The sequence below is a fragment of the Alteromonas aquimaris genome, from assembly GCF_026183695.1.
In the GTDB taxonomy this organism is placed as follows: Bacteria; Pseudomonadota; Gammaproteobacteria; order Enterobacterales; family Alteromonadaceae; genus Alteromonas; species Alteromonas aquimaris.
In genome coordinates, this window is record NZ_JAPFRD010000006.1 from 57,672 (window position 1) to 115,342 (window position 57,671).

The 57,671-nt window shown below is 41.7% G+C and carries 53 protein-coding genes (1 of these 53 only partly in view); 48 read left to right on the forward strand and 5 right to left on the reverse strand.

The window, feature by feature from the left end; all coding sequences use genetic code 11:
- Window positions 1-118: 118 nt before the first annotated feature.
- From OPS25_RS05870 to ubiD, 4 genes are all read right to left on the reverse strand, one after another.
- Window positions 119-340 (reverse strand): TroA family protein, encoded by a 222-nt coding sequence (locus tag OPS25_RS05870; protein ID WP_265616723.1) that lies wholly within the window; start codon window positions 338-340, stop codon window positions 119-121.
- Window positions 341-401: 61 nt separating this feature from the next.
- Window positions 402-1,421 carry a substrate-binding periplasmic protein gene (locus OPS25_RS05875; RefSeq protein WP_265616724.1) on the reverse strand — a complete coding sequence of 340 codons (1,020 nt, stop codon included), beginning with the start codon at window positions 1,419-1,421 and terminating at the stop codon, window positions 402-404.
- A gap of 9 nt (window positions 1,422-1,430) precedes the next feature.
- Window positions 1,431-2,126 carry an NAD(P)H-flavin reductase gene (gene fre / locus OPS25_RS05880; protein ID WP_265616725.1) on the reverse strand — a complete coding sequence of 232 codons (696 nt, stop codon included), beginning with the start codon at window positions 2,124-2,126 and terminating at the stop codon, window positions 1,431-1,433.
- A 60-nt stretch (window positions 2,127-2,186) separates the two neighbouring features.
- The gene (ubiD, locus tag OPS25_RS05885) at window positions 2,187-3,677 is read right to left on the reverse strand and encodes a 4-hydroxy-3-polyprenylbenzoate decarboxylase (protein WP_265616726.1); all 1,491 of its coding nucleotides are present in this window, start codon (window positions 3,675-3,677) and stop codon (window positions 2,187-2,189) included.
- Window positions 3,678-3,876: 199 nt separating this feature from the next.
- On the opposite strand from ubiD, the gene OPS25_RS05890 reads away from it, so the two are divergent.
- From OPS25_RS05890 to OPS25_RS06050, 33 genes are all read left to right on the forward strand, one after another.
- Window positions 3,877-4,251, forward strand: a complete 375-nt coding sequence (locus tag OPS25_RS05890) for a hypothetical protein (protein WP_265616727.1) — start codon at window positions 3,877-3,879, stop codon at window positions 4,249-4,251.
- A gap of 97 nt (window positions 4,252-4,348) precedes the next feature.
- Complete coding sequence (locus tag OPS25_RS05895; protein ID WP_265616728.1) at window positions 4,349-4,594, forward strand: TIGR02647 family protein; 246 nt, start codon at window positions 4,349-4,351, stop codon at window positions 4,592-4,594.
- A gap of 77 nt (window positions 4,595-4,671) precedes the next feature.
- The gene (locus OPS25_RS05900; protein ID WP_265616729.1) at window positions 4,672-5,304 is read left to right on the forward strand and encodes a tetratricopeptide repeat protein; all 633 of its coding nucleotides are present in this window, start codon (window positions 4,672-4,674) and stop codon (window positions 5,302-5,304) included.
- 139 nt (window positions 5,305-5,443) lie between these two features.
- Window positions 5,444-7,738, forward strand: a complete 2,295-nt coding sequence (gene rnr, locus OPS25_RS05905) for a ribonuclease R (protein WP_265616730.1) — start codon at window positions 5,444-5,446, stop codon at window positions 7,736-7,738.
- Window positions 7,739-8,479 carry a 23S rRNA (guanosine(2251)-2'-O)-methyltransferase RlmB gene (rlmB, locus tag OPS25_RS05910; RefSeq protein ID WP_265616731.1) on the forward strand — a complete coding sequence of 247 codons (741 nt, stop codon included), beginning with the start codon at window positions 7,739-7,741 and terminating at the stop codon, window positions 8,477-8,479. It abuts the gene before it with no gap.
- A gap of 525 nt (window positions 8,480-9,004) precedes the next feature.
- Window positions 9,005-10,633 carry a S8 family serine peptidase gene (locus tag OPS25_RS05915; protein WP_265616732.1) on the forward strand — a complete coding sequence of 543 codons (1,629 nt, stop codon included), beginning with the start codon at window positions 9,005-9,007 and terminating at the stop codon, window positions 10,631-10,633.
- A 146-nt stretch (window positions 10,634-10,779) separates the two neighbouring features.
- A complete protein-coding gene (locus OPS25_RS05920; protein ID WP_265616733.1) occupies window positions 10,780-12,849 on the forward strand; it encodes an ATP-binding protein in 2,070 nt (689 codons plus the stop codon).
- A gap of 203 nt (window positions 12,850-13,052) precedes the next feature.
- Entirely contained in the window at window positions 13,053-13,421 is a 369-nt protein-coding gene (gene rplN / locus OPS25_RS05925; protein WP_169210712.1) for a 50S ribosomal protein L14, read from the forward strand.
- Between the two features lie 12 nt (window positions 13,422-13,433).
- Complete coding sequence (rplX, locus tag OPS25_RS05930; protein WP_265616734.1) at window positions 13,434-13,748, forward strand: 50S ribosomal protein L24; 315 nt, start codon at window positions 13,434-13,436, stop codon at window positions 13,746-13,748.
- A 16-nt stretch (window positions 13,749-13,764) separates the two neighbouring features.
- Entirely contained in the window at window positions 13,765-14,304 is a 540-nt protein-coding gene (rplE, locus tag OPS25_RS05935; RefSeq protein WP_169210714.1) for a 50S ribosomal protein L5, read from the forward strand.
- 11 nt (window positions 14,305-14,315) lie between these two features.
- Window positions 14,316-14,621 (forward strand): 30S ribosomal protein S14, encoded by a 306-nt coding sequence (gene rpsN / locus OPS25_RS05940; RefSeq protein ID WP_265607985.1) that lies wholly within the window; start codon window positions 14,316-14,318, stop codon window positions 14,619-14,621.
- Between the two features lie 12 nt (window positions 14,622-14,633).
- Complete coding sequence (rpsH, locus tag OPS25_RS05945; protein ID WP_265616735.1) at window positions 14,634-15,026, forward strand: 30S ribosomal protein S8; 393 nt, start codon at window positions 14,634-14,636, stop codon at window positions 15,024-15,026.
- 14 nt (window positions 15,027-15,040) lie between these two features.
- A complete protein-coding gene (gene rplF, locus OPS25_RS05950; protein ID WP_265616736.1) occupies window positions 15,041-15,574 on the forward strand; it encodes a 50S ribosomal protein L6 in 534 nt (177 codons plus the stop codon).
- Window positions 15,575-15,586: 12 nt separating this feature from the next.
- On the forward strand, window positions 15,587-15,940 hold the full coding sequence (gene rplR / locus OPS25_RS05955; protein ID WP_169210718.1) for a 50S ribosomal protein L18: 354 nt from the start codon (window positions 15,587-15,589) through the stop codon (window positions 15,938-15,940).
- A 9-nt stretch (window positions 15,941-15,949) separates the two neighbouring features.
- Entirely contained in the window at window positions 15,950-16,450 is a 501-nt protein-coding gene (gene rpsE, locus OPS25_RS05960) for a 30S ribosomal protein S5 (RefSeq protein ID WP_265616737.1), read from the forward strand.
- A 6-nt stretch (window positions 16,451-16,456) separates the two neighbouring features.
- Entirely contained in the window at window positions 16,457-16,636 is a 180-nt protein-coding gene (gene rpmD / locus OPS25_RS05965; protein WP_130638232.1) for a 50S ribosomal protein L30, read from the forward strand.
- A gap of 3 nt (window positions 16,637-16,639) precedes the next feature.
- Window positions 16,640-17,074, forward strand: coding sequence for a 50S ribosomal protein L15 (rplO, locus tag OPS25_RS05970; RefSeq protein ID WP_265616738.1), 435 nt, complete (start codon window positions 16,640-16,642; stop codon window positions 17,072-17,074).
- Window positions 17,075-17,079: 5 nt separating this feature from the next.
- Window positions 17,080-18,399, forward strand: coding sequence for a preprotein translocase subunit SecY (gene secY / locus OPS25_RS05975; protein ID WP_265616739.1), 1,320 nt, complete (start codon window positions 17,080-17,082; stop codon window positions 18,397-18,399).
- A 25-nt stretch (window positions 18,400-18,424) separates the two neighbouring features.
- A complete protein-coding gene (gene rpmJ / locus OPS25_RS05980) occupies window positions 18,425-18,538 on the forward strand; it encodes a 50S ribosomal protein L36 (protein WP_005417265.1) in 114 nt (37 codons plus the stop codon).
- 162 nt (window positions 18,539-18,700) lie between these two features.
- Complete coding sequence (gene rpsM / locus OPS25_RS05985; protein WP_265607979.1) at window positions 18,701-19,057, forward strand: 30S ribosomal protein S13; 357 nt, start codon at window positions 18,701-18,703, stop codon at window positions 19,055-19,057.
- Between the two features lie 15 nt (window positions 19,058-19,072).
- Window positions 19,073-19,465, forward strand: a complete 393-nt coding sequence (rpsK, locus tag OPS25_RS05990) for a 30S ribosomal protein S11 (RefSeq protein ID WP_265616740.1) — start codon at window positions 19,073-19,075, stop codon at window positions 19,463-19,465.
- 24 nt (window positions 19,466-19,489) lie between these two features.
- On the forward strand, window positions 19,490-20,110 hold the full coding sequence (gene rpsD, locus OPS25_RS05995) for a 30S ribosomal protein S4 (RefSeq protein WP_265616741.1): 621 nt from the start codon (window positions 19,490-19,492) through the stop codon (window positions 20,108-20,110).
- Window positions 20,111-20,129: 19 nt separating this feature from the next.
- Window positions 20,130-21,119 carry a DNA-directed RNA polymerase subunit alpha gene (locus OPS25_RS06000; RefSeq protein ID WP_265616773.1) on the forward strand — a complete coding sequence of 330 codons (990 nt, stop codon included), beginning with the start codon at window positions 20,130-20,132 and terminating at the stop codon, window positions 21,117-21,119.
- Between the two features lie 42 nt (window positions 21,120-21,161).
- Window positions 21,162-21,560, forward strand: a complete 399-nt coding sequence (rplQ, locus tag OPS25_RS06005) for a 50S ribosomal protein L17 (protein ID WP_265616742.1) — start codon at window positions 21,162-21,164, stop codon at window positions 21,558-21,560.
- A gap of 432 nt (window positions 21,561-21,992) precedes the next feature.
- On the forward strand, window positions 21,993-22,598 hold the full coding sequence (locus tag OPS25_RS06010) for a hypothetical protein (protein ID WP_265616743.1): 606 nt from the start codon (window positions 21,993-21,995) through the stop codon (window positions 22,596-22,598).
- A gap of 27 nt (window positions 22,599-22,625) precedes the next feature.
- Window positions 22,626-27,470 carry a glycosyltransferase gene (locus OPS25_RS06015; RefSeq protein WP_265616744.1) on the forward strand — a complete coding sequence of 1,615 codons (4,845 nt, stop codon included), beginning with the start codon at window positions 22,626-22,628 and terminating at the stop codon, window positions 27,468-27,470.
- Window positions 27,470-28,351 (forward strand): GT-D fold domain-containing protein, encoded by an 882-nt coding sequence (locus tag OPS25_RS06020; protein ID WP_265616745.1) that lies wholly within the window; start codon window positions 27,470-27,472, stop codon window positions 28,349-28,351. The genes OPS25_RS06015 and OPS25_RS06020 overlap by 1 nt, the downstream gene beginning before the upstream one ends.
- Window positions 28,317-29,432 carry a hypothetical protein gene (locus OPS25_RS06025; protein ID WP_265616746.1) on the forward strand — a complete coding sequence of 372 codons (1,116 nt, stop codon included), beginning with the start codon at window positions 28,317-28,319 and terminating at the stop codon, window positions 29,430-29,432. Before OPS25_RS06020 ends, OPS25_RS06025 begins: the two co-directional genes overlap by 35 nt.
- Window positions 29,433-29,437: 5 nt before the next feature.
- Complete coding sequence (gmd, locus tag OPS25_RS06030; RefSeq protein ID WP_265616747.1) at window positions 29,438-30,556, forward strand: GDP-mannose 4,6-dehydratase; 1,119 nt, start codon at window positions 29,438-29,440, stop codon at window positions 30,554-30,556.
- A 44-nt stretch (window positions 30,557-30,600) separates the two neighbouring features.
- Window positions 30,601-31,560 carry a GDP-L-fucose synthase gene (fcl, locus tag OPS25_RS06035; protein ID WP_265616748.1) on the forward strand — a complete coding sequence of 320 codons (960 nt, stop codon included), beginning with the start codon at window positions 30,601-30,603 and terminating at the stop codon, window positions 31,558-31,560.
- Between the two features lie 6 nt (window positions 31,561-31,566).
- A complete protein-coding gene (locus tag OPS25_RS06040; protein ID WP_265616749.1) occupies window positions 31,567-32,013 on the forward strand; it encodes a GDP-mannose mannosyl hydrolase in 447 nt (148 codons plus the stop codon).
- A 62-nt stretch (window positions 32,014-32,075) separates the two neighbouring features.
- The gene (locus OPS25_RS06045; protein ID WP_265616750.1) at window positions 32,076-33,242 is read left to right on the forward strand and encodes a hypothetical protein; all 1,167 of its coding nucleotides are present in this window, start codon (window positions 32,076-32,078) and stop codon (window positions 33,240-33,242) included.
- Window positions 33,235-34,272 carry a glycosyltransferase family 10 domain-containing protein gene (locus OPS25_RS06050; RefSeq protein ID WP_265616751.1) on the forward strand — a complete coding sequence of 346 codons (1,038 nt, stop codon included), beginning with the start codon at window positions 33,235-33,237 and terminating at the stop codon, window positions 34,270-34,272. The genes OPS25_RS06045 and OPS25_RS06050 overlap by 8 nt, the downstream gene beginning before the upstream one ends.
- A 62-nt stretch (window positions 34,273-34,334) precedes the next feature.
- Here OPS25_RS06050 and OPS25_RS06055 read toward each other — a convergent pair whose 3' ends face one another.
- Window positions 34,335-35,240, reverse strand: coding sequence for a hypothetical protein (locus OPS25_RS06055; RefSeq protein WP_265616752.1), 906 nt, complete (start codon window positions 35,238-35,240; stop codon window positions 34,335-34,337).
- 279 nt (window positions 35,241-35,519) lie between these two features.
- On the opposite strand from OPS25_RS06055, the gene OPS25_RS06060 reads away from it, so the two are divergent.
- The 15 genes from OPS25_RS06060 to rfbA all read left to right on the forward strand — a co-directional run.
- Window positions 35,520-36,128: a hypothetical protein gene (locus tag OPS25_RS06060; protein WP_265616753.1), complete on the forward strand. Its 609-nt coding sequence runs from the start codon at window positions 35,520-35,522 to the stop codon at window positions 36,126-36,128.
- Window positions 36,121-38,211, forward strand: coding sequence for a glycosyltransferase family 2 protein (locus OPS25_RS06065; protein WP_265616754.1), 2,091 nt, complete (start codon window positions 36,121-36,123; stop codon window positions 38,209-38,211). Before OPS25_RS06060 ends, OPS25_RS06065 begins: the two co-directional genes overlap by 8 nt.
- Complete coding sequence (locus OPS25_RS06070) at window positions 38,204-39,061, forward strand: glycosyltransferase (RefSeq protein ID WP_265616755.1); 858 nt, start codon at window positions 38,204-38,206, stop codon at window positions 39,059-39,061. Before OPS25_RS06065 ends, OPS25_RS06070 begins: the two co-directional genes overlap by 8 nt.
- A gap of 230 nt (window positions 39,062-39,291) precedes the next feature.
- The gene (locus tag OPS25_RS06075; protein ID WP_265616756.1) at window positions 39,292-40,257 is read left to right on the forward strand and encodes a polysaccharide pyruvyl transferase family protein; all 966 of its coding nucleotides are present in this window, start codon (window positions 39,292-39,294) and stop codon (window positions 40,255-40,257) included.
- A 5-nt stretch (window positions 40,258-40,262) separates the two neighbouring features.
- Complete coding sequence (locus tag OPS25_RS06080; RefSeq protein ID WP_265616757.1) at window positions 40,263-41,258, forward strand: hypothetical protein; 996 nt, start codon at window positions 40,263-40,265, stop codon at window positions 41,256-41,258.
- 154 nt (window positions 41,259-41,412) lie between these two features.
- Complete coding sequence (locus tag OPS25_RS06085; RefSeq protein WP_265616758.1) at window positions 41,413-43,119, forward strand: glycosyltransferase family 2 protein; 1,707 nt, start codon at window positions 41,413-41,415, stop codon at window positions 43,117-43,119.
- A gap of 71 nt (window positions 43,120-43,190) precedes the next feature.
- Window positions 43,191-46,061, forward strand: a complete 2,871-nt coding sequence (locus OPS25_RS06090; RefSeq protein WP_265616759.1) for a glycosyltransferase — start codon at window positions 43,191-43,193, stop codon at window positions 46,059-46,061.
- 53 nt (window positions 46,062-46,114) lie between these two features.
- Window positions 46,115-46,897 (forward strand): heparin lyase I family protein, encoded by a 783-nt coding sequence (locus OPS25_RS06095; RefSeq protein WP_265616760.1) that lies wholly within the window; start codon window positions 46,115-46,117, stop codon window positions 46,895-46,897.
- Window positions 46,898-47,009: 112 nt separating this feature from the next.
- Complete coding sequence (locus OPS25_RS06100; protein ID WP_265616761.1) at window positions 47,010-48,923, forward strand: FG-GAP repeat protein; 1,914 nt, start codon at window positions 47,010-47,012, stop codon at window positions 48,921-48,923.
- Window positions 48,924-49,266: 343 nt separating this feature from the next.
- Window positions 49,267-50,322 (forward strand): GSCFA domain-containing protein, encoded by a 1,056-nt coding sequence (locus tag OPS25_RS06105; protein WP_265616762.1) that lies wholly within the window; start codon window positions 49,267-49,269, stop codon window positions 50,320-50,322.
- Between the two features lie 35 nt (window positions 50,323-50,357).
- Complete coding sequence (locus tag OPS25_RS06110) at window positions 50,358-51,116, forward strand: hypothetical protein (protein WP_265616763.1); 759 nt, start codon at window positions 50,358-50,360, stop codon at window positions 51,114-51,116.
- 187 nt (window positions 51,117-51,303) lie between these two features.
- A complete protein-coding gene (locus OPS25_RS06115) occupies window positions 51,304-53,331 on the forward strand; it encodes an FG-GAP repeat protein (protein ID WP_265616764.1) in 2,028 nt (675 codons plus the stop codon).
- A gap of 92 nt (window positions 53,332-53,423) precedes the next feature.
- On the forward strand, window positions 53,424-54,521 hold the full coding sequence (locus OPS25_RS06120) for a hypothetical protein (RefSeq protein ID WP_265616765.1): 1,098 nt from the start codon (window positions 53,424-53,426) through the stop codon (window positions 54,519-54,521).
- Window positions 54,522-54,670: 149 nt separating this feature from the next.
- The gene (locus OPS25_RS06125) at window positions 54,671-56,677 is read left to right on the forward strand and encodes an FG-GAP repeat protein (protein ID WP_265616766.1); all 2,007 of its coding nucleotides are present in this window, start codon (window positions 54,671-54,673) and stop codon (window positions 56,675-56,677) included.
- Between the two features lie 419 nt (window positions 56,678-57,096).
- Window positions 57,097-57,671 carry the 5' portion of a glucose-1-phosphate thymidylyltransferase RfbA gene (gene rfbA / locus OPS25_RS06130; RefSeq protein WP_265616767.1) on the forward strand. The gene runs 304 nt beyond the window's last position, so the window shows 575 of its 879 coding nt (coding positions 1-575); it begins with the start codon at window positions 57,097-57,099; its stop codon lies beyond the right edge, outside the window.

The following is a 57,671-nucleotide window of genomic DNA, read 5'->3' on the forward strand; positions in this document are numbered from 1 at the left end:
CACCAAAAGGACTTCTCCCTTTTAACCGAAGAGGAAAAACAAGGGGGCGCCGGCGTCATCACGATAACGGAAATGACCCTGCCGGCATCCTACGTTGATAACGTTCGACAGACGCTGCCTAAGGAGTCGACGGAGTGTTTTCAAGTAATTTTACTATGGACGGGGTGCCTTTCGATTTGGCGAGTTCCACCAGATGGCTCTTTTGCACTTCATCTAAGAGTTCATTAGTTAGTAAAAGCCTAATCCGATCGTTATCATGTTCTAAGATAGCATCTTGCAATGCGGCAATTTCTTTAGGGATGTTATTTTCGTATTCAGTAGGGTCAGTTTCAGCAGACATTGTTTACTCCAGCGGCTAAATATGACTTTATACTGATTCACCAAGCGTAAGGTTTTAAATGTCACCATTGACGCATCATACGACTGTAAATGGTTTCATCTAATAAACTTTTTCTTTCTTCGCGGGGACGGGCGGGTAGTAAAGCCATAACGTCTTCCCACGACGAGACTTTATTACCATCAATAATGTAGGAGGGTGAAGCCGCTGGTGGAGTGTTATCTAGCGCATATGCGTCATTTCGTTGGGGAGCTAAACTGTTGTCACTTAATAAATCAGCAGAGCTTATATATTCGGCATGACCATCATTGTCGGTGTCTTTAAGTAACCAGGTGATCTGAAGTAGGCGATTATATGTGCCATCCCTCTGCATTTGTACAATCGCCTTGTTAAATTTATTAAGAATGTCTTTAGCGCCAGCAATACTCTCTCTTATTGCCACGGTGAAATGCGCGGTTAACAAAGGTGTGGGTGAAGAAAAAAGTGGCGTTTCACCATGTTCGCTAAGTAACAGATTAAATTCATTCAGAAGCAGGCTGGAGGTAATCAGAAGCGTTGAGCGGCCGTCCGCTAGCTGTTTGAATGCATCAAACGTATCGGGATTGCGAGACCATTTTATTGCTTTTTCCAAACGTAATTGGTCAGTGTTGACAAAACGGTTCTCGATGGCAATTCGACCATCCTGCAAATGAGCCAACGTACGAATATCCTTTACAAATGGACGCTTGCTCACGGCGACCAGATAAAGAGGAAGGTATGGGGCGGAATAAACGAAATTATCTTTTTTGCGATCTAAGGTGAGAAAGGCAAAATCACCGTCAAGGGATTCATTGCTAAGCCCACTGCCTAAGAACGCAGGGCGCATGACGGATAAATTTGCCTCAATCTGGCTTCGTTTTAATGCTTCCTTTATCAAGTCATTAAGTCTTCCAATGCCGTCGTTTTGACTTACGTAGGTAGAAAAAGGTACAGATGCCAATTGAAGTTCAGAATTCGCTACTGCGCTAAATAAGAGACAAAGTAACCAGCTGAAGATTATTCCAGTTTTCTGTATACCGATGAACTTCGTTATTTGATTACTCATCTATTTAGCCTAAATAAACGCAAATGCATCACCAAAAATATCTCGGGGGTTTAATTGATGTTGTCTAAAATCATCGCGAGCAGCCTTAGCCATTTCAAAACGTCCGGCAATATACACGTGGCAGTTTCGCATATCGGTAAAGTCTTTCATCACTGCGTGATGCACGTAACCGGTGTGTCCGGTCCAGCTGCTGTCGGCATCTTCAATTACAGGAACATAGGTGAAATGGCGGTGCAGCGTAGCAAGCTGCTTCATTTTGTCTGACATATACAAGTCGCTATGCGTTTTGCCACCCCAATACAAATGAATTTGGTTGTCATGTTCTTCATGCAGGAACTGCTGCAAGATAGAGTGGGTATAGGAGAAACCCGTACCGCCGGCAATTAGGATGATGTCTTTATCGGTGTACCGCAAAAATGCATCGCCATGGCCGCCACTTATCTTAATAACACCGTCTCGGCGCATTTTTTCTAATACTTCAAAGGCGTAGGTATTGGCTTTGTCTGCACCAATGTGCAGTTCAATCTGCTCATGGTCATAGGCAGGGCTGGCAATAGAAAATGGACGTTTATCATCTTTGCCCATATGCACCAGGATATACTGACCAGCCTTAAATTCGAGGTGCGCTTGAGGTCGCAACACAACTTTGAAGACCGAGTCCGTGAGAGGCGTAATCGCGCTGACCTGACATTCAATTTCTGACATTAATTTTCAACTTTAAATAACATTGTTCTGATGATTCCCACTTCACTGACAATCGAGCTGCTAATCCGCTGTGGATTTTGCGTCCTGCATGATACCAAGTTCATCCCAGATGTCATCTACCCTGGCTTTAACTTCTTCATCCATGACAATAGGCACACCCCATTCCCGATCCGTTTCACCCGGGAATTTATTTGTCGCATCCATTCCCATTTTAGAACCTAATCCGGAAACGGGCGATGCAAAGTCGAGGTAATCGATGGGAGTATTTTCAACCAGTAGCGTGTCACGGGCCGGATCCATGCGCGTGGTAATGGCCCAGATTACGTCATTCCAATCTCTGGCGTTTACGTCATCGTCACACACGATAACAAATTTGGTGTACATAAATTGCCGCAGAAACGACCATACTCCCATCATGACCCGCTTTGCATGGCCAGGATACTGCTTTTTCATGGTGACAACGGCCAAGCGATAAGAGCAGCCTTCAGGTGGTAAATAGAAGTCGACAATCTCGGGAAACTGCTTACGTAGTATGGGTACGAAAACCTCATTTAACGCCACTCCAAGTATAGCGGGCTCATCGGGTGGGCGTCCTGTATAAGTAGAATGATAAATGGGGGAGCGACGATGAGTAATGTGAGTGACAGTAAAGACAGGGAAGGTATCGACTTCATTATAATAGCCAGTATGATCCCCATAAGGCCCTTCCGGTGCAGTTTCGTCTTGGGCAATGTAGCCCTCAAGCACAATTTCCGCGCTGGCAGGCACCTGTAAGTCATTGCTGATGGATTTAACTACTTCGGTTTTCTCACCTCTGAGTAACCCCGCGAACGCATATTCTGATAAGGAATCTGGGACCGGGGTAACAGCGCCTAAGATTGTCGCGGGATCTGCGCCTAATGCAACTGAGACCGGGTAAGGCTCGCCTGGATGGGCTTCACACCACTCCCTAAAATCAAGCGCGCCGCCACGGTGAGAAAGCCAGCGCATGATAAGTTTATTTTTTCCAATCACCTGTTGACGGTAGATGCCAAGATTTTGCCGCTTTTTATTTGGACCTTTGGTCACGGTCAGACCCCAGGTAATCAGGGGAGCGACATCGCCGGGCCAACAGCGTTGAATTGGAAGCATTGACAAATCCACTTCATCACCTGACATGACCACTTCCTGGCAAGGGGCTTTTTTCAGCTCTTTAGCGGGCATATTCAGCACTTGCTTGAATACGGGTAACTTATCCCATAAATCCTTCATGCCCTTCGGTGGCTCCGGCTCTTTCAAATACGCCAGTAACTCACCCACTTCCCGCAAAGCAGCAACGGAAGTCTGGCCCATTCCCAATGCCACCCGTTCGGATGTCCCAAACAGATTGGTCAACACGGGGATAGTGCTGCCTTTAGGATTTTCAAACAACAACGCTGGACCGCCGGCGCGCAGGGTGCGATCGGCAATTTCAGTCATTTCCAAGTCAGGATCGATCTCCCTCTCAATTCGCTTGAGTTCACCTTGCTTTTCAAGCTGTTGTATAAAATCCCGCAGATCTTTGTACTTCATTTGAACACTGTTGCCCTTACGACTACTCTTTATCAGGAGTATATCATTGAAAATTCAGTTTATCTGAGACTTAATCTATGAAACTAACAGGGGTCGCTGCATCACTAGTCGTTGTCAGCCTTAGCTTAACAACATTTAACGCATTGCATGCACTGCTAAAGCATATAATGACTTTGATTTCTGGCTTGGCACATGGCAAGTGGCAACGGCAGATGGGGAAATAGCCGGCCACAATCGGATCGAGAAATCATTTAATAACTGTGTGGTGACTGAACACTATAAAACTAAAGAGGGGCCGTACGGAACCAGCCTCAATATTTACGATCATACTACGGACAAGTGGTATCAAACGTGGGTGGATAAAACCGGCCTACGTTTGCAGTTGTCAGGAGGGCTGCACGGTAAATCTATGGTTTTAACTGGAAAAACAATGACTAAGGAAGGAGCGATGAGGCAACATAAAATAAGCTGGACACCGCAGCAAAATGGTAGTGTGATACAACATTGGGAAATGCGAAAAGCCGAAGATGAGAATTGGCAAATGTTGTTTAAAGGTATCTATACTAAATTGTAGTATTGAGGTCCTACAATATATGAAGTAGTAGGACACGTATTGCGGCGTTAATTTGCCTGTTTTCATCCCAAAATTGCCGGTAGAAGAGGAATAAGCGATGAGCATGTTTGATGCTGATATGACAGAAGAGTTAAATTTATTATTAAAATTTCCCGATGATAGCCTGCATCAAGGCTTGAAAATACATCACGACGCCAGTCAGGCGATGGTGAGTGCTGCTTCGCGCTTGTATGCGAAAGGGGTCATCACTCAGCCAGATGGAGGCTATTTGACCGATTTAGGCGTGGATATTGCAGAGCAACTCAGACGAATTCAGTCAGCGTTATCGACCAAGTTTAATTAATCGACTGGATAAACTACATTATTCCAAGGTGCAGCACTGCCAAGTGAACCGAGGTATCTTTTTGTATTGAGAGTGGCATGGCATTAAAAAAGTTGTATTTAAGTATTCTCACCCTGTTTTCGCTGGCTTTACCCAATGCGGTAAGTGCACAGGATATCAAAGCGGTTCAACTCTATACCCAGGATGAGTTGCTTAAAATGATTGCGGAAAATTCTCACCTAACGCGCGTCGTTGAGGATCGCTGCCAACTCGTACAAGATATCGAAGCACGAGCAGAGGTTTTAAAAGTACCTGCTTATCAATTTTTATGGGGAGACATGCTAGCTTGGGGTGTGTGCATTGATGCGGACCCTAAGCGTGGTATCGATTTTATGGCTGCGGCTGCCAAACAGGGCTTACCTGAGGCGTTAGAACAATTAGGCCGTTATTATGCGAAAGGCACATTGGTCCAGGAAGATAAAAGTCGAGCTGTGGTTTATTTGAGAGAAGCTGCGGCATTAGGTAACCTAAAGGCACAAATTCAGCTGGCAGAACTTTTTATAGATGGACATGGCAGCCCATATGATTACGAAGAGGCTTATCACTGGCTGTATAACGCAGTCACAGATGATAAAAAGGTTCATGTTCGCATTGCCAGCTATTTACAGGCGTTGGAAAAGTTGATGCACCCCAAAGCGATTCGTGCGGCACGACGTCCACTAGATAATTAAACTCAATTTATTTCACTTACCCGCATTTGTCTTGGTATTGTCACTTGACTGTTTGAACGGGAGTGGCGATCATTAGTGCATTGTACTATTCCAATACGTCCAATTAATCATTGTATAATCAAAAGGTGAACAAATATTCATGAGCGACGATCCGCATTTTGAACGAGAGCAAGCAAAATACGAAAACCCGGTCGCCAGCCGTGAATTTTTACTCAAGGTACTCAACGAAAGTGAGCGGCCTTTGTCCTTTCTGGAAATTTGTAATGAAGTTAATGCGCAAGACGAGGACAGCCGTATAGGTATCCAGCGTCGTTTGCGCGCGATGGAACGTGAAGGCCAGGTAGAATTTACTAAGCATAAGAAATACGCGCCCGGCGATCAGTCAGCGCTTATCCGCGGAAAAATCATCGGGCATAGAGATGGCTACGCGTTTCTACGTCCCCAGGATAACTCTGGCGACTTATTCATCAGTAAAGGTCAAATGCAGCTCTTTCTGCACGATGATGAAGTTGAAGCGAAACAAAGCGGCACTGACCGTCGAGGACGCAGAGAAGCCTATATTACCCAGGTCATTACCCCCCGTGAGGAGCCTATTGTCGGCCGCTATTTTACGGAACAAGGGATTGGCGTGGTGATCCCTGATGACAGTCGGATTAATCACGAAATTATCATTCCACCCGAACACGTAAACGGGGCCAGGATGGGGCAGGTGGTGGTAGTTGAGATTACTCAACGTCCGCGCCGCCGCGTCAATCCTGTGGGTAAAATAATCGAAGTGCTGGGCGAGCACTTAGCGCCAGGCATGGAAATAGAAATGGCGTTACGCACCTTCGATATTCCCCATGTATGGCCTAAAGCAGTGGAAAAACAAGTTGAAAATTTAGACGACCAGGTGCCAGAAAAAGCGAAAGACGGTCGTGTAGACTTAAGACAACTTCCTCTTGTAACCATTGATGGTGAAGATGCCCGAGATTTTGATGACGCAGTTTTCTGTGAACCGTTAGATAATGGTGGTTGGCAGCTATGGGTAGCCATAGCAGATGTCAGTTACTATGTGCGTCCGGGTAATGCACTTGACACCGAAGCTCTAAACCGAGGGAACTCTGTATATTTCCCTGAACAGGTAATCCCTATGCTACCTGAGGTGTTATCAAACGGTTTGTGCTCCTTGAATCCCCAGGTGGATCGGTTGTGCATGGTCTGCGAAATGACCATCGGCAGTAATGGAAAGCTGCAATCCTATCAATTTTACGAGGCGGTGATGAATTCACACGCTCGACTCACTTATAACAAAGTTTGGCGTATCTTGGAAGGCGATAAAGATCTTCATCAACGATACGAGCCACACGTGCCACATCTGCGCAATTTACACGAGTTGTATCGGACGTTGAAGAAAGCTCGGGCGCAGCGCGGTGCAATTGAGTTTGAGACACAGGAAAGTAAATTTGTTTTCAACGCTCAGCGTAAGATAGAGAATATCGTTCCACTCACACGCAATGATGCGCATAAAATCATCGAGGAGTGTATGATTTTGGCGAATGTGAGTGCGGCTAAATTCTTAGAGAAGCACAAAGCGCCGGCCTTGTACCGGGTTCATGATAAACCCGATGCTGACAGACTTACTGCATTTATCGCCTACTTGAGCGAAGTGGGTATTCCACATCAAATTCGCGAAGATGCAAAGCCAGCCGACTTTACCGATGTGGTGCTTAAAACCCAACAGCGTCCGGATCAGGAATTGATTCAAACCATGCTGTTGCGCTCAATGAAGCAGGCAATTTATGATGGCGACAATATTGGTCATTTCGGTCTGGCACTAGATGCCTACGCCCATTTTACTTCGCCTATTAGACGCTACCCCGACCTAGTTGTGCACCGGGCTATAAAAGGTATCTTAGCCAAGCAGAAACTGAACGTGGCGGGTGCAAAAGCGTATACTGAGGAAGAGATAGAACAACTCGGTGAGCAGTGTTCAATGACTGAACGCCGCGCAGACGATGCCACGCGAGATGTAGCTGACTGGCTTAAATGCGAATTCATGCAAGACCATGTGGGGGCAACATTTGAGGGGGTGGTTAGCTCAGTCACCAATTTTGGGCTTTTTGTAAGGTTAACTGAATACCATATTGATGGTTTAATTCACATCACCTCACTGGATAACGATTTCTATCATTATGATAATGTTAAACAGTGTTTGTTGGGTGAACAATCCGGCACTCAATTCAGACTGGGTGATGAACTTATGGTGAAAGTCGCTGCGGTTAACTTGGATGAACGTAAAATTGACTTGGTGTTGGATAATAAACTGTTAAAGAGTAACAAGGGTCGCAAAGTTACCGTAAAAACGGCAAAGAAAAAACCGCGTCGTCCCTCAGAAGATAAAAGTAAAAAAACTGCTCGCAAGCCAACAAAAGCTAAAGGAAAAAAACGATAAATGGCCCAACAAGAATGGTTATACGGCATCCATGCATTATCCGCTGTGGTAGCTAAGGAACCCGAGCGGTTAATCGAGGTACTGGTCCTCAAGGGCCGCGATGATGACCGTTTACATGCATTGATCAATGAAATTCGACGCCTGGGTATCAGTCTTCAGTTTTGTCATCGCAAGGTATTAGATGCCAAAGTGGAAGGGGAACAACATCAGGGGATAGTTGCTCGAGCTAAACCAGCAAAAGCATTAACCGAAAATGATCTTGATGAAATCCTGCGTACGCATAAACAACCCTTCTTATTAATCCTTGATGGAATTACTGATCCACATAACCTTGGTGCATGTTTGCGAAGCGCCGATGCTGCCGGGGTGCATGCAGTGATTGCACCAAAGGATAAATCAGCAAGTTTGACGGGCACGGTGAGAAAGGTGGCCTGTGGAGCAGCAGAAAGTATTCCGTTTATTCAGGTTACCAACCTGGCCCGAACATTACAGGATCTGCAATCAAAAGGGGTCTGGGTGATAGGAACCGCAGGTGAAACTGATAAATCAGTGTTTGATTGCAAGCTTAGTGGACCGCTGGCTCTGGTGATGGGAGCAGAAGGGAAAGGGATGCGCCGTCTAACTAAAGAGCGTTGTGACGAGTTGGTTAAATTGCCCATGGCTGGCAGCGTGTCCAGCTTAAATGTGTCGGTTGCTACAGGAATATGCCTTTACGAAGCAGTAAGGCAACGCCAACAATAAACTATCCATTAGCTGGTTAATATTTGTACATATATCTTTACGAATTCATTTCTTTTTGTAATAAATTGTTAAAAAACGTTACTGATTTTTTATGATTTATACATTACGCTAATTTCTCGCATTTATTTTTTATCTGTATTCAATAAACTGTAGCTTATATGTCATTGCATCGTTGCATCAACATATTCGCAACACATGTCACTTAAAATTGGGTGGGCTTAAACGCATTAGTCATCCTGCAGCATTCCTGGCAAATCTTGTCGTAACAGGAAATTAATTAGCAAACTAAATTAGCAACGCACGCCTAGCGCGTGGTCGCACCATTCTTCCTTAAACGGAAGCTGCTGCTAACGTACAGCAGAAAACTGGTCTGACAGACGTGGTTTTTGCTTATGAGACAACCAAGGAGTGGTTGCGGTACTTCCTGAGCTTAGTCAAATGCCAGGCCACTCACTCAAGCCCTGAAAATTAGCACCAATTAAAGAGTGCGGGCGGTTAACAACAAGTAACAAGTTAGGAACATCAATGAAGGAAATTAACCCTTTAACCAAACAAGCAGCTCTCGCTGCAACCCTTACACTTTTAAGTGTATCAGTAGGCGCTGCAGTCAATAAGCCTGTTGAAGTAAAAAACCAACCACAAGATATGCGTACTTTGCTAAAAGAGCGCTTTGAAATGTCGCGACAAGAGCTTGCGGAAGAGCGCTATATTATTGAGTTTAAAGAGGACGCGAAAGACGTATCGGTGATGCAAGATGGTACCCCTCAAAGTAACGGCAAAGGAAAAGGTGTCTTCAATGCCAATGCAGCGAAATCGTTTGTCAATAAAATGGGCGCTAAAGCCAAGAAAGTGCTTAGTGAGCAACGAATGGTAGCGGCAACCATGAATCGAAGTGTACTCAATAAACTTCGTAACAATCCGAATGTCGCTAATATATCACTCGACGCGAAGAGAAAACCGCTGGCGCAAACTGTGCCCTACGGCTACAACATGGTGCAAGCAAATCAGTTGTCACAGAATAACACCAGCGCAAGAAAAGTCTGTGTCATTGATACAGGTTATAACTTGGGGCACCCAGACTTACCTGATCAGAATAATGGTGTGACAGGGGAATCTAACACAACTGCTGTAGGCAACTGGTACAACGATGGTAATGGCCACGGCACCCATGTGGCCGGCACAATTGCCGCTTATGACAATACGCAAGGTGTCATCGGCGTTTATCCTGGTGTCAATCTGCATATTGTTAAAATTTTTGATGATAATGGGAACTGGACCTTTTCATCGGATTTGATTGCCGCAATCAACCAATGTAAAAGTGCAGGTGCGAACGTTGTCAATATGAGCTTAGGCGGTAGTTCTTCGTCAACCGCTGAACGCAATGCGATGAATGGATTTGAAGCAGACGGCATCTTACTGGTCGCCGCGGCAGGTAACAGTGGTAATAGCTCATTGTCCTATCCTGCTTCTTACGATGCGGTAATGTCAGTTGCAGCAGTGGGCTCAAATGAGAGCAGAGCAAGTTACTCTCAGTATAACTCGCAAGTAGAAATCGCTGCACCAGGGAGTTCTGTTTATTCTACCTATCCTACCAATACTTACGCAACGCTAAGCGGTACATCTATGGCCACGCCTCACGTGGCGGGCGCGTCGGCGCTGGTGTGGAGCTTCTTCCCGCAGTGTACGAACACGCAGATCCGAGCTGCCATTAATGCTACCGCAAAAGACAAGGGAACGGCGGGCCGCGATAATTTCTATGGCTATGGCATCATTCAGGTTGCAGATGCATATGACTATCTTAATACACACGGCTGCAGCGGAAGTGGCGGTGGTGGTGGCGGCGGTGGTGTAGAGCCCGTGTCCGGCCAGCTTACCAACCTCTCAGGATCCTGGGGCACGTGGAAGCGTTATACATGGGATATACCTGCTGGCGTCACTACCATGACGGTCTCCATTTCCGGTGGGACGGGAGATGCGGACCTCTATATGCGGTTAGGCGCTCAGCCCACCACTTCAAGTTGGGATTGTCGTCCTTATAAAAACGGCAATAATGAAACCTGTACCTTCACTAACCCGTCGTCGGGTACCTGGCATATCGGCATCCGCGCCTATTCATCCTATAGCGGGGTGACGATGGATTATTCTTACGAATAAACGCTCGTGTTGCAGTCACTATATTACAAGCCCGGATTTCCGGGCTTGTTTTTATCAAGACTTTAAAAGAATGTTATTTGTGTAGAATCCTGCTAGTAAGCTACGCTTAGCTACTGACTTAGCTTAAGATTATCGATACCTATTGCATGAAAATACTGCGTACACTTCATACCATCTCTTCAGATACAAACCTATCCTTCGAAGATAAACTGAAGCGGCTGCTTGATTTAGGCTGTAACTTATTAAATATGCCGGTTGGAGTAGTGAGCAAGATAGAAAATAATCAATACACCGTTATCGCGGCAAGTGCGCAGCATGATTCCCTGAAAGTGGGGGCAGAATTTGTTCTTAACAGTACTTTTTGTGCAGATACTATCCATGCAAAGACCGTTGTAAGTTACTACGATATTAACCAGATACGCAGCAACCACCCCGTCGCTGAGTTTTTCCAATTGTATTCCTACATCGGTATTCCACTAACGGTTAATGGAAAGCTTTTTGGTACGGTCAGTTTTTTATCACCCACCGCCCGTGCGCACCCATTTATTGAAGCGGAACAGGATTATGTCATCTTGCTGTCAGAATGGATAAGCACCGAATTAAGCCGAAAATTCGCATTTGATAGTGTCAGCGAACAAAATGAAACATTGTCGCGCCAGAATAAAATGCTTAATCAGATGAGTGAGCTTGCAGGTGTCGGCACCTGGGAAATTGACGTGCGCACGAATAAAGTGCATTGGTCAAAAGCGCTGAAAAAATTGTATGAGCTTCCCCCTGATTTCGACGTATCACTGGAAGCGGCTATAAATATTATCAAATATGAAAAAGAAAGAGACCGTGTAGCGAATTTGATAACCCACTGCATTCAAACGGGTACACCTATTTCTACTGAAATAGAAGCAGTCACGACTACTGGGAAATCGCTGTGGGTAGCCATCAGAGCTCAAGCGGAATTTGAAAACGGTGTCTGTACCCGGGTATTGGGCGCTTCCCAAGACATCACTAAACAAGTTCATATCAGCATGGACTTAGAGCATAAACGTCAAATTGCCGAGCAAGCTCTGCAGGCAAGAAGTCAATTCCTGGCCAATATGAGCCATGAAATTCGCACACCAATCAATGGGGTGTTGGGCATGCTGGCATCCTTATCTAAAACCAACCTGTCTGACAAACAACAAGAGTTGTGTTGCATCGCCCATGAAAGTGCGGCGACGCTGTTAGGATTGATCAATGATATTCTTGATTTCTCAAAAATTGATGCAGGAGAAATGACGCTGGAAAACGTCCCGATCAATCTAGGTGCGTTAATTGAAAAGCAGGTTAAGGTGTTTGAGCATACCGCCAAGAAAAAGGGCATCCAGTTACTGACAGATGTTGAAGCAGTAAAACCGCTAAGGGTGCAGGGAGATCCTGTGCGTATCCAACAAATACTGACTAATTTAATTAATAATGCGGTTAAATTTACGCACCAAGGTGTAGTAAAGGTGAAAGCTCGTGCCCTTACTCAACCACACAACAGATATCTTATTCATTTGAACGTTGAAGATACGGGTATTGGGATAGAAGAAGAGCGCCTGCAAGGCATTTTTTCGCCATTTCAACAGGGAGACAGCGCAACTACACGAGAATTTGGCGGTACAGGTTTGGGCTTATCCATCATCTCTCAAATCGCGGAAATGATGGGAGGAGGGATTCGAGTTAAAAGTCGACCAGGCGAAGGCTCGACTTTCACCGTGACCCTTCAACTTAGCCAGGCTGATGATGCAGCGATGTTGCCACCTGCAGAAACAGTATCCGAGATGAAGTCTCTTGCTGGCTATCGAATACTTGTAGTTGAAGATAACACCATTAACCAGATCGTAATTACCGAACAGTTAAATGAACTTGAGGTAAGTATAGATCTGGCAGATAACGGACAGGTTGCGGTTGACAAAGTAGCCCAATCGTTAGCGACTAATCAGCTTTACGACTTGATTTTAATGGACTGTCAAATGCCCATTATGGATGGATACACTGCCGCAGCTAAAATAAGAGCGCTGGGTAACGCAGCTTCATCGATTCCAATTATTGCGCTTACTGCCAACGTGTTGGCAGGGGAAAGAGAAAAATGCGCAGCCGCTGGTATGGATGACTATTTATCAAAACCCATTAATGTCAGTCGTCTAAGCGCGTGTCTGCAGCGATTTCTCCAGTGCGGGGCAAGCGTTGAAAAATAGCAAATGCCAGGGTTAGGACCGCGTCGTTTCTGCAAACATGATCGCTTAAAATTAATTCAAATTTGACCTATCACTCACCTATCTTTTCTGTTATCATTTCGCGCCCTTTTTATGGGGGTATGGTTAAAAAATGGCTAATGTGGTCGTTTTTTTAGCAGCATAAACGACTCGGGAGAGTCTTAATTTAATAGCGGAGCACTAACATGATCCAAATGCAAACTAACCTGGATGTAGCCGACAACAGCGGCGCTCGCAGGGTTCAGTGTATTAAGGTTCTTGGTGGCTCGCATCGCCGTTATGCAGGTATCGGTGACATCATCAAAGTTACTGTTAAGGAAGCAATTCCTCGCGGTAAAGTTAAAAAAGGTGACGTACTGAACGCAGTGGTGGTGCGTACTAGAAAAGGCGTTCGTCGTGCAGATGGTTCTACCATCCGTTTCGATAATAACGCGGCTGTTTTGTTGAATAGCAACAAGCAACCAATTGGTACGCGTATCTTTGGCCCGGTTACACGTGAGCTTCGAAGTGATAACTTCATGAAGATTATCTCACTGGCCCCAGAGGTACTATAAGGAGTCACGATAATGGCTAGAAAAATTCGTCGTGATGATGAAGTAGTCGTATTAGCGGGTAAAGACAAAGGCAAACAAGGCAAAGTCCTTAAAGTGCTTGTGGCTGATAACCGCGTAGTTGTAGAAGGTGTAAACCTTGTCAAGAAACACCAGAAGCCTAACCCACAAGCGGGTGAAGCAGGCGGTATTATTGAAAAGGAAGCTTCTATTCACGTTTCTAATGTCGCGATTGTTAACCCGGCAACGGGTAAAGCGGATCGCGTTGGTTTCCGTATGGAAAACGAGAAGAAAGTTCGTTTCTTCAAGTCCAACGGTGAACTTGTTTAATTAATTGGAGAGTACGATGGCGAAACTGCATGATTTCTATAAAGAAACAGTAGTAGCTGAACTTGCTAAGCAGTTCGGGTACCAAAGCGTCATGCAAGTCCCTCGGATTGAAAAAATCACTCTAAACATGGGTTTAGGTGAAGCAGTTGCTGATAAAAAGGTGCTTGAGAATGCTCAAGCTGACATGGCGGCTATCGCTGGTCAAAAGCCTATTGTCACGGTTGCAAGAAAATCTGTAGCGGGTTTTAAAATCCGTGAAGGTTATCCGATTGGCTGTAAAGTAACCCTACGCGGTGAGCGTATGTGGGAATTCCTTGAGCGTTTGATTTCAATCGCTATTCCACGTATCCGTGACTTCCGCGGTTTAAACCCGAAGTCGTTTGACGGCCGTGGTAACTACAGCATGGGCGTGCGTGAGCAAATCATTTTCCCTGAAATCGATTTCGATAAAGTGGATAAGGTTCGCGGTATGGATATTACTATCACTACCAGTGCGAACTCGAATGAAGAAGCACGTGCTCTGTTGACTGCGTTCAACTTCCCATTCAAAAAATAAGGTGTAGGGTTATGGCAAAAGAATCAATGAAGGCCCGTGAAGTTAAGCGTGCAAAGCTTGTTGCTAAGTACGCTGAAAAACGTGCCGAACTTAAAGCGATTATCAGCGATGTTAACGTCTCTGAAGAAGAGCGTTGGGATGCTGTGCTTAAGCTACAACAACTACCACGTGACTCAAGTAAAGCACGTCAGCAAAATCGCTGTCGTATTACTGGGCGTCCACATGGTTACCTACGCAAATTTGGTCTAAGCCGCATTAAGCTGCGTGAAGCAGCAATGCGCGGTGAAGTCCCTGGCCTTAAAAAAGCCAGCTGGTAAGGAGTAGCTGATATGAGCATGCAAGATCCTATCGCGGATATGTTTACCCGCATCCGTAACGGCCAAATGGCACAGAAAGTTTCTGTTGTTATGCCTTCTTCTAAGCTTCGCACTGCAATTTGTGAAGTGCTAAAAGCAGAAGGTTACATCACAGATTATGCTGTGTCTGGTGACGTTAAGCCTGCACTTGAAGTTACGTTAAAGTACTTCGAAGGCAAGCAAGTAATTGACACTATCGAACGTGTAAGCCGTCCTGGTCTGCGCATCTATAAGAAAAAAGATGAGCTTCCAAAAGTACTAGGTGGTTTAGGTGTGGCTATCGTGTCAACTTCTAAAGGTGTGATGACCGACCGTGCCGCGCGTAAAGCTGGTATGGGTGGTGAGATCATCGGTTATGTAGCGTAATCGGAGGAGTTGAAATGTCACGAGTAGCAAAAGCCCCGGTCGACTTGAAATCAGGTGTAGATGTATCTATCTCTGGTCAAGAAGTCACGGTAAAAGGTTCGAAAGGTACACTGACCCGCGTTTTTAATGACGCAGTTGAAGTAGTTCAGGAAGAAAACCAGTTAAAAGCATTACCTCGCGAAGGTTATGCTGATGCGTGGGCACAGGCAGGTACTGCACGTGCGCTTCTGAATTCAATGGTTCAGGGTACATCAGAAGGTTTTGAGAAAAAGCTGCAGTTAAACGGTGTTGGTTACCGTGCGCAAGCACAAGGTGCCAAACTGAATCTAACGCTTGGTTTCTCTCATCCTGTTGTATATGAAATGCCTGAAGGCATTACAGTAGAAACTCCTAGCCAAACTGAAATCGTCGTTAAAGGCGCCGATAAGCAGGTGGTAGGACAGGTTGCGGCGAACATTCGCGCCTATCGTCCACCAGAGCCTTATAAAGGCAAAGGTGTCCGTTACGCTGATGAACATGTACGTCGTAAAGAAGCTAAGAAAAAGTAGGTGGGTGATACGATGGATAAGAAAACAGCTCGCATTCGTCGCGCGACTCGCGCACGAGCAAAAATACGTGAACTGGCCGCGCATCGCCTGGTAGTGAACCGCACACCTCGCCACATCTATGCTCAGTTAATCGCACCAAACGGTTCTGAGGTGTTGGCGGCAGCTTCTACCGTTGAAGCCGATCTTAAAAAAGATCTTAAATCAACTGGTAACGCTGAAGCAGCGGCGGCAGTCGGTAAGGCAATCGCAGAACGTGCAATTGAAAAAGGCGTGAAAGACGTCGCTTTTGATCGCAGTGGGTTTAAATACCACGGTCGTGTGAAAGCATTGGCTGATGCAGCTCGCGAAGCTGGCCTTCAGTTCTAGGAGTTTAAAATGGCTAAACAAGAAGTTCAAACAGGTGAACTGTTAGAAAAATTGATTGCTGTTAACCGCGTATCTAAAGTGGTTAAAGGTGGTCGAATCTTCAGTTTCACTGCATTGACAGTAGTGGGTGATGGTAATGGCCGCGTTGGTTTTGGATACGGTAAAGCACGTGAAGTGCCTGCTGCAATCCAAAAAGCAATGGAAAAGGCACGCCGTAATATGGTGAGTGTTGACTTAAACGGTCATACATTACAACACCCAATTAAAGGTCGTCACTCTGGCTCTAAAGTTTACATGCAGCCTGCATCTGAAGGTACTGGTATTATCGCCGGTGGTGCAATGCGTGCAGTACTTGAAGTTGCTGGTGTGCAGAACGTACTTTCAAAATGTTACGGTTCTACTAACCCAATCAACGTGGTACGTGCAACAGTTAATGCGCTGACAGAGATGAACTCTCCAGCGACGGTTGCCGCTAAGCGTGGGTTGTCTGTAGATGAAATTTTGGGGTAATCAGACATGGCAACGATTAAAGTAAAGCAAACGAAAAGTGCGATTGGCCGCTTGCCAAAGCACAAAGCGACGCTTAAGGGCTTAGGCCTGCGTAAAATCAACCATGTCCGTGAACTGGAAGATACTCCAAGTGTCCGTGGCATGATCAACCGTGTAAATTACATGGTTGAAATTGTGGAGGAGTAAGACATGCGTTTAAACACGATTTCTCCTGCACCAGGAGCAAAGCAATCTGGTAAGCGTGTTGGCCGTGGTATCGGTTCTGGGCTTGGCAAGACTGGTGGCCGTGGTCACAAAGGTCAAAAGAGCCGTTCTGGTGGAACGGTTAAGCCAGGCTTTGAAGGCGGTCAAATGCCAATTCAACGCCGTCTACCTAAGTTTGGTTTCACTTCGCGCGTAAGCATGGTAACTGACCAAGTTACTTTGACTGAAATCGCGAAAGTTGAAGGTGATGTAGTTTCTCTTGAAACTTTGAAAGCTGCTGGTCTTGTTAAGAAAGAAATGCAGTTCGTTAAAGTTGTTAAGAGTGGCGAATTGTCACGTAAGGTAACGGTTAACGGGTTGAAGGTTACTAAAGGCGCGCGTGAAGCAATTGAAGCTGCCGGCGGTAAAGTAGAGGAATAAGCTAGATGGCTAAACCAGGATTGGATTCAGGCGCGAAAAGCGGCTTAAGTGAGCTTAAGGCAAGATTGTTGTTCGTCTTTGGCGCAATCGTAGTATTCCGGTTAGGTTCGTATGTACCTATTCCTGGTATTGACCCTGCGGTTTTAGCTGACTTATTCGAACAGCAAAAAGGCACCATCGTTGAAATGTTCAACATGTTCTCCGGTGGCGCCCTTGAGCGTGCATCCGTTCTGGCTTTGGGCATTATGCCATACATTACTGCATCCATTATTATGCAGTTGCTCTCGGTGGTTCACCCACCGATGATGGAGCTTAAAAAAGAAGGCGAAGCAGGTCGTCGCAAAATCAATCAGTACACACGTTACTTAACGTTAGTGCTGGCGACGTTTCAGTCGATTGGTATTGCGACCGGTCTGCCCAACCTGATTAGTGGATTGGTGATAAGTCCGGGCTTCGGATTCTACTTTACAGCGGTGGTGAGCTTAGTCACAGGGACAATGTTCCTTATGTGGTTAGGTGAGCAAATTACCGAAAGAGGTATTGGTAACGGTATCTCGATATTGATATTTGCTGGTATTGTTGCCGGTCTGCCAACAGCGATAGGTCAGACTGCGGAACAAGCAAGGCAAGGTGATATCAACATGTTGTTCCTGCTATTAATTGGAGCAATAGTACTGGGCTTAACTTACTTAGTTGTGTTTGTTGAACGCGCACAACGTCGTATTGTGGTAAACTACGCAAAACGTCAGCAAGGCCGAAAGGTTTTTGCAGCGCAAAGCACGCATTTACCCTTAAAAGTGAATATGGCCGGTGTGATACCACCGATCTTTGCATCTAGTATCATTTTGTTCCCTGGCACGATTGCGGGCTGGTTTGGAACCAATGAATCTACAGCATGGTTGCAGGATGTAGCATTAATGCTTTCTCCTGGTCAGCCGTTATATGTGATGTTGTATGCAGCAGCGATTATTTTCTTCTGCTTCTTCTACACGGCGTTGGTTTTCAACCCGCGTGAAACAGCAGATAACCTGAAAAAATCGGGCGCGTTTATCCCGGGCATCCGCCCAGGTGAACAGACATCACGTTATATTGATAAAGTAATGACTCGTCTGACTTTGGCTGGCGCACTGTACATAACCTTTATTTGTTTAGTGCCTGAATTTATGTTGATTGCCTGGAATGTACCGTTTTACTTCGGTGGAACGTCACTTCTAATTATAGTGGTAGTCATCATGGACTTTATGGCACAGGTGCAGACACATTTGATGTCTACTCAATATGAGTCTGTTCTGAAGAAAGCTAATCTTAAAGGCTACGGCCGCTAAGATTGGTTCACTACGGAGTGATGTAATGAAAGTTCGTGCATCAGTTAAGAAAATTTGCCGTAACTGTAAAGTCATTAAGCGCAACGGTGTTGTGCGTGTGATTTGCGTTGAGCCTAAGCATAAGCAAAGGCAAGGCTAATTTACGCGGTGAGTAATCACTGAATAGTGTAAGCAGAACCTGACACAGGGTTCTGCTTTGCCTGTTACAGTATTATGAACCTTAATTTGCATTTTGTTCGACGGGTAAGTATCCTATCGGGCTTTTTAGGTCGTCGACAATTAAATTAGAGGAGTGCTGTTAATGGCCCGTATCGCTGGCATTAACATTCCTGAACACAAGCATGCTGTGATTGCTATCCAAGCAATCTTCGGTATCGGCCCAACTCGCGCTAAAGCGATTTGTGCTAATGCTGGTGTTGCAGAATCTACAAAAATCAAAGAGCTTGACGAAGCAACTGTAGAGAAGCTTCGTGAAGAAGTGGCAAAGTTCACTGTTGAAGGTGATCTTCGTCGTGAAGTATCAATGAGCATCAAACGTTTGATGGACCTGGGTTGCTTCCGTGGTATTCGCCACCGTCGTAGCTTGCCTCTACGTGGTCAGCGTACTAAAACAAATGCGCGTACCCGTAAAGGTCCTCGTAAGCCAATTAAGAAGTAAGCGGGGGATTTAGTTATGGCAAAAGCACCAGCTCGTAGTACGCGTAAGCGCGCTAAACGTCAGGTTGCAGACGGTATGGCTCATATCCATGCGTCTTTCAATAACACAATTGTGACTATCACAGATCGTCAAGGCAATGCATTAGCATGGGCAACATCTGGTGGTTCTGGTTTCCGTGGTTCACGTAAATCTACCCCATTCGCTGCACAGGTTGCTGCTGAGCGTGCAGGTATTGCTGCACAGGATTACGGTCTGAAAAACCTAGAAGTGTTCGTTAAAGGTCCAGGTCCAGGCCGTGAGTCTGCGATCCGTGCGCTTAACGCCACTGGGTATAAGATCACAAACATTACCGATGTGACGCCTATCCCTCACAACGGTTGTCGTCCACCGAAAAAACGTCGCGTTTAATCGACGGACAGTTGGAGAAAGATCATGGCAAGATATTTGGGTCCTAAACTCAAACTAAGCCGTCGCGAAGGTACAGACTTGTTCCTTAAAAGCGGCGTTCGCGCAATCGATTCTAAGTGTAAGATCGATACAGCGCCTGGTCAGCACGGTGCCCGTCGTGGCCGTTTGTCTGATTACGGCGTGCAGTTGCGCGAAAAGCAAAAAGTACGTCGTATGTATGGCGTATTAGAAAAGCAATTCCGTAACTACTATAAAGAAGCTGCGCGTTTGAAGGGCAATACAGGTGAAAACCTATTGCAACTTCTTGAACAGCGTCTTGATAACGTAGTTTATCGCATGGGATTCGCCAGCACACGTGCTGAAGCACGTCAGTTGGTAAGCCACAAAGCAATCATGGTAAATGGTCGCGTTGTGAACATTCCATCGTTTAACGTTTCTGCCGAAGACGTGGTTTCTGTTCGTGAGAAAGCTAAAAAGCAATCGCGTATTAACGCGGCTTTAGAATTGGCTGACCAACGTGAGAAGCCAACCTGGATTGAAGTAGACAACAGCAAACTTGAAGGCACGTTCAAACGTGTTCCTGAGAGAGAAGACTTGTCTGCGGATATTAACGAACAGTTGATCGTCGAACTTTACTCTAAGTAAAGCTAACTAAAGAGGAAGCATTGTGGGTTCTGTGACTGAATTCCTAAAACCGAGATTAGTTGAGATCGAAAACGTTTCTCCTACTCGTGCCAAAGTAACTTTGGAACCACTAGAGCGAGGTTTCGGCCATACTCTAGGTAACGCACTTCGTCGTATTTTATTGTCATCTATGCCTGGTTGCGCAGTGACAGAAGTTGAAATTGACGGCGTATTACACGAGTACAGCACCAAAGAAGGTGTGCAGGAAGACGTAATTGAAATTCTGCTTAATCTGAAAGGTTTAGCGGTTCGCCTTGAAGGTAAAAACGAGGCTACCCTTACACTAGTGAAGTCTGGCGCTGGCCCTGTTGTTGCTGGTGATATTCAGCACGACGGTGATGTAGAAATCGTAAACCCTGAGCATTTGATTTGTACACTTACTGGTGAAACTGAAATCAGTATGCGTATTAAAATTGAGATGGGTCGTGGCTATGTGCCAGCGTCTACGCGCCGTTCCTCTGAAGAAGATGATCGTCCGATTGGTCGTTTATTAGTTGACGCATCTTACAGCCCAGTAGAACGTATAGCATACACTGTTGAGTCTGCTCGTGTTGAACAACGCACTGACTTAGACAAGCTAATCATCGATATGGAAACTAACGGCACCTTGGATCCTGAAGAAGCGATCCGCCGCTCAGCGACAATTCTTGCTGAGCAGCTTGATGCCTTTGTTGATTTACGTGACGTTTCTGAACCAGTTCAGAAAGAAGAGAAACCGGAATTCGATCCGATTCTACTGCGTCCGGTTGATGATTTAGAGCTGACTGTACGTTCTGCTAACTGTCTGAAAGCTGAAGCTATCCAGTACATTGGTGACCTGGTACAGCGTACTGAGGTTGAGCTATTAAAAACGCCAAACCTTGGTAAGAAATCGCTAACTGAAATCAAAGACGTGTTAGCTTCACGTGGACTGTCTCTAGGCATGCGCCTTGAAAACTGGCCACCTGAAAGCATCGCTGAGAAAGATTAATCAGGTTTTTCACAAAACTGATTTGTAAAGAAGGATAAAACTATGCGCCATCGTAAGAGTGGTCGTCAGTTGAATCGCAACAGCAGCCATCGTCAAGCTATGTTTAAAAACATGGCCGGCTCTTTGGTCAAGCACGAAGTGATCAAAACGACGTTACCCAAAGCTAAAGAATTACGTCGCGTAATCGAGCCTCTAATCACATTGGCTAAACAAGACAGCGTTGCAAACCGCCGTCTTGCTATGGCACGCACAGGTGATAAAGAGGTTGTAGGTAAACTATTTAACGAACTAGGTCCTCGCTACGAGGCCCGCCCAGGCGGTTACACTCGCATTCTTAAATGCGGTTTCCGTGCAGGCGACAATGCCCCTATGGCATTCGTTGAACTAGTAGACCGCCCTGAAGTTGAAGCTGCTGAAGAAGTTGCAGATACGGAAGAGTAATTAGAACTTCATTGATTCGGTTTATACTGAATTTAAAATAAAAAACCCAGTTTAAACTGGGTTTTTTTTTGTGAGAGATTTAATTTGATATAAAACCGTCTACTAGCTAAAACTTAAAATTTTTCTAACTACCTAAACAATTATTTATAAGTTCCTAATGAAGGAAATTTCCAAACATTGATGATGCTAGACATTTTGCAAAATTAAAAAAAATTCGTTTCCTTATATACATTACAGTATGTTTAGCCACGTAAATATTACCCAAAACCTCATAAAATTGCTAAAATGAAACATTCCAACTTCTGAATTTCTTTGTGTAGAAAGCTGAATAATGATTATTTTATGCGATCATTAGCTTGTTAGAGCTATATCATAAGTTAGCTGTATTTGGTTCAAACAAATATTTTTTTAAAAAAGTTTATAGGTAGGGCTATGTCGAGACGTTTTGAAGGCAGTGCTGAAAATGAATTAAACATTAATAATCGTGATTTGTTAGTGCATCAGTTAGAGCAAACCCAGGATCAACTTGAATATTATTTTATCAAGTGTAACGAGGTTTCTAAATCTTACGAACTAGCTTCTGACACAATTACAGCATTTAGAAAGAAAAATAAGGGATTGGAAGCACGTTATTCAGAATTAGTTATTGACTTTAACTGGATTCAATACTGGAAAGCCGTATATCTTAACAACACTAAAAAAAGTTTAACTAAGCTTATCTATCATAGGATTAAATATCTTCTTAAAAAAGATGAAACTTGTCAATCGCCTGATGAAGAGCTTTTAACACTACTAAATTCAGATCTTTTCAATTCACATTGGTATTTAAAAGAGTATCCGGATTTAGCCGAGCAAAAGGTCGAGCCAGCTTCTCACTTCTTAAATTTTGGTTTCAAAGAACTGCGGAATCCAAGTAAAAAATTTTGCACACACAAGTATCTAGAGAAATATCCAGATGTTAAAGAATCAAACTTAAATCCTTTAGTTCATTATATTCATTATGGAAGAGAAGAAGGTAGAAGAAGATTTTCGGTCTAGGTAATTAAACTATATTATTGGTTTTGTATGACATATTTAAAAAGTATTAGAAAAAGCCATGAGGCAAACCGACATGAGGAAACAGTTCTTCTCTCTCAAGAAGCAATCAATAAACATCCTGGATTCATACTATATTATGAATTTTTATCGACCGCGCTAATCAAGCTGAATAGATTTGAAGACGCTCTTGATTGTATATCTCGCGGATTATTAATTGATTCCAGTAATTCGACATTAAAAGCACTAAAGACAGCCTCAGCAGAATATAGTTCTAAAAACCTTAATGTATGTGGCCAGGTAGAACGATTACCAATAACTAAGTTACCTAGAACATTAGAACTTGGAAAAAGAATTTCAAATTACCGGAGTGAAACTGAGTGTACCTGTCAAGACACGCCGCTAGTTACCGTTGTCACAGCTGTTTTTAATAATGATAAAACGCTAGAACGTTGTATACAATCTATCAGTTTGCAATCCTATCCCAATATTGAACATATAGTAATTGATGGCGGAAGCAATGATAAAACGACTGACATCCTCTTAAAAAATAAAGATAATCTTGAATATGTTGTGTCTGAACCTGACGCAGGGATATATGATGCCATGAACAAAGGTATCTCGGTCGCTAAAGGTTCGTTTGTTTGTTTACTGAACTCAGATGATACGTACGAACATGACTTTATAAGTAATTTAGTTCAGACAAGTAAGTCTTGTGATGCAGACGTAATATATAGCGACTTTAAAATTGATGGGAAACTAACACGATCAGTTGAAGAGTTTGGTGCTGGAATTTACTTCGGAAATCTTAACGCAAATCACGCTACCTTTTTGGTTAAAAAAGAGGTTTACAATAAAGTAGGGCTGTATAAAACATCTTACAATATTATCTCAGACATTGTCTGGATAAAAGACGCGCTGGAGCTAGGCATAAAATTTACAAAAGCCAATTGTGAAGGTTTTAATTTTTATACTGGAGGAGCATCAAGTGGTAACGATTCCCACCGGAAAGAAAGAATATTTAGCGAAATAGCAAGGCTTTATCAATCAACATTCAGATTTCTTTCATCTAAAGAGTGTATTTCAATCTATACATTTAGATTCGCTCCAAAAAATGCAGAGACCCTACTTACGTTAATTCAGAAGCATGGTGAGAATCAGAGTTTTATAAATTGTTTAGCTGCATATGTAAGTGATTGTCTAACTTATCGAGATAATTTCAAACTTGCATCCGCAGCCTCCTCTTCCGATTTCGTACCATTAGTTAAACTAACGAAAACATTAGGCTTGGATGTAAGCCTTATTCGCATTGATACCGCTATGGGATGTTTTTCTGAAATACTTAACCAAATTAAAAAGGTTTGTCATCCACTGTTGGAAACTAAGAATGACGCTGACACAAAAGTTATTCTTCATTATGCATTTCAATTTTCTACACCTTCAGAAACGTTCATATATGACTTTATTAATCGATTTAACGATGGCAATAAATATAAGTCCGTATTTTTATGCGATAAACGAGTGTTAGCCGATGAACGACCTTTCGAAAACCTTGTTCAAATAGATTGGGGTGTACTGAATGAGAATATTAGAAATGAACTTTATGTGTATCTGTTTAAATTATTAAATCCAGATTTGATTGTGGCGCATTTCGCTCTTAATGATTGGAAACTATCGCAAAGGCTCACAAACCTTAAGTTAAAACTTCCAACGATTGCGATGACACATGGTATAGATGTTTTTACGTTATCTGAGAAACCCGAATATAAATCATATCTTCTCGAAAAATTTTCGGAGAAGACCAAACATAGACTGACAACAGTTTCTAAATTCCTAAGACAAAAGTTACTTGGGCATGGAGTACCGTTAAATAAGGTCGACTTAATCCATAATTGTCCGAATCCTAATTTTTACGAAAATAGAAAAATCAAAGTAGACGCATTCACTAATAAAACTGTTAAGATCTTATCAATAGGTCGCTGTATTGATTGGAAAGGCCACGATGACTTAATAAAGGCTGTTTCTAAGCTTAAAAAAACCACTGATTACAATTTTTCAATTACTATTGTCTATGGTGGCCAGACAAATAACCTAAACGAATTAAATGATTTAAGAGAGAAGTTGGATGTAACGAAAAATTTTAATTTTATTGAATTCGTTGATTTCGCTCAACAGCCAGAATTTCACCATAAATTCGATATTTACGTGCAAGCTAGTAAAGAAAGTAATGATGATGAGCCTAGAACTGAAACGTTTGGGGTGGCCGCGCTTGAAGCTATTTATTCCGGATTGCCAACGGTCCTCACTAAAGTAGGAGGTCTCGCTGAATTTGACCAAATCTCCCATCCATTGTTACAGTTCGCGGAGCCAAACAATCCTTCTGACCTGGCGACTAAGCTTCTCAAACTTATAGAAAACATGTCAGAAAGTTGTGACAATTCGCGATTGGCTCAATTCCTGTTTGAGAAATACTCATTTGAAAAGCAAAGAGCTTTATTTGCCGACACGGTGAGTAAAGTTCTTGCTAAAGATCTACGCGTAGCCTTGCTGACCTCTAATACTACTCAGGGAGCAGGATATGCAGCTTATAGGGTACATAAGAGTTTACAGAAACATAGCTTGATTAATTCCACATTGCTAACACCAGAAAAGACACACGCTGGGGCAATAGGAGTTCGCTGGATAAGACACCCCAAAAGTAAACGTGGTGATTGGCGCTTTTTCCAACAGCCAGATAACAGCCTGCCTGGTATGACAATCTTTACATACAATGAACAACATTTAGATAATCAGACCTTATATAGTATGGTTGCTTCATCAGACGTTATTAATCTTCACTGGACCGCGCGGTTTCTAAGCGTCGAAAATATTGCATTTCTTTCGTGGTTGAATAAACCTCTCGTCATCACTATTCGAGACATGTATCACTTGAGTGGCGGTTGTCATTTTTTTCACGGTTGCGAGAAGTGGCAATCAAATTGTTACAACTGTCCTCAGTTAATAGATGATATAGGAAATTTATCTGCTTCTACGTTAAGTTACAAAAAGGAGAACTATAATTTTTCTAATATAACTATCGTTGTATTGAGTGACCATACTAGAGAAATTGTCAAACAATCCATTTTTAAAGATTGTAATATCGTAAAAATTCCTAATTCAATTGAAACCGACATTTTTTCGATTGATAATACAAACTCAATACGTAATACCTATAGTATTGACCAAAATGTAAAGGTAATCGGGTATGTCCCATCCTTTCGAAGCGATGTAAAAGGGTTCAAAGAAGCAATTGAGGTTTTAAATCGCCTTTATGATGATAATAGCTACAACTATGAAACTAAAGTTTTGCTATTAGGAAATTCAGAAACTGCGACTGATTTGATAAAATTTGATTGCATTCAAGCTGGCTATGTCTCTGATAATAGTCGATTGGCCGAATTTTATGCAGCGATGGACGTGCTGTTGCTACCTTCCTTGGAAGAAACTTTTTCAAATACCACAGCGGAAGCTATAAGTTGTGGCATCCCGGTAGTTGGGTTCTCGACAGGTGCAATACCTGAACTGGCTATAGATGGCGTTAGTGGCTACTCAGTTCCTGTTGGTGATACCAACGAATTATTCCTTAAATTAAAGCAATGTCTCACTACCGAAAAAGCTTCTCAGGATACGGTAAGGAAATTCGCTCTTCAGCGCCTAACCATGGAGAAACAAGCGTTCGCCTATCAGGAATTATTTCATCAGCTCATTCACAAAGCCAAAAGCAATTTGCCTACTAGTCCACCCGTTTATTCAAAATACCCCTATGGTCCTATAAATGAATATATTGATAAAAAGAAGCGTCATGAAAGCAAAGGGTTGAAATATGTTTTTTTTGGGGCGTCAGTATGTGAGCAAACTGAAAAGCACGACACTAAAGAAATAACTGGATTTATCAACATATTAGAGGAAATGGTTCGATCAGAAAATATTAAATGTGAGATCGAACGCGTTACTGCAGGTTCATGTACTCTAGGTGACGCTGGTCTTGCGTTGATAGAAGATGTGCTTAAGCTTAAACCCGATGTTTGTTTTCTTGAATGGTGTACTCCAATAAGTGGCGATTGTAGGGTGGCAGATTGTCGCGCCATATTCGATAAGTTAGTTAAAAACAAAATTCTTCCAGTAGCATTAATATTGCCTCGCAAGGATAGACAGCAAGCGGATACCACAGTTTTTCAGGAAAGCTTTAAGATATGCAAAAAATACGGTTTTCCCTTTATCGATCTAAGCAGCAAATTTAGTAAAAATTTACTTGACGAAATTCTCAGGGATGTTGTCCATACGACTCCGTTTGGTGCAAAAGTTTATGCTTATGAATTGCTTAATTTCATAAAAGGTTTTAGTAGCAAGCCGAGTTTGAGGGTTCCTACTCTTTCCGAAGATAAAAGTTATTGCAACTTTGAATTTCCTTGGAAAGAAGCAAAAAATAGGGTGAAAGAATTTAGTTTTGATTTGAATGTTGAGTCGCATGAAAGCGAACAAAAATTTTTACTTTTATTAGAGCAGAGAGTGGGTCCTTGGAGTAGAAAATGTCGAGTGCGAATTACATTTGACAATTATTGCACTGAAGAAGTTCTAGAGCTTGCCGACAGCTGGTCGTGGCGTGAACGTCAATGCATCAAAGCACTATCCAATTGGGTAACAATCCCACCAAATACAGAAATAGTTCAAGTGCATATAGAAAGCATCAACATGCGATTATCGGGTTACACAGAAGACCAAAAACAGCGAGCGAAATTTAATACTCATGGTCACCAGATTAGACCAAAAGGCAGGCTTTTCTGCATTTCGACTCAAAGCCAAGCTCTAATAAAGAATATGAGGGTAATCAAATAATGAATAGAAAACCAGAGTTTGTAATCCCGCCAAATATACAAAAAAGAATGTTGAATCCACATCAAGTGGTAGAGTTTATTTCTGACTCAGTGAAATCGACTGCTCCTTTCATGTTTTCTCGATTTGGAAGTATTGAAGGTGAGGTAATCAATAGCGTCTTATTGCGAAACAGAAGTGAGGTAGGTCAAGAATTAAGAGCTAAGGCGAGAAATAATGCCGGTATTGCTAAACCCGAGAACGCAACGCTAAATAAATTTTCTGTCGAGTATATGGCTAGCATCAGTAATGCTGACTTACTGGGAATATGGAATTTTCCAAATCAAATTAAGTTAGCTCAGTTCACGCAAAATCCATATTATTGTCATTTAAATCATCTAGACCCTATTTTTTTAGGTTCTAAGCATGGTGTGAGTTGGACGCAAGCGTTAGACGGAATGAGGGTTTTAGTTATACATCCCTTTGCTGAATCAATTCGCAACCAGGTAAAGAACAAAGCCAATATTAATTTAATTAGAGATATATTACCTCCCTTTAAGCTCATTACACATATTCCTCCGCAGACGACCCAAAGAACGGATGAGGTAGCAAATTCTTGGTATGAAGAACTGAAACAATTAAAGCTTGATATTTTGCAGTACAACTTTGATGTAGCCATAATTGGAGCAGGAGCTTATGGTGCACCCATCGCCTCTTTTATAAAATCAGTCGGCGGTAAAGCTCTCCATCTTGGCGGTGTTACGCAATTAATGTTTGGAATAATAGGCAAGCGTTGGGAATCAAGACCCCATATGAAGGACGTGATGACAGAGGGATGGAGTAGACCTTTGGAAAGTGAAAAACACGAGAATGCTGGCAAAATTGAGGGAGGATGTTATTGGTGAAGGAACTTCAACTATGAAGACTATCTTGCACATAGGAATGGGAAAAGCTGGAAGCTCTACGATTCAAAATGTTTTATTAATGAATCGTGAAAAGCTATTGAGTTCGGGTTGTCTTTATCCTTTGGACTTACTACCAAATAAGAATCTAGGTGGTGACAACCAAAAGACACTAGCATTTGCTGCGAAAAATAACGCATTAAGCAGAGGCTATATGCGTCGCTATAAGGTAAGCAACGCGAATCAGTTTGCTCAATTTAAAAAGGATGTTGTTAGCGCCTACCAAAAACAACTTAAAGCATGTAAACAAGAAGATTACGCTATTTTATCTGCTGAGCAATTTTGGTCTGAGTTAGTAAGCGTTAACGAAATTTGTAATCTTAAAGGTTTACTAGAGGAGATAGGGTTTAGTGTTGAAAGGATTGTTTTTTACATTAGAGAGCAATCAGCTTGGGTAAATAGCTTCTTACACCAAAAAATAAAGGAAGGTAGTCTCAAAAATTTTGAACTCCCATTTAGCTTTAATTTTTTATTCGATAGGCTCAATTATTTGCACACATCGTCAATGTGGCAGTCAGTTTTTGATGAAGCTGAAATTGACTTGAGAGTATTTGATAAAGATTGTTTTTTCAAATTGGACTTAATTTTTGATTTTTTACATGCAACGGGAAAACCCGAACTAATCCGTTTGCTAGGTGATTATAAAACCTTTTTGTCAAATAATGTGAATGAATCAAACTACAATGAAAATATATGCAAGTCGATAGTTTACTTTAATCAAGTATCACAGAAAAGTGACTACTTGAAGAAACAGAATTTGGCGGGTAGAAAGCTTGCTGAACATCTTGTTGAATTAGACGAAGATAAATCGCAAAGAGGTTCTGTAAAATTAATTACTCAGGAAGAAGTAAGGAATATTAGAGCTATGTTTGAATCCAGTAATAAATTACTGTTCGAGCAATATAATTTGAATGCAAAAGACTTTAACTTTGAAAGTTTAGATTGTTTCCCTGAACAAAAAATAATTCCATTTAATCAGGAAACCTTTTTTGAATATTACTATAAATCAATAGCCAAGGCCTAAAGATAATGAGAAAAGTTGCTTTAATTTCAGGCGTTACTGGGCAAGATGGTTCGTATCTTGCGGAATTCCTTTTAGAAAAAGGATATGAAGTTCATGGGATAAAACGCAGGGCATCTTCGTTTAACACTGAGAGGGTCGATCACATATACGAAGATCCCCATAATGAAAACCCTCATTTCTTTTTACATTACGGTGACTTGACTGATACTTCTAATTTAACTCGAATTCTTCAGGAAGTTCAGCCGGATGAAGTGTATAATCTTGGCGCGCAGTCACACGTGGCAGTTTCCTTTGAGTCCCCTGAGTATACCGCAGATGTTGATGCGATAGGCACACTTCGCCTCCTAGAGGCAATTCGATTTTTAGGCTTAGAAAAGAAGACTAAATTTTATCAGGCATCAACGTCAGAGCTTTATGGTTTGGTTCAGGAAATTCCTCAGCGTGAAACAACGCCATTTTACCCACGCTCTCCTTATGCAGTTGCAAAGATGTATGCTTATTGGATAACGGTTAATTACCGCGAATCTTACGGTATATATGCTTGTAACGGAATATTATTTAACCACGAGTCTCCTAGACGGGGAGAAACATTTGTAACAAGAAAGATTACCCGAGGCATTGCTAACATCGCATGTGGTTTAGAAACCTGTTTGTTTCTTGGAAATATGGATGCATTGAGAGACTGGGGACACGCAAAAGACTACGTGCGTATGCAGTGGATGATGTTGCAACAGGATGTTCCTAGAGACTTTGTTATAGCGACAGGAAAGCAAATCTCTGTGCGTGAATTCGTGAAGTTGGCAGCCAGCGAAGCAGGGCTATCCATCGAATTTTCCGGCGAGGGCATAGATGAGGTTGCAACCATAACTAAAATTAACAACAGTGAGATCACCGATGTCGATGTGGGAGATGTGATTGTTCGAGTCGATCCACGCTATTTCAGGCCAGCTGAAGTTGAAACATTGTTAGGTGACCCATCGTTAGCTAAAAACAAGCTTGGATGGGAGCCTGAAATTACAGTGGAGGAAATGTGTTCCGAAATGGTGAAAAGTGATCTGGATATAGCGAAAAGACATGCATTGTTGAAAAAGCATGGGTTTTCTGTCGCTGTAGCAAAAGAATAATTGGGTAACATCAAACCATTTGTTAACGGTTTATTGAGGTCATTATGAAAACTGTCTATGTAGCAGGCCATAAAGGAATGGTTGGATCCGCTATTGTCCGCCAACTTGCTAAAAGAGATGATATAAATTTGATCACTCGATCTCGCGAAGAGTTAGATTTAACAAATCAATCAGATGTCATGTGTTTTTTCTCAGAAAATCAAATAGATGAAGTTTATTTGGCTGCTGCTAAGGTAGGTGGTATTCACGCGAATAATACCTATCCTGCAGACTTTATTTATGAAAATCTGACAATAGAAGCGAATATAATACACTCTGCTCATCAGAATGGCGTGGAAAAACTTTTATTTCTAGGCTCCAGTTGCATTTACCCCAAACATGCCGATCAACCGCTTCGTGAAGATTCACTACTTTCTGGAAAGTTAGAGGAAACTAACGAAGCATATGCGATCGCGAAAATCGCTGGTATTAAACTTTGCGAAAGCTTTAATAGACAATATGGAAGGGATTATCGTTCTATTATGCCAACGAACCTATATGGGCCTAATGATAATTTTCACCCTGATAATTCACACGTCATTCCTGCTTTGCTGAGAAGATTTCATGAGGCCGTAGTTAACCATGAATCTCAGGTAATAGCTTGGGGTAGCGGGAAGCCCATGCGTGAGTTTCTTCACGTGGAAGATATGGCCAGCGCCTCAATATTTATCATGGAACTAGAGCAAGCAAAATACGCTAACGTTGTTGAGCCAATGTTGAGTCATATTAACGTTGGGACGGGCGAAGACTGCACCGTTAAAGAATTAGTTCAGACAATAGCCAAAGTGATTGGCTTTGAAGGGGAGATTATTTGGGACACTTCAAAGCCAGATGGCACACCTAGAAAATTGATGGAAGTGAGCCGTCTCTCAAAACTCGGATGGCAATATAGTATTAGGCTGGAAGATGGGCTACGCTCAACATACGATTGGTTTTTAAAGAATCAACAAAACTTTAGAAAGTAATCTGCAATGTATTTAGATACTGATACGTTTTCGACTGTCTTAAAAAGTACACCGCTAATTTCAATTGATTTGCTTGTACAAAATCAACAAAATCAATTCCTACTAGGAAAGAGATCTAATCAGCCAGCAAAAAATTATTGGTTTGTTCCTGGTGGTAGAATCTACAAAAACGAATCGATAGGAAAGTCTTTTGATCGAATAGCGAAAGAAGAATTTGGCACGTGTTTTAGCATTGAGAATGCAAAGCTACTCGGACTCTTTGAGCATTTCTACGCTAATAGCGTATTAAGTGAATCCATTTCTACTCATTACGTAGTAATAGCATACAAGTTGGAAGTTGACCAGTTAGTTGATCCTCCTGATGTTCAGCATACTGCTTATAAGTGGTTTAGCAAAAATGAATTACTCCGTTGTAATGATGTGCATCATTATACAAAGGCATACATTGTATAGCGATTTGGATTTACATTTCGACTTTACATCTTCTCTGAAATTAATTTTGAGTGGTAACTAAGATGGTAATCTTTGCGGAAAAGTTTGGAGAACTTCACAACTTAGAAAATTTGGCCTATAAATTGGTTTCGCAATTTCCAGATTTTTTCTCCGCATCAAATTTTCTTGCTATTAATTGGAAAAGTTTTGTTGAAATAACTAGCTATAATTTGAAATGCGTTAATCAATTTGCTGATTATTTGCGCAGTGTGGGCGGAGGAAAAAGTTTCACTTCGGTCTGCGAGTTTGCCGAGATAGTAAATTTTCCAGAAGCACTCCAACGTATAGGTGTCACAGAGCTCTATTGTCCATTTTGGGTAGATGATGAGGCTGCTTTCTCGTTATTGGAATCCGGTATAACGATTCGTGCTTTTCCCTCAGACATCGAACACCCGATTGATTTAAGAGAATTGGATAAAAGATGTTTATTACAAGTTAGGTCATTAGGGAAGTTGGGTAAGCAAATTGAACTTACCTTAATTGATGTTGCAGGATTACATGAACTAAACCCTAAAAAAGGTTCGCTGTTATTTGAAGAAAGTGCTGTTATAGAGCAACAAACAATTGCTAGTGCCCAGTTACTTGAACACCCAATTTATAATAGAGCTCTTTGCAAAGGAAATATTATCGTTGGTAGAGTGCCAAATAAGTTAAAAGGACGTGTATTCTGGGATGCGCTTAAAGTAGATGCTGTTCCTATTCTTCCTGGTGCACCCACATATTTAAAATCTGACAACTTAATTTTCAATTCGTTGATTTTCCACAGTTCAAGAAAATTAACATCTCAGAATGAAGATGATTTAACGATAAGCTCATTTATAGAAAATTTTTTATCTCATATTCAACAATTAAAATTTTGTTACTCAGGAAAGATGGGAATAGCGTTTGATGTTATTCAGGACGCATTCAAAATAAAAAATGCTTCACCAAGCTATCTAAATGGCTGTATGAATAGCTCTATACAGGAAAAGTTAGAATGCTTTCCCTTTCAGATTGATACAGCTCTCTTGATGCTAATTAATAAAATTATTTTGCGGCGTGAAGATATTTATCCGTTGATTTTAGACACGGATACCTTAAGAAATATAGTAAAGAAATATGATAATTCTGAAATGGACGTTAAAATATTTGTCAAGAATATCCTGCAAGAGCATAAAGTAGCATGGTTACTGTGGGGAACAGATGACTAGGGTTAATGTATTTTTAACGGGTAAGCATGCGAATCGTACACCGATGGCATACTCGGAATATAAGCAGATATTTAGAAATTTTTGTAACTTCGTTTCCCGAATGGAGGATGCAGATATTGTCGTTCTTGGGTTTTCCGTTGACCTAAACGGCCTTAGTACTTCACTTCAAAAGCTAAAAAAAAATCGCGAGATTCCTAAAATTCTAATTATTTCTGAAGAACCGCTTTGGGATACTCTTTCAGGAAATGATTTCAGATTGCAGTCTGACACTTTTTACTTAGGCGGTGAGCCATTAAAAATTTGGAATTTTAACCATTTCACATCAGACATTTTTAAATTTCACAAAATCCCCTACTTTTTGACAACGGAAAGTTGTTATTTTTCAAGGTATGCTAGCTTACTCTCGTCGAGAAGCAGTTCGTTTGACAGCGCGTCTTTAAAATTAAGGCTGAAATCAAGTCAAAATAGGATAGTTTTTCTGGCACAATATCGGGATGAGCAAAAATACGAGTATAAAGATGAGTTAAACCATATCTATGGTCTTTCAATCTATCGAACTCAACTGGCACTGCTAAGTAAAGGGCAAGATGTTTCTATCAGCGGAGAGGGGTGGAACGAAGTCGGTAGGAGACAGTTATTGACAGATTGGCATATTGATAAATTATTCAGTTTATCTGATAAGGTACAGTTATTGTCTGCTATAGAAAATGTTCATGATAAAAACTATATTACAGAAAAGTTTTTTGATGCATTCATTGTTGGAGCGATTCCAATTTACTTAGCAAATCCGTCGCATCGTATCTTCGAATTCACTTCATCTTCTGCCTTTATAAATCTATGGGGTAAGTCTCCCTCGGAGAGTTGCGATCTTCTTAACAATTTTAAAATAGATGATTTTGATTTTTTCGAATATGAACACACGCTAAACAGACTGAAAAGATTATTTTCCAATCAAGAAAATCTACACGAAGAGCGTGCCAGGGTGGTCTGGGAATGCATGAAGGCGATTTGTGACGTTGCTAACAGTTAGCTGCTTTAGTTCGGCTCTCCATCAATAATTGCGCTGATTGCAGCACCCGCCTCATATGAACATTACCAGTAGGAAGACGCATCTATCCGTTGATGGAGTTTAGGTTTCTCTTTAGCGTGAGGCCGTATCCAGCCAGTTAATTTGCTAAAATCATAATACCCCTGATTCTCCCAACGACTCCCCGTGATGCCGAATAGAAGTTGTAGTGAGCCTCCTAAATGAATTGCTATTTTTCCTAGATCTTTTACAAATCCAGCAATTGGTAAGCCATAAGCGCCCGCAGCTATAAAGCAAATATCAAAATCTGTTTTGTAAATCTTTTCTTTGAGCTTGGTTAATTCATCTATCCAATTTGAGTCCGTGTTTTCTCCTGCAAAAGTAATGGGCGGAGATAAGAGAGTAAATGAAATATCCGTTGGCCAGATTTCATTTATTGTTGGAATGTTTCTAATATTCTTAATTTGTTGGTCAATAGATTTAGTAAACGGATGAACGACTAACACTCTCATTCCTGAAAGTCTACTAGTCCAAGGAGCTATTTGGAACGCGTGTCTAACGATGAATGGATTAAGATAGTCTAAGTCCGTTAATGATTCGGGCGCTGCTACACTCAATAGGCTAATTTGACGCTTATTACTCTCATCGTCACTGAACTTCCATAAGCCCATTAAATCACTTCTAAGCGCTGCTGAAATGGACTCGTATGAAAAATATTTAATCACTCTACCAACAGGTGGAGTTACACCAGATTTAATTTTTATTTCATCTCTAAACTCTCTAGGTACTTCCTTTTCCCGTTTAATCGCTAAAGAATGAATGACTTTTGACTCACTTCCGCCAAATCGCGCTGCCATAAACGGCTTTCCCGACGAAATACGGTATGAAATAAAGTCGTATGTTTCTTGCGCCGAAAGCATTTTCTCTGCAAGGTTCTTGGGTAAATCTATGTTATCTTTATTGCTTTGCATTTTTTCTGTGAACTCGAGTAAACTACGTTAAACCTTGTTATATGTTACAGGATTAACTTTTCGTACGCTCAATAGTTCTCTTTAATTTGAACATAACTGTAAGAGAATATCATAATATTTACACGGTTTGGCACCAAGGTTACAATTGACGGGTTTATTTAGTCTCATCATTTAGAATGCTTAAAAATTGCCCCCAACTTTAAAAAATTATTCTGTTAGAATACCCCCTGAACAAAAATGATGATGAATGGTCAAAAAAATTAACGGGTTTTCCCCACGATGCAAAACGATAACAGCCTATACAATCTGGCCTTCACGCAGGAAGATGCTTCCGATCTGGCAAATCTTTCGCAAGACAACTTAAAAAAGGTTTACCCGGAACTTTATTTAAAAGCCGCTTCAACAATTAGACGCAAACGGCGAGCGCGGAATAAAGCCAATCAACAAAGTGAAATGAGTGACGCGGCTTTACTCGCGTTAACCCATTCTACAAAGTCATTTATTGAGGAAAGCTATTTTCGTTCTCGCTGGTATCGCTATCTAAAATCAATATTGGTTAAGTTTGCACGCAGGGTATTTTTTGATAAGTCTTCTTTTGAACAGGACATTCAACTAATTCTGACAAGTGATTTTTTCGATTCGCAGTGGTACTCGGACTTTAGTGGCGTACAAGGTGATGACAAAGCCCTGGCGCGCCATTATTTGCTGCATGGCTATGCTAATTTATTAGATCCGTCATCATCGTTTTCTACGAAAGCCTATTTACAATTTAATCCCGATATTATCTCGTCTGCACTTAATCCGCTTGTTCATTATCTGCGTCATGGCGTATTAGAGAAGCGTAAAATTGCCGAAAGTTCTTACAAAAAAACTGAAAATAATGAATAAGCACCATAACCATACTTCTTTTAAGACGTTTGCTCAGAACGTGCTAGGTTTCAATGATGTGACTGATACTGAACTAGAAAACCTCAATGGCGAATTAGATTATTCTTATTCTGTAAATAAGGTAGATGAGAAAGTTGAATTATTGAGCGTTTTATCCAGTAAAAAGGGTAACGTCGAACGTTCATGCATAATCAAGGGCGATGACGAAACGTTTGCCTCCTTAGTTCCAACCCTACTAAACAAAAATGTCGTTCAGCTTGATCTTGCGGTGAATGTGCTGCAATCATCGCAAAACCACAATGAGATAAAGAGCGCTTTATTTGACGCAACCGAAACGCTTCGAAAAGATTATGGTCTGGCTGTTTATTATGCTGAAACGCTGGCGGAAAGCGCGTTAACAGCAGACCTAATAACTTTCTCGCTTCCTCAGTTGACCGAACTGGCAATTGTTTTGGGTAAGGAAAAAGAGCTTGCTCGTCTAATTGCTGATGAACTGCAATCGCTTCTTGCTGACATAGTGTTCTTAAAATCTGTTGAAAACTTACGATTAATTCAACAAATTCTCGCCGCTTCATCAGAAGTATCATACATCAATGAGCAGCTACTTACGTTTTCTTACCCCGCAGACGAGTCCTCGTTTGATGCAATGTTGAGTATCTTTCTGTCAGTATCGAAAAATGTCGACGACTTTAAGGCTTTTACCGGGCGAGCAGAGTGGCAAGAACGCTTGCAATCACAGCAGGTTTTCTCCCATACCATCGAGACGCTAAGCCGTTCCCCAGTAAAAATAAATTTCATAACCGACCCTAAGCGTTTTGCCACCATCTGGCGCAGCTTTGACGAAATAAAACACGTGCGGATGTTATTTCGAGCCTGTTATTTTATCGCTGACAGTGACCAGGAGTTACTAAATTCTATTGATACGGTTAAGCTATTGATTACTGCATTTTCAATGGATGATGCCGACTTCAATGTGGTCTATCGGGATATCAGGCGCTCATACCGAACGATTTGCTCAAGGCGGCAACTTGAACATATTTTAGAACACGTTGACGTTGAAGAACTTAGCTTAAATAAATGGATTTACCTGTTTAGCTTGTTACAACCTCTTGTTGAGGAGAGTGAGAAGCTAGGTTTCTTTACCCAGGTGATGTTAACAAATGGCATTCCTGCAATCAGTAGCGAGGTGCCGCTCACTTTCGCGGCGGCATTAGGTTTGAAAAAGTTGTCAAACGAGATTGTAAATGACAGCTTATTGGCATCTAACTGTACTCCCTGTTTGCCAACTGATGTTGATTACTCGCTAAAGGATATATTTTCCTCGGTCATTGAGGCTGGACAAACAATGACTCGTTCTGGCACTGATAAAGGGTTGGTGAGCATTATCATAACCACCTTCAATCCTGACTTGGATTTCTTCAAATTGTCATTGCATTCACTTGCACTACAAAGTTACCAAAATATTGAAGTAATAGTTGTAGATGATTGTTCAGAACAAGTCTCAAGTCATAAGATTGCTGAAATATGTGATAGCTTCGAGAGTATGCAGATCACATTTATTCGTAATCAGCAAAATGTGGGTCAATACGTCAGCAGAAATATCGCCATTCGGCAATCGAAAGGGCAGTTTATAGCAATTCAGGATGATGACGATGTCAGTCATCCCCAGCGCATTGAGCGGCAGGTGAATGCTTTGGAAAGTGAATGCTATTCAGCTTGTTTTACAAAACATGTGCGCTATTCTGATGAGGGGATGTTATCCGTTGATGATCCACGCAATTTATTAGTGTTGGGGGATGGCCCTGCGTCATTGATATTCAGGCGCGATGTTCTAAATACTGTCGGCGGCTTTCGCGCATTTCGGTCTCGTGGAGATATTGATTTTCGTACACGCATCCAGCGTATGTTAGGTGAACAAGCGATTTATCACCTGAACATTCCACTCTATTACATGAGATCTTCGCTGAAGACTATTTCCTCACTATATGAATATTTACACGGAGACCAATTAGTGTATTTCCGCAAACGTATAGCGATACTCAGTGGACGTAAAGCTAATCAAGAGGAGTGTGGTGTTGAGTAGCTTAATAATTAGTCTAACGACGATCCATTCGAGAGTTGATAAAATTCACCTGGTGATCGAATCACTACTCAATCAACAGACGTCGATTGATTTTGAGGTACGTTTGTATATTTCCGACGAAGCGTATTTGTTAGATAAGGGTATAAAAAACGTCCCAGATACGTTGCAACGCGTAGCGAAGAATAGTGGTGGGCGATTTAACGTTTTTTATACCCAAAACATTGGGCCCTATCGTAAGTTTTTACCGCTTTTAAAAGAATACTTTGCGGACAAAATAGACTTTACCTATTTGGTGACGGTTGACGATGACACTGTATATCCTGACAACTGGCTACAGGGGCTTATTGAGGCAAACAAAAAACACAACTGTGTTGTGGCCTACCGAGGAAGACAGTTAGTTTGTGATGAAGAATCGATAATGCCGTACAACACTTGGATTCATTCAGACTCAACGGTACTTCAACCCAGTTTGAAGACAGTGGGGACGGGTAAAGATGGTATACTTTACCGGCCGGAATATTTTCACCCTGATATAGTAGATATAGAACAAGCACTCGCCGCCTGCAACCATGCCGATGACCTGTGGCTAAAAGTTCATACCGCTATAAACGGGGTCCCTTCGGTATTATTAGCGGAAAGCCTGGAAGAAGCGTTTAAGGATTTAGGGGAAGAAGACGATAACACGCTTTATCGAAAAATTAATAAGTTCGGCGGGAACGATGTGGCTATGAGTAACTTACACAGGTACTTTTTAAATCGTTATAGACTAAATTTATTGGATGTTTTTAATCTGAACTTGTCAAAAAGCAGCACATGGTTAAATCCGCATTTTTTAAATAGTTACTATTAGTTTTTCAAGGTCATTTGAATAAACACCAATCGAAAATGTCCTTACCTATGGCTGAGCTATCAAATATACAAGTGACCAGATAGCTAAATGCCGCATAAATGTTTGATTAGGTATTCAACGTAGCAGTCTAAATAACAAATCAACCTTATGAAAAGTAAATGAGAAAACTGCTGCAACAAAGTTTGCAAATTAAGATGAATACCACGTAATTTTCAGAGATGAGATATTTGATGTCCAAAATAAAGACAAAGCTTCATAAAATTTTTCGCAACTTAATGCCGACAAGAGGTATGCGAATTGATCGCACACCAGCTCACGTACTCGAGGCAAGAAAGCTGCTTGCTGGGGTCAATCTTGTAGGTTTTTCTGAAGTTTTTTCCGGGAACTTTGGTGATTTAGTGGGTCCTTACATTTACCAAAAATTAACAGGAAAAACAGCAGAAACTTTTCCTGTGAATAAACAAAAAGTGCCTGAGGAGAGGAAACACTTTTTAATTATCGGCAGTATTTTGCATTTTTCGACAAACCAATCGCATTTATGGGGTATAGGTTTAATGAAAGCTAGAGACGTCGAAAAACACAAAGAGGTTTTCAGTGCGTCTCGAATCTTCGCGGTACGCGGTCCAATTACAAGAAAACATCTTATATCAAGCGGAATAATTAGTGAGCGCCATCCTCTGGCCTATGGTGACCCTGCGATATTATTGCCTCTTTTTCATAACCCAGAGTGTGAAAAGAAATATGAAATTGGTCTGATTCCTCATGTAAAGGATTACGAGAAGGTTAAAGAAAGATATAAAGATCAACCACACGTGCGGGTCATTCAGTTGGGTGATTTAGGATATGAATTTTCAAATATCGAGCCTGTTATAGATGAGATTAAAGAGTGTCAACGAGTGATTTCTTCTTCGTTGCACGGAGTAATAGTTTGCCACTCTTATGATGTACCTGTTTGTTGGGCTAACTTCACTGAGGTAACGAAAAGAGGTAAGTCCGGTACCAGCCATACTAAATTTAAAGATTATTATCTTTCAGTAGCGCTCGAGTGCCCGAATCCTGTAGATCTCACTACTCAATTATTCAGTGAAGCCGACTTAACGTTTACGTTACCAGAGAAAGGTAAAATCGAAGAGTTGCAAAAAGGTTTGATAAATTTTGCGCCCTTTAATATTTCACACAATCCACTATCTTCATAATATTTATGCAATTAATTTTACATATTGGTACGCACAAAACGGGTACAACGACAATTCAACAGCAATTGTCAGCTCAAAGACAATGGTTAAAAGAGCAGGGATGCTGGTATCCCAGTTATAAGGAACTATTTCCAGATGTCGACAATCATTACTCCCATTTAGATCTCGCTAAAGGTCTAATGGGGCAAAGCAAAAAATTTACTGTCGAACAGGTAGAAGAATACTTTTTTCGATTGCATCAGATCGCGCTTCAAAATGGTTATCAGAAAGTATTGATCTCGGCTGAAGCTTTTTATAGAGCAGCGTTGGGTAATAATGAAGGTTCTATTTGGGATAGAAAGGAAAACTATATAAAGAAACTACGCTCTATCATCAAATTCGATGATGTTCGTGTAGTCTTAGTACTGAGACCCTATGCTAGTTATTTGGAGTCTTTATATTCAGAACACGTGAAGGTCACCGCTTATAAAGGCGATATTCTCCGCTTTCTGAGAGAGTATCCAGATCGCTTTTGTCATGATAAGCAGTGCGAGCTTTGGTCAAAACATATTGGCGAAGTTGACGTTTTATACTTCGAAGATTTGATCGAAAGGGGTAATGTCACAGCTAATTTTCTTCACGCTCTTGGCATTTCAGCATTCCCTGTAAACGAAGAAAAGAAAAGAGCAAATGTCGCACTACCACCCCCGTTAATCGAGATGAAAAGGTTATTTAATCAGGTTGAGCAAGATAGAGGGATTTTAAATAAATATGCTAAGATGCTCGCCCAAGTTGCCAAGCTGGATAAATTTACCGCGCGATTTGAAGGCGCTAAAAGTTTCTTCGATGTTGCTGAGCAGGAAAAAGTCATTCAGAAAATTCTTAGTGAAGATTCAATATCCACGGGAAGTGGATTTGTAGACAAAGAACGTTTGACCAAGGTCAATAATAAGAAGCTGAAATTTGAAGGATTGAGTCAAAGAGATGTGGCACTTATATCGTCATTACTATTATCGCTTTAAACTATTACCCATTCTTATTAGTTCGAAGCGGGATATCTGTACTCTACTCAATAAGCTCCGCCATCTAGACTTCGGTAAGGATAGCTCGAATTTTATTCCTTCTTTTTATCAGGCGCTTAGATCGTATCCATCACTACTTCCTCGTACACTTGCCGTGCGAGATGAGCTCTATGAAGATAAATGGAATAATCAGCAGATTTGTTTAGTAGCTGCAGCGTTGGCTGGTAGGGATAATGTTGGAAGCGATTTAATATCTAAATCATTGCTACTTAAGTTGTTGCAAGGGGTAAGAGAAGGCCTGCCTGAGCCTATAGCAAGCAGAATAATTCAGATTGCATTAAATCGACTTGAATTAAATACAGTGTTTCAAGAAGTGGATGACCCTAAACTTCCATTATCTGATAATGTACTAACGATTCTTTTCAATCACATTCCAGATCATTCTATCAATCAATATGGTGGGAGATTTTCTCGTCTGTTTGAGCAATGCGGCGGTATTTCCCACTATCAGGAAAGCGCCAACCTTTTTGCAAACAAGTTTCCAGCCTTGGTAGAGCATCATGAGTTTTTAAAATTAATAGATATACGAATTAAATCCCAAACACATGTTAATCCAGCTTGGTTTGTTCATTTACTTAAAACAAGCGCAGGGAATGAGTATCGTGTGGTCATAAAGACTGTTGAACGATTCATACTTTATCTATCCGAAAAAAAGGTCAAAAGAGATAGAATCAAAGGTATCATAGAAGCGACTTTAAAGCGGTCAATCGATGATGCACTCGCTTTGTCACACTTATATTTTGATAAGGTGCCAGCAAGTACAACAAAGCACGTTGAACTTTATTGTTGGTATCTAGCAACCCTCGGTCGATTTACTGAAGCGAAATCTCACTACTTTTCGCATATTGATAAATCCAGTTTTTTTTCCACCCAACTACAAAAAATAAAACTGGTGGAAGCAACGAATCATCATGCCAAGATTTTCTGTTCATTTAACAATGAAATTGACATTTTACCTAGCTTTTTGGCGTATTACAGGTCATTAGGAAACGTTTTATTCTACTTAGTTGACAATGGGTCTACGGATGGAACACTTGAATATCTGAAGTCTCAAGCTGATGTAAATCTTTTTTATACTGAAGAGAGCTTCAATGATTCTAAGTTCAATGCAACTTGGATTAACGCTTTAATCAGTCAGTATTCTTCCAAAGATGAACTAATCATAAAAGTGGATGCCGATGAATTTTTAATGTATCCAGACATGTTAGAAAAACCTATTGAGACATATTTGACTGAAAGAAGCATTGAACCGATCGACAGTATTTTTGGCGCTTTAATAGACTTATATCCTAAATACTTATCTGATATGGATAATAAATCTGTACCAGAATACATTACGAATACACCAAAATTCTTTGACAAAGTTGATTTCATATTTCCCATCGTTTCACCTCCCTATGCGAGATTAAGTGGGGGGATAAGAAAGCGTGTATTGGGTGCGGCGCTCACTAATTTGACGAAGTCACCCATCGTTAGAGGTGGAGGGGAAGTTATACATTTTAACGCTAATCACTATACCAGTCCCGTTAGAATGGCCGGAGAAGTAGTTGGCTTGGCACATTATAAAATAATGCCAAAATACAAGGAAAAGTTAAAAACCCAATTGTCGCGGGGAGAACATTATGGAGGCGGCAGACGTGAACGTGCTATGTTGAAGTTATCAAATGTTGAAAGCTCCCTGGTAGATGAAGCTGCTCTGGCTTTTTCCCATAAGCTCAATTTGTCTGAAGTCGTAAGTAATAATGAAGAGCTACTTAGCCTTCTAAAGCACTTTCAGGATAAATCACTGGCAAGCAAATGATTCGCGGCAAGCTCAAATCATTAAAGCAGTTCTATTTGCGCAGAAAAAACCGCGTGGCGATTAGGGAACTAATGACATCTCCACATGGTTTTGATCCAAACTGGTATCTAAACGCCTACCCGGATGTCGCTGAGTCCGGGCAAGATCCTTATCTTCACTACATATTACACGGGGCGCAAGAAGGTCGATTACCTATTGAAAATCCTGCCCAAGCATTTGAAAAGTCATTGTGGGCAGGCGCTTACGATATTGCGCTTTGTCGGCTTCAGAAAATAGCATATTCAACGGAGCATGCTCCGATCGTTAGTAGTTTTGCAAACTGGGCCTGTGCTCGATGGTTCTCTCATAAAGGGGATTTCGAAGCAGCGTATACACATCTTCAAGCGTTAATTTCTTCAGAAGTTTATTTCCCTGCGCATGCAGGTGTGCACATTGGCTGGGTTGATTCACTTATCCGCACTTCACGATGTGAAGAAGCGATGAATGCATTAACGGAGTGGTCAAATAAGATTCCACCGGTAGACTGGAATTTACTGCGTTGTAATCTTGCCATGCAAGCTGGTGAATCTGATAGCGTAAAATTGAAATGGTTAAATCAGATTTTTGGAAATGCTAATTTAGCTGCGCTTTCCACTGCCTCAAACAACGCGCTTTCGATAGATAACTTATCGGTAGATATGCCGTTAGCTTCAACAGAATGTCCATTGGTAAGTGTCATCGTACCGGTATTTAATGCGGAAAAATGTGTGACCACTGCATTAAGAGCATTAAATAACCAGGACTGGGGTAATCTCGAAATCATTATTGTTGATGATTGTAGTACAGATGCCTCAATTGAAGTGATCGAAGCGTTTATGTCGTCCACAGAAGCTTCTACACGCGCTCGAGTATTTAGACTGGTTAAGCAGGCTGAAAACTGCGGCGCATATGCAAGCAGGAACCTTGGTGCGTCTTTAGCCAGTGGCGATTTTTTAACAGTACACGACGCCGATGACTGGTCTCATCCACAAAAGATTTCAAAGCAGGTTAAGGACTTACAGCATACTGGCGCAAACGCAAGTGTATCGCATTGGGTGCGCTGTTCGACCGACTTGGAATTTTCCAGATGGCGATATGAAGAATCCCTTGTTCATTTAAATATTTCGTCGTTAATGATAACGCGAAAAGCGCTAGAAATTGTGGGTTATTGGGACCAGATTAAAGCCGGAGCTGACACTGAGTTTTACTATAGATTACAGGCCGTCTTCGGCGCTAACGCCGTAGTAGAGACGATGCCTGGCGTGCCGCTGTCATTCGGAAGAAATCAAGCTGGCTCGTTAACACAGACGGAATCAACGCATTTTCGTTCGCAATTTTATGGTATCCGTAAAGACTATATTGATAGCTTTACACTTTGGCATGACAAGATACGTTCTGGCGCCTCGGCTTACATGCCACTTAACATTAATGTAAGACGCTTTCCTGCGCCCACAGAACTGGTGCGCGGCCAATTGCAGAGCGAAGAATCATGGAGTATAGAAGACTTTATTCGCTATTCGGGACTGTGGGATGCAGGGTGGTATTTAAGTCGATACCCTGAGCTGCAAGGGGTATTGATTGAGCCAATTAAGCACTTCTTAGCTGTGGGCATTTTTGAAGGGCGTGATCCTTCACCAAATTTAAGCATCTCACTAGCTGCCTTTAAAGCAGGGGTAAAATGCGCTGATATTGATGATAGATTTCTTTTTGAAGTTTTCGGTGAGCAGTACGATAGGTCATTCAATCTGTTGGGCGAGCAGCAATTAAAAACGTCCTGTAATACTGTTTTACTGATTGGACATGCAGTAGGTGAGAAACTCTACGGTGCAGAGCGAAGTCTGCTCGATTTAATCCATGCTTATAAGATGTTGGATATCAATGTAGTTTTGGCATTACCCTCAGCGATTAATTATGACTACATTGAGGAGATAAAAACACTGGTTAGTGTGATAGCTGTCATCCCTGATGGATGGTGGCAAATGGGAAAGCTCGCATCAACGGAAACGCTTTCTCACTATTCAACATTAATAAAAGAATACAAAATTGATTTCGTTCATTGCAATAGTACGGTGGTAGAAGGTGGCGCATTAGTAGCCAACCAATCAGACGTGCCATTAATATTACATTGCCGCGAGCTGCTGGGCTTAGATAAGCAATTACAGGAAACGTTGAACGCCACAGAAAAGGAATGGATTGCACGTTGTTTAAGTATGGCTGACGTCATCATCACTAACTCACAATTCGTATTCAATAAATGGCATAACCACTTTTTGTGTCAAATGGGTGATCACAGAGGTGCACCACATTTAATTGAAGTGACGAACCGGGTTGAGATTAGTAAGTTAATAAAATTACCTTTGCCTGACTTCGATCCTGAACATAGAAATCTTCGTGTGGGTATGCTCAGCAGCAACACGGAAAAGAAAGGGATTAGAGATTTTTTTGCATTAAGCGAGTTGTGCGGTCGTGCAATATTGAATGTGGATTTTGTATGTTATGGCCCTGAAAGTGGTGAGCTCAAAAGCTTGATGAGCACCCCGTCTTTGGTTACATTCGGTGGTTATGTGGCCGAACCTCAATTGGCCTTAAAAGAACTCGATATTGTTCTGAGTCTTTCAAAAGTAGAAGAAACATTTGGCCGAACTGTTGCAGAGGCGCTAGCTTCAGGGCGCGTGCCTATCAGCTATAAACTGGGTGGCATAACTGAATTAATAGAGCAAAGTGATTCCGGCTTTTTAGTTGAAGAAGGTAGTTTGAATCAAATAGTTACTATTCTGAAAACAATCATTGACGATCCAGCGCTGCTTGTTGAACACGGTAACAAAGGTCGTTTATTTGCACAGGAAAATTTTTCTTTGCGCAAGATGGCTAATCAATTGGAAATTGCCGTGGGGCGATTGAATTTAAATGGAAGTAAAATATGAATCATTTTTCTACAATCATCTTGATATTATTCAGCTTAACTTGCATATCATGTGTGTTTGCGCAAACAACGCCTCTTTATTCAATTACGTTAGATAAACAAGCCAAAACTAAAATTAGAAAACGTGAGCAATGCAACGGTAACATTTCTAACGGCGGTGGAGACCTTGTTGAAGGCAAATTGCAGCTAAGAGGAAAATGCGACGGAGCAGGAGTTTCTCCTGATATACGAGTTGATCAACAAGGCGAGCAATTCATTCACTTCGAAACTAATCCTGACTATAACAAAAAAGGTAGAACCAGGACTGAATTAGCGCTAACACGTGAATGGTTTGAATTTAAAAAGCCCGTTTATATGGGATTTAAAATTAAAGTACCGGAAGACAGTGATGTCACCAACGAATTTTATTATCTAATGCAGTGGTGGCAATGTGCCCCCAACTCTCCTATCGCTGGTATTAGAATGGATAGAGGAACGAGCCATAACATCAATTTTATGACTCGAGGAGACACGCGGTCGGCAAGCACGGCAAAGTTCGAACTGAAGCCAGGTGAATGGCACTCATTCGTCGTCAAAGGCATCGTAGATCCCTCCGGAAAAGAAAGTGAATTCTCCGTTTGGCATTCTCCAGATACCGCTCCTATTGTTTCAAAAGCAGCGTATGGCTTTCAAACAAAAGCGTGTAAAGGAACTAAAGACATACCGCAAAGGTTTCGTCTAAAGTTTGGTGTTTACAAAGCAACGGAACCGGGGAAAAGTCACTCTGTAGGATACGACGATATCCGTATAGGAAACACGTTTGAAGCGGTTAGCCCATGGCAGCAAAATGTCAAATAGTTCGGTTAAATTTTTTTAGTTTGTAAACGTCTAAATTCATCCTGGCTAGTGACAAAAAAAACGGTAGTATAAGTCTGCTGATGTAACTTTTTTTATTAAGGAATTTATTTAAATGGAATTGAATCACATCTCTTCGTTTCGTTTTCCAACCATCACTGTTTCAGCAATAGCTTTGCTGATGTTTGGGTGTGGAGGCTCAGATGAACCAAACCCTACGTATATGGTTAGTGGAACTGTAGAAGGCTTAACTGGACAAGGTTTAGTTATCCAAAACAATGGTCGCGATAATTTGCAGGTTAATCAGGCTGGCAAATTTACATTTACAGAGCCATTAGAGTCTAAACAAAATTACGAAGTAACCGTACTCATTCAGCCTTCAAATCCAAAACAAAAATGCATAGTTTCTGATGGTAAAGGCGCTATAGCATCTACCCATGTGTCTTCTGTCATGGTTACTTGTACCAGCGTGCCGGATACTCCTACTATTGCGTTAAATTATGACATTAAAACATTTGATTTATCCTGGCAGGAGGATCAATTAGCACAAACATATAAGGTCTGGGTTGACCAGGATGGTGAAGGAAATGCATTCGAATATAAAATGTGGGGCGATGAAATAACGGAGAATTCAATAAGTATTGAGGTTCCGCTTTACAATTACATTGGCGCAAGTTTTAAAGTAGATGCTTGCAACCAGTTTGGTTGCTCTCAGTCACAGGAACAGTTTGTGAGCGAAGATCTCAAGGAAGCAATTGGCTATTTTAAAGCTTCTCAACATGACAAAACATATCTGTTTGGTGCTGATGTAGCGATTTCCGGAGACGGGGATACGTTAGTGGTGAGCAGTTGGAATCTCGTCACCATTTTTTCAAAAAGCCCTGACTCCAATTGGGAACATCAACAAGAGATAAGTTACGATGCAGCAGGCGGTGCAGGGAAAGTTGCGATATCGTCTGATGGTTTGACTCTAGCGGCTACAGCTATCAGTAACGGAGGGGTTGATGTTTATATTCGAAATGATAGTGGCTGGGTAAAGCAGACAAATATTCAGCCTACTAACTCAGATATCGATAAAAACTTCGGTTCTGACTTATCATTTTCTTCAGATGGAAACATTCTCGCAATAGGTGCTGATGGGGGCGACCCGACTCTGGATTCCAGATCCAATGAATTTGTTTACCCAGGATCTGGAGCGGTTTATATCATGTCCCGAAATAATAGTGAGTGGCAGCAAACTGCTTACTTAACTGCTTCTGAATCGTCAGGATATGACAATTTTGGGTCATCCATAGCATTATCTCATCGAGGCGATGTATTGATAGTTGGTGCACCAAAAGAAAATATAAAAAGTGAAGAATATGACGATGGATATGAGATAACGGAGCATGACTATTACTTGGGTCGTGCTTATATTTTCACATTTGCAAATGACCAATGGACAGAAGAGTTTATCTTCGAACGAGATAGTGATCCATTACTTTATGATGCGGCATCTTTGCACCTAGGGCATTCAGTAGCCATTTCTGGTGATGGCGATGTGATAGCCATCGGAGAACCTGGTGATTACGGTTATATGTTTCATAATCAGGAAGGAACCATTTTCGTCCTGGAAAAGATAGCGGATAAGTGGCAGGCAACTCATTCGCTGACAGAAGATAGGAACAGTGATCTGGGCCAATCACTTTCTCTTTCAAAAGACGGTAAAACATTAGTTGCAACAAATCCAAATGACGATACTTTGCAGTCGGGTGTTTACAAAGAGCGGTCGGGAAAGAGCGGTGGGACGGAAGCAGATGTCGGCGCTGCCTATGTATATAAAATAAATTCCAACGATGAATGGTATAAACATGCCACCCTACAAGCCAAGGCCGTAAATAAATACGATGCATTTGGAAGTGTGGTTGCGATTGCAGAAGATGGCTCGGTAGTGATTGGCTCTCACGATGAGTCAAGCGGTGCGACGGGAATCAATGGAGACGCTACGGATAACAGTGAGGAATATGCAGGGGCTGTATATTTATACTAGGCAATAAACGTTTACCTACTTTAAACGCGAAGTGTGAAGGTCTTCACTGTCCATGCAAGCATGAAAAGGCATAGGACTTATTTTATTACAAGTAGTCGTTTTTTAAGTTAGATGTTATGACTTAGATAAAAATCCATGTGTCTACTGAAGACCTTCCTGGTGTTGAACAATTAGGGCATAATAATCAAAGCGTCGCTTCCTCAATCAACGCTGTTTGTTATGTAATGAAAACATTCAAGATTGCGTGGTACGATGACGGGCGGTTAATCACCTAAGCGATACATAGCAATTACAATTTTTATCTAAATTACATTGCGTAATAAACCAATCAACATGTGAAACTATGACGAATCCTTATAAAAACTTAGGCGATAATGCATTTTGGAAATTAGCTGTCGCAGATAGAAACATGTTTGCGATTTCAGAACTGTGGAGTCCGAAATTTCACCTCAAACAAAACCATAAGGTCGTTACTTATGGATCTTGTTTTGCCCAGCATATTGGAAGAGCGTTAAAAGAGAGGGGGTTTAACTGGCATAGAACAGAAGAACCACCAGTGGGGCTCTCCTCAGAAAATTGTAAAATTTTTAATTATGATATTTTTTCTTCACGAACTGGAAATATATACACGACTACATTGTTGAAGCAGTGGATCAAGTGGTGCATAGATCCAACGTCAATCTCAGATGAGACATGGGTATCGGGAAATAGGTTCATTGATCCTTTTAGGCCTAGGATAGAACCTGATGGATTCCAATCTGCGCATGAAGCCAGACAGTCATTATTACAAACAGTAAACTCTTTTCATCAGTCGATTAAAGATGCTGATGTGTTTGTTTTTACACTAGGGCTTACCGAAAGCTGGCATAACGAGGAAACAGGGGTTGAATACCCGATGTGCCCGGGCACAGTGGCGGGGGATTTCGACCCGGAAAAACATAAGTTTGAAAATTTATCCTTTTCCAGAACGTATCATGCATTATCTGACTCTATAAATATGATGAAGGAAATAAATCCAGAATTACGTTTTATTCTCACAGTTTCTCCTGTGCCACTTACCGCCACCTACACAGGGCAACATGTGGTCTTAGCCACAATGGCTGCGAAATCTACGCTAAGAGCTGTAGCACATGAGTTTGCTGTGCAAAACGAGTACATTGATTACTTTCCCTCGTATGAAATTATCAACAGTCCTGTTTTTAAAGGAGCCTTTTTCGAACCAAATCAGAGAAATGTGAGTTCGTTTGGAGTCAACTTTGTCATGAATTCATTTTTTGAATGCATTCAAAAGCGTTTTGGGGATGTTAGCTTCTCTAGTTCACCGTCTTCTCCTCCAACAAGTGAAGAAGCAGAAGATGCTGTTTGTGAAGAAGAACTCTTGGACGCATTTAAAAAATGAAGGTATGTATAATAGGAAATAGTCACGTTGGTGCTTTGAAACGAGCCTGGGATAACAGCCTTGAAGCGTCCTTTAAGAAGAAATTTAGCGTTACTTTTTTCGCAGCTAGAGGGACTGCCATAGGAGATATTAAAATTGATGAAGGCGCACTAGTACCAATTACGCCAAGTTTGCAAAAGGTTTTGGAATTTACCTCCGGTGGAAAGAAAAGTATTGTTCTTAAAGATTACGATATGTTTTTTCTATATGGTTTAGGCATTAACGCCTATTACATCAAAGATACATTTTATTCAGGCGCAGTCGTAAGGCAAACCGTAGCAGATATATTTGAACCCAGGCTCGCTAACAGAATACTTTCTATGATTAGAAAGGGAAGTTCGAAGAGAGTATTCATTGGTCATAACCCTATGCCAGTACACGCAAAAAGCGATACCATACCTCTTAGCGAGGAGAGTTATAACTTTTATGCAAACGGCACTTCCCTCTCAAATGAGCACTATTTTAGCAAGCTGAATTGTGAGTTGGTGATGCAACCTAAGCAAACGCTTGTTGGTAATGCCAGGAGTACGCACTCTCGCTTTTCAAAAGGTTCAATGAAATTAGATGTCAGCGCTAAAAGAAGTGGTCAACTTCATAATGATTTGGATCGCAAGCACATGAACGAAGAGTTTGGCCTGATTTTTTTAAAAGAATTATTTGAAAAGTTTGAAGAGAGTTATGAATCTGAAAAAATGGCCAAATCAGGAGCGCTCCGCAGGCTTTTAAATAAAATTTCACGACAAAAAGTGCGTTAACTTTTTATCAGGCATCGTTGTAATCAGATCTCAGGATAATGGAGCAGGCAGTACAAGAACCTGCGAAGATACTGCGGATGACTGTGAGGGATTAAATACGGCTCTATGTCTTTACAAAGAATCAAATTTTTTTTTAAGGTCAACGCCTAGTAAGAAGGTTAGTAATTACCATGGAAGTAGTAAAAGAATGTTTAAGCCCTCCTCGTTCTCATTAATCCTTACCTTAACGTTACTTTTATGTGGTTGTGGAGGAAGCGGCGAAAGTCCTGAATCGTCAGAGCAGCCAATCTCTGCGCCGCCATCTGACATGTATTCTATAGGTGGAACAGTAACTGGTTATACAGGCGGTTCGCTCACCATCTTTCTGAAAGTGGGAGAGGTTCATTACGAGTCAAATGTCATTTCTGACACCGGTGCATTTTCATTTGAGACGGTCGCTAACGCTAATGAGAAATATGAAGTCTACCCGGCTCAGGCTGACGACTACTATTCGGAGTACGAGTGTTCCGTTGAAAATGGAAGCGGCACTGTAAAAACGTCTGATGTAACTGATATTTTGTTGAGTTGTGCCCGTTACCCAGAAGCAACCAATATTAAAAATTTTAGCTACGGAATAAAAACCGTCACGATCGACTGGTACGAAGCCGAGCGAGCTACACACTATAATGTTGTTGCAGATAAATATGTTACTTCTGACTGGAGAAGCAAGGAATCGGAGCAACCCCAATATTTGGCGACAAATCTCACCCAAACTGCTTTTTCACTAACGTTACCCCTGTATAAGTATGCGTGGATGGATATTCGAATTGAATCCTGCGACGAGAAGCGTTGTGCCGACTGGGGACAAAATGACCATCTCTATTTCACAAGCGAAGCAATTGGTTACTTTAAAGCATCCAATCCAAACGCATTGGATTACTTCGGCAGTTCCGTGGCAATCTCAGCTGATGGTAAAACCATGGTCGTGGGCGCATCCGGAGAAGATGAAGGCAGCCATGCAGGTGAACCGAATTTAAACAATACAGAGAACGCAGGTGCCGTTTATGTGTTCGTAAATGATAGCGTGCAAGGATGGAAGCAGGTTGCTTACCTGAAACCTGCCAACGCGGGAGCAAACGACAATTTCGGTGCGTCAGTCGCAGTTTCAGAAGACGGTAGTTTGATAGTTGTGGGTGCACCGGGTGAAGATGGTGATGCCAATAGCGAACTACACCTTCATAATGATTTAGCTGAAGATGCGGGCGCAATCTACGTTTTCGAAAAAAATGAAGAGGGCGAGTGGAACGAAGCTCACTATGTGAAAGCTGATGATGCTTCAATTTTCGATAAATTCGGAAGCTCTCTTGCGTTACTCCCTGACGGTAGTGCATTTGTAGTTGGCGCACCTTTTAAAGATAAGTCAGCAGAGCTCGTCGATTCTGGCGTAGTCTATTATTTCAAAAAGGTAGGGGAAAGCTGGAACCAAACTTCAAAAATCGAGGCGTCGGATGCTCATACAGAGAATCGATTTGGGAACGCTCTTGCGCTTGCTGATGATGGAAACACTTTTGTAGTAGGCGCAAAGCATGCCGGACAAGTTCAGCGTGAAGCTGGCGGGGAAACTTATTATCATGGTGCGGCGTATGTGTTTTCATATTCCGATGGGAACTGGAATGAAGCTGCAATTCTTAAAGATAGTTCTCCAAATATGAATGACTTTTTTGGCTCATCAGTAGCCATCACCACAACGGGTGAACGGGTTGCCGTTGGCGCACAGGGAGGACTTGACAAAGAAGGTCGGGTTCACGTTTATGAGATGACCTCCACAGGATGGGTTAAGACTGACGAACTGGAGGCCCTTGATAACGCAGGAGATGAAGACTTGTTTGGAGCTTCTGTTGTTTTCAGTAAAGACGGCAATATGCTGTTTGTCGGGGCGACAGCAGAATCTGGGGTACAAAAAGGCCTGGCGTTTAAAGATGTCGATTTAATCAAAGGTGATAAGACCGGTGCGGTGTACGTGTACTCCCTTGATGAAGGTAATGACTGGCAACATTACCGTTACATAAAGGCGAAACAGAACAAGCCTGACATGAAGTTTGGTTCCTCAATTGTCGTGGCGGACGATGGCACACTGGCTGTTACTGCCGAAGCTGAAAGTAATAGTGCTTCGGGTATTAATGGCGAGGTGGATTTTGCAGAAATGGAAGAGTCTGGGGCAGTGTATCTGTACTAAGTAGCGAGGAGTGTTAGTTGACTCAGCCATCTGATGCACCTATATTCTCTCGCTGACAAGTTCATGGCGACTAACCTCCTTTAATAAGTTCAATGCGTACTATTATTCACATCGGCCCTCACAAGACAGGCTCATCAGCTATTCAAAAATGGCTGTTGGAAAATAGGCAACATTTAATCGAAGAGGGAGTTTATTATCCTCCTCACGAGATAGACGAAAACGGTGTTAGTTCAGGTAATTTCTGGAATATCGCCAAACTCAATTCAGCAAGTGAATTAATTGTTGATAACGATAAAGTGAAAGCGCTCTACCTGAAAGCGCGAAATGCCAAGTGCCACACCGTTTTGCTGTCGTCCGAATTTTTCACTAAGTATTTGAGTAAAATACACCTACATTTTCCAGATGCATTATATATCGGTTACATCCGCTTTGGCCTGGAAGTGATCGAGTCTGGCTACAATCAGGGAGTAAAACGCCATGGACGAGCAGCAAAATTTTCGCTACCAAAACGATCTTTTTCAAGAACGTTGAGAATATTGGAGCAGGGAATCAAAAAGGTCGGGGTGGATCAGTTTATTTTCCGACCGTACGCTCAGAGTTTATTCGAAGGCAAATCCATTATCGCAGATTTTCTTTCAGCGATAGATGTATCCGTATCAGCAGACAATTCTAGCGTTGAGTCAGAATGGGTGAATACGTCTTATTCCCCGCAAGGCTTAGAATTCAAACGTTGGTTTAACCATTATCCACTCAACGATATGCAAATACGACTAGACTCATTTCTGCAGCACGAAGGCAGCTTAAAAAAACAAAAATATTCTTTACTTTCTCAGGAAGAATTCGCCAGATGTAAGTCAAATATGCTAAAGCATCTAAATAGCTTCTGTGCCAAATACCCGGTTAAAGATGCCGATAAGCTTTTAGCGCTATGTTCGACTTACACTCAGCCTAAGAGAGTAGTGCAGGAATTGTCGGATGAAGATTTTAAAAAGCTACTTAATGAGTTTATACGTTACGAAAATAATAATGCAGAGCAGCTTTATTTATGGGTGAAAAATCAGAGCAAAAAAGTTATTGAGGAGAATCATAGCAAAAAGCTCAGTATGATAGAAAAATCAATTCCACTTTCTATCAAAATTCGTTATGAAGCCAGCTACTATAAAAGCAAACTGCTGGCGTTGTTGCGGTAAATAAGTACAAAGTGTGACTGTTTGAATCGCTCTCGAGAAATGATACCGGACGAAATCTGTTTCGTCTGGCTGCTCACTTTAATTGAAAAATACTTGTTTGATCATGGCATCTCTTAGTGGGCAAATAAAATATTGGAGAATTTATTAAAATGGATATTTACTTAATGCGTGAATCTCTTCCTCTTAAAAAAGTTTCAGTTAATTTACTAATCCTGCTCAGTGGTGGCCTGTTGACAGGTTGCGGAAGTGGCAGTGATAGCGCCGAACCTGCACCAACATATTCGATTTCTGTGAATGTCGAGGGCGTTGTTGGAACTGGTTTTGTTCTTCAGAATAATGGTCAAGATAATTTAGAAGTCCCAGACAATGGTGTGTTTTCGTTTGCCACCAGGCTTGAGTCCCAAACTGACTACAATGTTACTATTTGTTCTCTACCATCTAATCCCGAACAGGATTGTCAAATACAGAATGGAACAGGGACAGTTCAGAGTTCCAACGTATCCGACGTTCAGGTAGTTTGTACTGCCACACCAGATGCACCGCAAGTTTCCCTATCTTATAGTATAAAGTCATTAGAAGTTAGTTGGACATCCCCTGAGAATGTTACCAGCTACAACGTTTTGGTTGACAAAGATGGGGAAGAAATCAATGAAACTGACTATACAGCTGTTGCCAATGGAGTAACCACTTCTACTTTTTCTATGGAAGTGCCTTTATACGACTATGTTGGTGCAAGCTTCGTGGTTGAAGCCTGTAATAAATTGGGTTGCACATCATCTTCTTCGGCAACTGTTGAAAGCGGCCTTAAGCAAGCTGTGGGATATTTTAAGGCGTCTAATCCCGATGAGTTCGACCAGTTTGGCCGTGTGATCGCGCTTTCTGAGGATGGAACGACGCTTGTTGTTGGGGCTCCAGGTGAAGACGAAAGTGTGCACGACGAAGCGAAAGATAACAATGATATAGAAAACTCAGGCGCGGTTTACGTTTTTACAAAAAATCAAATTGATAGCTGGCAGCAAACTGCTTACGTTAAAGCTTTTAATTCCGGAGTTGACGATAACTTTGGTTCCGCTGTGGCGATTACAGAGGACGGTAGGGTTCTTGTTGTTGGAGCTCCGCGGGAAGATGGCAGTTCGGATAGTGTCTTGGAAGCGGAAAATGATTTACTGCAAGACGCTGGAGCGGTTTACGTTTACATAAAAGATGAAGAAGGCATTTATCAATTACAGCACTATCTAAAGTCAACTGAATCAGTAGAAAATGGCCAGTTTGGAAGTCAAGTGGCAATTTCCAAAGACGGTGCATCTCTATTCGTGACTTCAGCGCACAACATTGAAGGTGTGGGTCTTCGTAATACTGTCTACGTTTATGAAATGACTGACAATAATTGGAGTCGTAAAACGGTATTGATTAGCTCCAATAATGAAGTCAATGATCTGTTTGGGGACGCAATAGACCTATCTGATGGCGGTGAAACCCTGGTTGTAGGGGCGCCTAAAAACGGCGCTGTCGTATTTGATGATGGAGAAATGAGTGAAACTTATTACGAAGGGGCTGCTTATGTGTTTTCAAAAATCAATAACGAGTGGAGTGAAACAGCATTACTAAAAAGTGCTAATCCTGTCCTTGAAAGTTACTTTGGAGATGCGGTAGCAATCGCTGGAAGTGCGTCCAAAATAGTGGTGGGCGAAAATGGTGGATTCGAGCGAGCTGGTAAAGTGCATGTATTCGAGCCTGATGAGAGCGGATGGGTAAGTACGAATGAGCTTTCAGCTCCTTATGACGCCGAAAGTGATGATGGATTCGGTTATTCGGTCGCTCTCTCAAAAGATGGAAATAAGATGTTCGTTGGAGCAATTGGTGAACGCTATGACGCACTTGGTGTTTATTCAGAAAAACCTGATTCCAACGTCAAAATTCAAGACGGTGCAGTTTTTGGTTTTGAAATAAATGAAGACAGTTCCTGGGAACACACAAGTTACATCAAACCAAAGCACACTAGTATTTATAGCAGCTTTGGGTATGCGATAAAGTTGTCTGACAATGGTACATTGGCTGTCAGTTCTGATACTGAAAGTGGCGGAGGAAGCGGTGTCAATAGCGACCCTGCTGAAGAGGGCGAAAAAAGAAGTTCGGGCGCAGTTTATCTTTATTAAGTAACATTTAACTGGCGATGTGAAACATTTAGTACTTAGATGTTTGGGATATTTTTAATACCTAAAAGTCCATATATCATTATGGACTTTTTTTTCGTAATTACTCACTTATCTTACAGCGAGAGAGCTCCACTGATTTAGACAATTCATCGTAAATGAAGATAGAACGATGTATTTAAATTGAATTAAGAAGTGCGAGAGCATGTGCTCTCGAATTGTTATTTTCTAAAATAACTTTCTAACCTTTAAAATGTCATTACGGTTAAAATTCACTCTCAGAACAAATCTGCAAACACGAACTGCTCGATTTATGTGATAATTATATCGATGAGCTAAGTAGTAAATTAGAAATGACGTTATTTTATCTCTATAACTCATTTCATGATCGGTATATCAAATCCATTGAGGGGGAATCAACAGTGAGAAAAGGAATTATATTGGCGGGCGGCTCAGGCACCAGACTTCACCCTCTCACTAGAGTGGTAAGTAAGCAGCTTATGCCTGTCTACGATAAGCCAATGATTTACTATCCTTTAACTACGTTAATGATGTCTGGGATAAGAGATATATTAGTTATTACAACCCCAGACGAGCAGTCTAGATTTATTGACCTGTTGGGCGATGGCGCCTCTATTGGTTTAAATATTCAGTATGCGGTACAACCCAGCCCTGATGGCTTGGCGCAAGCCTTTATTATTGGCGAGGATTTTATCGGTACCGATAGTTGTGCGCTGATATTGGGCGACAACATTTATTACGGCCACGATTTGAGGGTTTCGTTAAAGAATGCGTTCGCCCAGGAGCACGGGGCAACCGTGTTTGGTTATCATGTTAATGATCCAGAGCGCTATGGCGTAGTCGATTTTGATAATGACTGGAATGCGATTTCTATAGAGGAAAAACCAGCCCAACCAAAGTCCAGTTATGCCGTAACTGGACTCTATTTTTATGATAATCGGGTGGTCGATTTTGCCAAGCAAGTAAAACCTTCTCA

Coding starts and splice junctions, on each gene's coding strand:
- OPS25_RS06080 (WP_265616757.1), top strand. CDS start 40,263: ATGCAATTAATTTTACATATTGGTACGCACAAAACGGGTACAACGACA.
- rnr (WP_265616730.1), top strand. CDS start 5,444: ATGAGCGACGATCCGCATTTTGAACGAGAGCAAGCAAAATACGAAAAC.
- rlmB (WP_265616731.1), top strand. CDS start 7,739: ATGGCCCAACAAGAATGGTTATACGGCATCCATGCATTATCCGCTGTG.
- OPS25_RS05915 (WP_265616732.1), top strand. CDS start 9,005: ATGAAGGAAATTAACCCTTTAACCAAACAAGCAGCTCTCGCTGCAACC.
- OPS25_RS06125 (WP_265616766.1), top strand. CDS start 54,671: ATGGATATTTACTTAATGCGTGAATCTCTTCCTCTTAAAAAAGTTTCA.
- OPS25_RS06020 (WP_265616745.1), top strand. CDS start 27,470: ATGAATAGAAAACCAGAGTTTGTAATCCCGCCAAATATACAAAAAAGA.
- rplR (WP_169210718.1), top strand. CDS start 15,587: ATGGATAAGAAAACAGCTCGCATTCGTCGCGCGACTCGCGCACGAGCA.
- rpmD (WP_130638232.1), top strand. CDS start 16,457: ATGGCAACGATTAAAGTAAAGCAAACGAAAAGTGCGATTGGCCGCTTG.
- OPS25_RS05900 (WP_265616729.1), top strand. CDS start 4,672: ATGGCATTAAAAAAGTTGTATTTAAGTATTCTCACCCTGTTTTCGCTG.
- OPS25_RS06115 (WP_265616764.1), top strand. CDS start 51,304: ATGTTTAAGCCCTCCTCGTTCTCATTAATCCTTACCTTAACGTTACTT.
- OPS25_RS05870 (WP_265616723.1), bottom strand. CDS start 340: ATGTCTGCTGAAACTGACCCTACTGAATACGAAAATAACATCCCTAAA.
- OPS25_RS06010 (WP_265616743.1), top strand. CDS start 21,993: ATGTCGAGACGTTTTGAAGGCAGTGCTGAAAATGAATTAAACATTAAT.
- OPS25_RS06055 (WP_265616752.1), bottom strand. CDS start 35,240: ATGCAAAGCAATAAAGATAACATAGATTTACCCAAGAACCTTGCAGAG.
- secY (WP_265616739.1), top strand. CDS start 17,080: ATGGCTAAACCAGGATTGGATTCAGGCGCGAAAAGCGGCTTAAGTGAG.
- rplN (WP_169210712.1), top strand. CDS start 13,053: ATGATCCAAATGCAAACTAACCTGGATGTAGCCGACAACAGCGGCGCT.
- fre (WP_265616725.1), bottom strand. CDS start 2,126: ATGTCAGAAATTGAATGTCAGGTCAGCGCGATTACGCCTCTCACGGAC.
- OPS25_RS06045 (WP_265616750.1), top strand. CDS start 32,076: ATGGTAATCTTTGCGGAAAAGTTTGGAGAACTTCACAACTTAGAAAAT.
- rpsH (WP_265616735.1), top strand. CDS start 14,634: ATGAGCATGCAAGATCCTATCGCGGATATGTTTACCCGCATCCGTAAC.
- fcl (WP_265616748.1), top strand. CDS start 30,601: ATGAAAACTGTCTATGTAGCAGGCCATAAAGGAATGGTTGGATCCGCT.
- rplF (WP_265616736.1), top strand. CDS start 15,041: ATGTCACGAGTAGCAAAAGCCCCGGTCGACTTGAAATCAGGTGTAGAT.
- rplE (WP_169210714.1), top strand. CDS start 13,765: ATGGCGAAACTGCATGATTTCTATAAAGAAACAGTAGTAGCTGAACTT.
- rpsD (WP_265616741.1), top strand. CDS start 19,490: ATGGCAAGATATTTGGGTCCTAAACTCAAACTAAGCCGTCGCGAAGGT.
- OPS25_RS06065 (WP_265616754.1), top strand. CDS start 36,121: ATGAATAAGCACCATAACCATACTTCTTTTAAGACGTTTGCTCAGAAC.
- OPS25_RS06075 (WP_265616756.1), top strand. CDS start 39,292: ATGTCCAAAATAAAGACAAAGCTTCATAAAATTTTTCGCAACTTAATG.
- OPS25_RS05875 (WP_265616724.1), bottom strand. CDS start 1,421: ATGAGTAATCAAATAACGAAGTTCATCGGTATACAGAAAACTGGAATA.
- OPS25_RS05920 (WP_265616733.1), top strand. CDS start 10,780: ATGAAAATACTGCGTACACTTCATACCATCTCTTCAGATACAAACCTA.
- rplQ (WP_265616742.1), top strand. CDS start 21,162: ATGCGCCATCGTAAGAGTGGTCGTCAGTTGAATCGCAACAGCAGCCAT.
- OPS25_RS06060 (WP_265616753.1), top strand. CDS start 35,520: ATGCAAAACGATAACAGCCTATACAATCTGGCCTTCACGCAGGAAGAT.
- rpsN (WP_265607985.1), top strand. CDS start 14,316: ATGGCAAAAGAATCAATGAAGGCCCGTGAAGTTAAGCGTGCAAAGCTT.
- rplO (WP_265616738.1), top strand. CDS start 16,640: ATGCGTTTAAACACGATTTCTCCTGCACCAGGAGCAAAGCAATCTGGT.
- OPS25_RS05895 (WP_265616728.1), top strand. CDS start 4,349: ATGAGCATGTTTGATGCTGATATGACAGAAGAGTTAAATTTATTATTA.
- rpsE (WP_265616737.1), top strand. CDS start 15,950: ATGGCTAAACAAGAAGTTCAAACAGGTGAACTGTTAGAAAAATTGATT.
- OPS25_RS06120 (WP_265616765.1), top strand. CDS start 53,424: ATGCGTACTATTATTCACATCGGCCCTCACAAGACAGGCTCATCAGCT.
- OPS25_RS06015 (WP_265616744.1), top strand. CDS start 22,626: ATGACATATTTAAAAAGTATTAGAAAAAGCCATGAGGCAAACCGACAT.
- rpsK (WP_265616740.1), top strand. CDS start 19,073: ATGGCAAAAGCACCAGCTCGTAGTACGCGTAAGCGCGCTAAACGTCAG.
- OPS25_RS06105 (WP_265616762.1), top strand. CDS start 49,267: ATGACGAATCCTTATAAAAACTTAGGCGATAATGCATTTTGGAAATTA.
- OPS25_RS06040 (WP_265616749.1), top strand. CDS start 31,567: ATGTATTTAGATACTGATACGTTTTCGACTGTCTTAAAAAGTACACCG.
- gmd (WP_265616747.1), top strand. CDS start 29,438: ATGAGAAAAGTTGCTTTAATTTCAGGCGTTACTGGGCAAGATGGTTCG.
- ubiD (WP_265616726.1), bottom strand. CDS start 3,677: ATGAAGTACAAAGATCTGCGGGATTTTATACAACAGCTTGAAAAGCAA.
- OPS25_RS06100 (WP_265616761.1), top strand. CDS start 47,010: ATGGAATTGAATCACATCTCTTCGTTTCGTTTTCCAACCATCACTGTT.
- rpsM (WP_265607979.1), top strand. CDS start 18,701: ATGGCCCGTATCGCTGGCATTAACATTCCTGAACACAAGCATGCTGTG.
- rplX (WP_265616734.1), top strand. CDS start 13,434: ATGGCTAGAAAAATTCGTCGTGATGATGAAGTAGTCGTATTAGCGGGT.
- OPS25_RS06050 (WP_265616751.1), top strand. CDS start 33,235: ATGACTAGGGTTAATGTATTTTTAACGGGTAAGCATGCGAATCGTACA.
- OPS25_RS06025 (WP_265616746.1), top strand. CDS start 28,317: ATGCTGGCAAAATTGAGGGAGGATGTTATTGGTGAAGGAACTTCAACT.
- OPS25_RS06090 (WP_265616759.1), top strand. CDS start 43,191: ATGACATCTCCACATGGTTTTGATCCAAACTGGTATCTAAACGCCTAC.
- rpmJ (WP_005417265.1), top strand. CDS start 18,425: ATGAAAGTTCGTGCATCAGTTAAGAAAATTTGCCGTAACTGTAAAGTC.